General features: G+C 73.0%; 49 protein-coding genes. 32 read left to right on the top strand and 17 right to left on the bottom strand.

The window, feature by feature from the left end; genetic code table 11:
• Nucleotides 1–233 precede the first annotated feature (233 nt).
• The 16 genes from ACFWPT_RS15580 (at nt 234) to ACFWPT_RS15655 (ending at nt 14,629) form a co-directional block, all read left to right on the top strand.
• On the top strand, nt 234–1,226 hold the full coding sequence (locus ACFWPT_RS15580) for a YafY family protein (RefSeq protein ID WP_063346908.1): 993 nt from the start codon (nt 234–236) through the stop codon (nt 1,224–1,226).
• A 26-nt stretch (nt 1,227–1,252) separates the two neighbouring features.
• Nucleotides 1,253–2,200, top strand: a complete 948-nt coding sequence (locus tag ACFWPT_RS15585) for a WYL domain-containing protein (protein WP_350878052.1) — start codon at nt 1,253–1,255, stop codon at nt 2,198–2,200.
• 3 nt (nt 2,201–2,203) lie between these two features.
• The gene (locus tag ACFWPT_RS15590; protein WP_063346907.1) at nt 2,204–2,434 is read left to right on the top strand and encodes a hypothetical protein; all 231 of its coding nucleotides are present in this window, start codon (nt 2,204–2,206) and stop codon (nt 2,432–2,434) included.
• Nucleotides 2,435–2,488: 54 nt separating this feature from the next.
• Nucleotides 2,489–2,665, top strand: a complete 177-nt coding sequence (locus ACFWPT_RS15595) for a hypothetical protein (protein ID WP_380482191.1) — start codon at nt 2,489–2,491, stop codon at nt 2,663–2,665.
• A 298-nt stretch (nt 2,666–2,963) separates the two neighbouring features.
• On the top strand, nt 2,964–3,281 hold the full coding sequence (gene tatA, locus ACFWPT_RS15600) for a Sec-independent protein translocase subunit TatA (RefSeq protein WP_380482193.1): 318 nt from the start codon (nt 2,964–2,966) through the stop codon (nt 3,279–3,281).
• Between the two features lie 127 nt (nt 3,282–3,408).
• On the top strand, nt 3,409–4,299 hold the full coding sequence (tatC, locus tag ACFWPT_RS15605; protein ID WP_380482243.1) for a twin-arginine translocase subunit TatC: 891 nt from the start codon (nt 3,409–3,411) through the stop codon (nt 4,297–4,299).
• Between the two features lie 162 nt (nt 4,300–4,461).
• Nucleotides 4,462–5,631, top strand: a complete 1,170-nt coding sequence (locus ACFWPT_RS15610) for an NAD(P)/FAD-dependent oxidoreductase (RefSeq protein WP_380482195.1) — start codon at nt 4,462–4,464, stop codon at nt 5,629–5,631.
• An 86-nt stretch (nt 5,632–5,717) separates the two neighbouring features.
• Nucleotides 5,718–6,032, top strand: coding sequence for a (2Fe-2S)-binding protein (locus ACFWPT_RS15615; protein WP_063346903.1), 315 nt, complete (start codon nt 5,718–5,720; stop codon nt 6,030–6,032).
• Complete coding sequence (locus ACFWPT_RS15620) at nt 6,013–7,485, top strand: NAD(P)/FAD-dependent oxidoreductase (RefSeq protein WP_380482197.1); 1,473 nt, start codon at nt 6,013–6,015, stop codon at nt 7,483–7,485. Before ACFWPT_RS15615 ends, ACFWPT_RS15620 begins: the two co-directional genes overlap by 20 nt.
• A 123-nt stretch (nt 7,486–7,608) precedes the next feature.
• Nucleotides 7,609–8,472, top strand: a complete 864-nt coding sequence (locus ACFWPT_RS15625) for a dihydrodipicolinate synthase family protein (RefSeq protein WP_380345070.1) — start codon at nt 7,609–7,611, stop codon at nt 8,470–8,472.
• A gap of 116 nt (nt 8,473–8,588) precedes the next feature.
• Entirely contained in the window at nt 8,589–9,593 is a 1,005-nt protein-coding gene (locus tag ACFWPT_RS15630) for a proline racemase family protein (protein WP_063346900.1), read from the top strand.
• Between the two features lie 104 nt (nt 9,594–9,697).
• Nucleotides 9,698–11,068, top strand: coding sequence for an aldehyde dehydrogenase (locus tag ACFWPT_RS15635; RefSeq protein ID WP_244293592.1), 1,371 nt, complete (start codon nt 9,698–9,700; stop codon nt 11,066–11,068).
• Nucleotides 11,068–12,096 (top strand): proline racemase family protein, encoded by a 1,029-nt coding sequence (locus ACFWPT_RS15640; RefSeq protein ID WP_363377959.1) that lies wholly within the window; start codon nt 11,068–11,070, stop codon nt 12,094–12,096. The genes ACFWPT_RS15635 and ACFWPT_RS15640 overlap by 1 nt, the downstream gene beginning before the upstream one ends.
• Before the next feature lie 107 nt (nt 12,097–12,203).
• Complete coding sequence (locus tag ACFWPT_RS15645; RefSeq protein ID WP_380482199.1) at nt 12,204–13,085, top strand: ornithine cyclodeaminase family protein; 882 nt, start codon at nt 12,204–12,206, stop codon at nt 13,083–13,085.
• Nucleotides 13,086–13,212: 127 nt separating this feature from the next.
• Nucleotides 13,213–13,923 carry a GntR family transcriptional regulator gene (locus ACFWPT_RS15650; protein ID WP_063346897.1) on the top strand — a complete coding sequence of 237 codons (711 nt, stop codon included), beginning with the start codon at nt 13,213–13,215 and terminating at the stop codon, nt 13,921–13,923.
• 109 nt (nt 13,924–14,032) lie between these two features.
• Nucleotides 14,033–14,629: a Uma2 family endonuclease gene (locus tag ACFWPT_RS15655; protein WP_380345042.1), complete on the top strand. Its 597-nt coding sequence runs from the start codon at nt 14,033–14,035 to the stop codon at nt 14,627–14,629.
• 1 nt (nt 14,630) lies between these two features.
• Here ACFWPT_RS15655 and ACFWPT_RS15660 read toward each other — a convergent pair whose 3' ends face one another.
• Both ACFWPT_RS15660 and ACFWPT_RS15665 read right to left on the bottom strand, forming a co-directional pair.
• Nucleotides 14,631–15,311, bottom strand: coding sequence for an ABC transporter ATP-binding protein (locus ACFWPT_RS15660; RefSeq protein WP_380482201.1), 681 nt, complete (start codon nt 15,309–15,311; stop codon nt 14,631–14,633).
• Nucleotides 15,308–16,384 (bottom strand): ABC transporter permease, encoded by a 1,077-nt coding sequence (locus ACFWPT_RS15665; RefSeq protein WP_380482203.1) that lies wholly within the window; start codon nt 16,382–16,384, stop codon nt 15,308–15,310. Before ACFWPT_RS15665 ends, ACFWPT_RS15660 begins: the two co-directional genes overlap by 4 nt.
• A 164-nt stretch (nt 16,385–16,548) precedes the next feature.
• Between ACFWPT_RS15665 and ACFWPT_RS15670 the strand changes: the two genes are divergently transcribed.
• From ACFWPT_RS15670 to ACFWPT_RS15690, 5 genes are all read left to right on the top strand, one after another.
• A complete protein-coding gene (locus tag ACFWPT_RS15670) occupies nt 16,549–17,748 on the top strand; it encodes a sensor histidine kinase (RefSeq protein ID WP_380482205.1) in 1,200 nt (399 codons plus the stop codon).
• Nucleotides 17,749–17,789: 41 nt separating this feature from the next.
• The gene (locus ACFWPT_RS15675) at nt 17,790–18,455 is read left to right on the top strand and encodes a response regulator (protein ID WP_380482207.1); all 666 of its coding nucleotides are present in this window, start codon (nt 17,790–17,792) and stop codon (nt 18,453–18,455) included.
• Nucleotides 18,456–18,503: 48 nt separating this feature from the next.
• On the top strand, nt 18,504–19,526 hold the full coding sequence (locus tag ACFWPT_RS15680) for a nitronate monooxygenase (RefSeq protein ID WP_380482209.1): 1,023 nt from the start codon (nt 18,504–18,506) through the stop codon (nt 19,524–19,526).
• A gap of 128 nt (nt 19,527–19,654) precedes the next feature.
• The gene (locus ACFWPT_RS15685; RefSeq protein ID WP_380482211.1) at nt 19,655–19,999 is read left to right on the top strand and encodes a type II toxin-antitoxin system RelE/ParE family toxin; all 345 of its coding nucleotides are present in this window, start codon (nt 19,655–19,657) and stop codon (nt 19,997–19,999) included.
• On the top strand, nt 19,996–20,325 hold the full coding sequence (locus ACFWPT_RS15690; protein WP_363377942.1) for a helix-turn-helix domain-containing protein: 330 nt from the start codon (nt 19,996–19,998) through the stop codon (nt 20,323–20,325). Before ACFWPT_RS15685 ends, ACFWPT_RS15690 begins: the two co-directional genes overlap by 4 nt.
• Before the next feature lie 22 nt (nt 20,326–20,347).
• Here the strand turns inward: ACFWPT_RS15690 and ACFWPT_RS15695 are convergent, their stop codons facing one another.
• Nucleotides 20,348–21,814 (bottom strand): aminopeptidase P family protein, encoded by a 1,467-nt coding sequence (locus ACFWPT_RS15695; RefSeq protein ID WP_380482214.1) that lies wholly within the window; start codon nt 21,812–21,814, stop codon nt 20,348–20,350.
• Nucleotides 21,815–22,028: 214 nt separating this feature from the next.
• On the opposite strand from ACFWPT_RS15695, the gene ACFWPT_RS15700 reads away from it, so the two are divergent.
• From ACFWPT_RS15700 to ACFWPT_RS15720, 5 genes are read left to right on the top strand one after another with little or no spacing between them, the layout of a single operon-like run.
• A complete protein-coding gene (locus ACFWPT_RS15700) occupies nt 22,029–23,780 on the top strand; it encodes an ABC transporter substrate-binding protein (protein ID WP_380482215.1) in 1,752 nt (583 codons plus the stop codon).
• 13 nt (nt 23,781–23,793) lie between these two features.
• Nucleotides 23,794–24,753, top strand: a complete 960-nt coding sequence (locus tag ACFWPT_RS15705) for an ABC transporter permease (RefSeq protein WP_380376163.1) — start codon at nt 23,794–23,796, stop codon at nt 24,751–24,753.
• A 31-nt stretch (nt 24,754–24,784) separates the two neighbouring features.
• Entirely contained in the window at nt 24,785–25,771 is a 987-nt protein-coding gene (locus ACFWPT_RS15710; protein ID WP_380376162.1) for an ABC transporter permease, read from the top strand.
• A complete protein-coding gene (locus ACFWPT_RS15715; protein ID WP_363377932.1) occupies nt 25,771–26,769 on the top strand; it encodes an ABC transporter ATP-binding protein in 999 nt (332 codons plus the stop codon). The genes ACFWPT_RS15710 and ACFWPT_RS15715 overlap by 1 nt, the downstream gene beginning before the upstream one ends.
• Nucleotides 26,766–27,743 (top strand): ABC transporter ATP-binding protein, encoded by a 978-nt coding sequence (locus tag ACFWPT_RS15720; RefSeq protein ID WP_380376158.1) that lies wholly within the window; start codon nt 26,766–26,768, stop codon nt 27,741–27,743. Before ACFWPT_RS15715 ends, ACFWPT_RS15720 begins: the two co-directional genes overlap by 4 nt.
• A gap of 290 nt (nt 27,744–28,033) precedes the next feature.
• Here ACFWPT_RS15720 and soxR read toward each other — a convergent pair whose 3' ends face one another.
• The 3 genes from soxR to ACFWPT_RS15735 all read right to left on the bottom strand — a co-directional run bounded on the left by soxR (nt 28,034) and on the right by ACFWPT_RS15735 (nt 33,379).
• Nucleotides 28,034–28,516 carry a redox-sensitive transcriptional activator SoxR gene (soxR, locus tag ACFWPT_RS15725; RefSeq protein WP_380482218.1) on the bottom strand — a complete coding sequence of 161 codons (483 nt, stop codon included), beginning with the start codon at nt 28,514–28,516 and terminating at the stop codon, nt 28,034–28,036.
• Nucleotides 28,517–28,763: 247 nt separating this feature from the next.
• Nucleotides 28,764–31,130 (bottom strand): immune inhibitor A domain-containing protein, encoded by a 2,367-nt coding sequence (locus ACFWPT_RS15730; protein ID WP_380482220.1) that lies wholly within the window; start codon nt 31,128–31,130, stop codon nt 28,764–28,766.
• Nucleotides 31,131–31,288: 158 nt separating this feature from the next.
• Nucleotides 31,289–33,379, bottom strand: coding sequence for a prolyl oligopeptidase family serine peptidase (locus ACFWPT_RS15735; protein WP_380482222.1), 2,091 nt, complete (start codon nt 33,377–33,379; stop codon nt 31,289–31,291).
• Nucleotides 33,380–33,461: 82 nt separating this feature from the next.
• Between ACFWPT_RS15735 and ACFWPT_RS15740 the strand changes: the two genes are divergently transcribed.
• Entirely contained in the window at nt 33,462–34,634 is a 1,173-nt protein-coding gene (locus ACFWPT_RS15740; RefSeq protein ID WP_380482224.1) for an aminotransferase class V-fold PLP-dependent enzyme, read from the top strand.
• Nucleotides 34,635–34,696: 62 nt separating this feature from the next.
• Here ACFWPT_RS15740 and ACFWPT_RS15745 read toward each other — a convergent pair whose 3' ends face one another.
• Together ACFWPT_RS15745 and ACFWPT_RS15750 are read right to left on the bottom strand one after the other, a co-directional pair.
• Nucleotides 34,697–35,089: an ArsR/SmtB family transcription factor gene (locus ACFWPT_RS15745; protein WP_380482226.1), complete on the bottom strand. Its 393-nt coding sequence runs from the start codon at nt 35,087–35,089 to the stop codon at nt 34,697–34,699.
• Between the two features lie 29 nt (nt 35,090–35,118).
• The gene (locus ACFWPT_RS15750) at nt 35,119–35,493 is read right to left on the bottom strand and encodes a hypothetical protein (protein ID WP_063346882.1); all 375 of its coding nucleotides are present in this window, start codon (nt 35,491–35,493) and stop codon (nt 35,119–35,121) included.
• A gap of 334 nt (nt 35,494–35,827) precedes the next feature.
• On the opposite strand from ACFWPT_RS15750, the gene ACFWPT_RS15755 reads away from it, so the two are divergent.
• Nucleotides 35,828–38,680, top strand: coding sequence for an RNA helicase (locus ACFWPT_RS15755; protein ID WP_063346881.1), 2,853 nt, complete (start codon nt 35,828–35,830; stop codon nt 38,678–38,680).
• A 198-nt stretch (nt 38,681–38,878) separates the two neighbouring features.
• Here the strand turns inward: ACFWPT_RS15755 and ACFWPT_RS15760 are convergent, their stop codons facing one another.
• From ACFWPT_RS15760 to ACFWPT_RS15800, 9 genes are all read right to left on the bottom strand, one after another.
• Nucleotides 38,879–39,367, bottom strand: coding sequence for an SAM-dependent methyltransferase (locus ACFWPT_RS15760; RefSeq protein WP_380482228.1), 489 nt, complete (start codon nt 39,365–39,367; stop codon nt 38,879–38,881).
• A gap of 41 nt (nt 39,368–39,408) precedes the next feature.
• Entirely contained in the window at nt 39,409–40,452 is a 1,044-nt protein-coding gene (locus tag ACFWPT_RS15765) for a Tat pathway signal protein (RefSeq protein ID WP_380482230.1), read from the bottom strand.
• A 430-nt stretch (nt 40,453–40,882) separates the two neighbouring features.
• Nucleotides 40,883–41,176: a hypothetical protein gene (locus ACFWPT_RS15770; RefSeq protein WP_380376150.1), complete on the bottom strand. Its 294-nt coding sequence runs from the start codon at nt 41,174–41,176 to the stop codon at nt 40,883–40,885.
• Between the two features lie 222 nt (nt 41,177–41,398).
• Complete coding sequence (locus ACFWPT_RS15775) at nt 41,399–41,641, bottom strand: DUF397 domain-containing protein (protein ID WP_380376148.1); 243 nt, start codon at nt 41,639–41,641, stop codon at nt 41,399–41,401.
• A gap of 605 nt (nt 41,642–42,246) precedes the next feature.
• Nucleotides 42,247–43,089, bottom strand: a complete 843-nt coding sequence (locus ACFWPT_RS15780) for a helix-turn-helix domain-containing protein (protein ID WP_380482232.1) — start codon at nt 43,087–43,089, stop codon at nt 42,247–42,249.
• On the bottom strand, nt 43,086–43,838 hold the full coding sequence (locus ACFWPT_RS15785) for a DUF6879 family protein (protein ID WP_380482234.1): 753 nt from the start codon (nt 43,836–43,838) through the stop codon (nt 43,086–43,088). The genes ACFWPT_RS15780 and ACFWPT_RS15785 overlap by 4 nt, the downstream gene beginning before the upstream one ends.
• A 116-nt stretch (nt 43,839–43,954) precedes the next feature.
• The gene (locus ACFWPT_RS15790) at nt 43,955–44,857 is read right to left on the bottom strand and encodes a 5'-3' exonuclease H3TH domain-containing protein (protein ID WP_380429300.1); all 903 of its coding nucleotides are present in this window, start codon (nt 44,855–44,857) and stop codon (nt 43,955–43,957) included.
• 58 nt (nt 44,858–44,915) lie between these two features.
• Nucleotides 44,916–45,983 carry a cation diffusion facilitator family transporter gene (locus tag ACFWPT_RS15795; RefSeq protein WP_063346869.1) on the bottom strand — a complete coding sequence of 356 codons (1,068 nt, stop codon included), beginning with the start codon at nt 45,981–45,983 and terminating at the stop codon, nt 44,916–44,918.
• A 155-nt stretch (nt 45,984–46,138) separates the two neighbouring features.
• Nucleotides 46,139–46,867, bottom strand: a complete 729-nt coding sequence (locus ACFWPT_RS15800; protein ID WP_380482237.1) for a gamma-glutamyl-gamma-aminobutyrate hydrolase family protein — start codon at nt 46,865–46,867, stop codon at nt 46,139–46,141.
• A gap of 152 nt (nt 46,868–47,019) precedes the next feature.
• On the opposite strand from ACFWPT_RS15800, the gene ACFWPT_RS15805 reads away from it, so the two are divergent.
• From ACFWPT_RS15805 to ACFWPT_RS15820, 4 genes are all read left to right on the top strand, one after another.
• Complete coding sequence (locus ACFWPT_RS15805) at nt 47,020–48,405, top strand: glutamine synthetase family protein (RefSeq protein ID WP_363378760.1); 1,386 nt, start codon at nt 47,020–47,022, stop codon at nt 48,403–48,405.
• Between the two features lie 5 nt (nt 48,406–48,410).
• Nucleotides 48,411–49,787 (top strand): aldehyde dehydrogenase family protein, encoded by a 1,377-nt coding sequence (locus ACFWPT_RS15810; RefSeq protein WP_380482239.1) that lies wholly within the window; start codon nt 48,411–48,413, stop codon nt 49,785–49,787.
• Nucleotides 49,788–49,793: 6 nt separating this feature from the next.
• A complete protein-coding gene (locus ACFWPT_RS15815) occupies nt 49,794–50,582 on the top strand; it encodes a 3-oxoacyl-ACP reductase (protein ID WP_063346866.1) in 789 nt (262 codons plus the stop codon).
• A gap of 128 nt (nt 50,583–50,710) precedes the next feature.
• The gene (locus tag ACFWPT_RS15820; RefSeq protein ID WP_380482241.1) at nt 50,711–51,916 is read left to right on the top strand and encodes a DUF2510 domain-containing protein; all 1,206 of its coding nucleotides are present in this window, start codon (nt 50,711–50,713) and stop codon (nt 51,914–51,916) included.
• The last annotated feature ends 69 nt before the right edge of the window (nt 51,917–51,985 follow it).

A 51,985-nucleotide genomic window follows, 5' to 3' on the forward strand; every position in this document is an offset into this window, starting at 1 on the left:
CCCGCCACGCGCGGGGGGGCCACCACTTCTCTGGCCATAGCCCAGTCGGGGGGTGTTTCTGTCCCCCCCCCGGGCGCCCCCCCCGCGGGGGGGGGCCCCCCCCACGCTCGTCTCCGGAGGCGGCTTTTGCACTGCGTACCGCTACCGGTACGGTCGGTCCCGCCGGGTGACGACCTCCCGGCGGGCGCACCCCGCGCACCCCGCGCACGCGCGGCACACCGGAAGGGTCAGCGATGGCGATCGCCAAGGCAGAGCGGCTGATGAATCTCGCCCTGTGCCTGATGAACACCAGACGTCCGCTCTCCAAGAAGGAGCTGCGGGAATCCATCGAGGCGTACCGCGAGGCCTGGCAGAACAGCAGCGAGGACGCCTTCAACCGGATGTTCGAGCGGGACAAGGACGACCTGCGCGAACTCGGCCTGGTGATCGACGTCGACGAGAGCGCCCTGGACGGCGAACTCGGCTACCTGGCCCGCGCCGACCGCAACCGGCTGCCCGAGATCGCGCTGGACGCCGAGGAGGCGGCCGCGCTGACCCTGGCCGCCCGGGTCTGGCAGCAGGCCAAGATGTCCGGCGCGGCCAGCGGCGCGCTGCAGAAGCTGCGCGCCGCCGGGGTGCCGTTCGCCGAGCCCGAGGGCCGGACCGCCCTGGAGCCGCGCATCCCCGCCCGGGAGGCCGCGTTCGAGCCGCTGCTCACCGCCGCCCGGGACCGCCGCCCGGTCGGCTTCGAGTACCGCAAGGCCGGCGCCGCCGCCGGCGAGCTGCGCACCGTCGAGCCGTGGGCGCTGGAGTGCTGGCGCGGGCACTGGTACCTGGCCGGGTGGGACCGCGACCGCGGCGACGCCCGGGTGTTCCGGCTCAGCCGGATCACCGGCAAGGTCCGGGCCAAGGCCGGCGCCTTCCTCGGCACCGTGCCCGAGCACGTCGACGTCCGCGCCACCGTCGCCAAGTTCGCGGGTGAGGGCGCCACCGCCACCGCCACCGTCCGGGTCCGCCGGGGAGCGGGCTTCCCGCTGCGCACCAAGGCGCTGAGCAGCGCGCGGGTGGACGACGGCTGGGACGAGCTGGAGATCCCGTACGGCAACGGGCTGGGCGCCGACCTCGCCGAGTTCGGGCCGGACGTGCTGGTGCTCGGGCCCGAGGAGCTGCGGGCCGACGTGATCGACCGGCTGCGGGCCGTGGCCGGGCTGGACGTGGTGAACGGAAGCGGAGGGGTTCAGGCGTGAGCAACGCGATCGACCAGACGCGGCGGATGCTGTCGCTGGTCACCTACCTGCGCGAGCGCCCCGGCGCCGAGGTGGCCGAGGTGGCCCGCGCGTTCGGGATCTCCGAGCGCGAGCTGATCGGGGACCTCAACGTGCTGCCGATGTGCGGCACCAGCTTCCGCGGCGGCGACCTGCTCGACATCGACACCGACGGCGAGCGGATCTGGTGGCACAACGTCGACGACGTGGCCCAGCCGCTGCGCCTCGCCGCCGACGAGGCCACCGCGCTGCTGGTCGCCGCCCGCGCGGTGGCCGGGCTGCCCGGCCTGCGGGCCGGCGACCGGGAGGCGCTCACCCGGGCCGTCGTCAAGATCGAGAACGCGGCGGGCGAGAGCGCCGCCGGCAGCGCCCGGGTCGGCGTGACCTTCGAGGCGGAGGGCCACGTGTTCGCCGACATCGACCGCGCGCTCAGCGAGGGGCGCCGCCTGTGGCTGCGCTACTACTCGCACGGGCGCGGCGGGATGACCGAGCGCGAGGTCGACCCGATCCGGCTGCTCACCGAGGGCCACACCTACCTCGAGGCCTGGTGCCGCACCTCCGAGGACCACCGGATGTTCCGGCTGGACCGGGTCGCCGAGATCCGGGTGCTGGACGTCCCCGCCGACCCGCCGCGACGCGAGCCGCGCGATCTGAGCGGCGGGCTGGTCAACCCGTCCGCGGACGACCCCGAGGTGGTCGTCGAGGTCTCCTCCGGCGGGCGCTGGGTGGCCGAGTACTACACCCACGACCGGGCCGAGGAACTGCCCGACGGCGGGCTGCGGATCACCCTGCGCAGCGCCGACCCCTCCCAGCTGCGCCCGCTGGCGCTGCGGCTGGGCCGGGACGGCCGGATCGTCTCGCCGCCCGGGCTGGCCGGGCAGGCCCGTGCGGCCGCCCTGGAGGCGCTGGCCGCGTACGGGGAGCAGACCGTTGCCGACGGGGAGGGGCGGGTCTGATCGGTGGAGCCCGGGACCAGATTCAAGGTGTACTGCTCCGAGTGCCGGGAGAAGGTCGAGCTCCCGGCGGAGGAGTTCCGGCTGACCCTCGGTCGCACCCCGGCCCAGGCGCACTACAGCTTCGGCTGCCCGCTCTGCGGGGCGGCGGTGCGCAAGCCGGCCGGGGAGAAGATCGTCGCGGCGCTCGTCGGGGCCGGGGTGCGCACCATGCGGCTCGTCCCGGCCGAGGGGTAGCGGGCGCTCTCCTGCGGACCCGGCCGGGGGGCCGGGCCCGATAGGGTGGGGCGCATGTCCTGGATGCTCGTCGCCGCCGTCCTGCTCGCCACCGCGGGCCTGCTGGTCCTCGGGGTGCTCGCGATCCGGCTCTGGCTGGACGTGCGGGCGCTGGCCAAGGGCGTGGGCGCGGCCTCGCGGGCGCTGGCCGAGGCGGCGGGGGAGCTGGCGGAGGCCGTACCGGGGCGGTAGGGCCGTCCGGTGGCCCGTCCGGTGGTGCCCGCCGGGTGAGGCCGTTCGGTGGTGCCCGTCCGGTTGTTCCCGTTCGGTAGCGCCTGTTCGGTAGCACAGGAGGGCCGTCGGTGGTACGGGGGCTGCTGCGGGGAGGCGGGGGCGGGTTACGCTCTCAGATGGCTCCTGCAGATGGCTCCTGAACTGCGAACCGGGGCCGCTGTCCTGTTCGGGCGGCCGTCGTCGTGGCGTCATCCGCAGCGGTTACCATCCGCGGCGGGGGGCCCGACGGGTCGCCATGAGTGAAGGTGGTCGCGCAATGCGCATCTCGATGACCGCGATCGTGGTGGTCGTGATTTTCGCCGTCCTGCTGTTCGGCGCCAAGCGGCTGCCCGACCTGGCTCGCTCGCTCGGGCAGTCGATGCGGATCCTGAAGAGCGAGACCAAGGCCATGCGCTCGGACGGCACCGAGGAGGACGCCGCCGCGACGCCGCCTCCGGCGCCCCGGGTCGACGGCGGTTCGGCGACGACCGCGGCCAGGACCATCCAGGCCGCTCCGGGCGCCTCGGGCACCGCCCGCCCGGTGGCCGAGCCCGCCGCCGGGCCGTCCGCGGCCGACGGCGACCGCCCGCACTGAGCGCGGCGCACGTGACGAACGCGACCACGGAGGCCCGTCGACCGGCGGGCCTCGACGCACGAGTTGAGGACCGGGGTTGAGCAAGCTCTCCAAGGCGTCGAAGGCGTCCAAGGATCCTGAGGGGCGGATGGCCCTCACCGACCACCTGCGGGAACTGCGCAACCGCGTGGTCAAGTCGGTCCTGGCGATCGTGGTGATCACCATCGTGGCGGCGATCTACCACAAGCAGATCGAAGACTTCCTGCTGGAGCCGCTGCCGCGCTGCACCGCGGAGACTGCCTCCCAGTTCAAGGGCAAGTGCGCCCAGGTCTCCAACATCGGTCTGACCGCCGGTTTCACCTGGATGCTCAAGGTGTCGCTGACGGCCGGTGTGGTCGCGACCGTGCCGATCTGGCTCTACCAGGTCTGGGCCTTCGTGGCGCCCGGTCTGCACCGGCACGAGAAGAAGTACGCCGTCATCTTCATGCTGTGCGGGGCGCCGCTCTTCCTGGCCGGTTCCGGCTGCGCCATCCTCGTGCTGCCGACCACCGTCGACGTGCTGATCTCGTTCACCCCGAACAACACCACGCCGATCCTGCCGCCCGAGGACTACCTCGACATCGCCACCCGGATGGTGCTGGTCTTCGGCCTGGCCTTCGAGTTCCCGCTGCTGCTGGTCATGATGAACATGGTCGGCATGGTCACCGGCAAGCGGCTGCTCGGCTGGTGGCGCGGCATGGTCATGGGCATCACGGTCTTCGCCGCCTTCGCCACCCCGAGCGCCGATCCGGTGAGCATGCTCACGCTGGCCGCGCCGATCTGGGCGCTGTACTTCCTCGCGGTGGGCATCGCGATCTTCAACGACAGGCGCAAGGAGCGCCGCAACCCCGACGCCGGACTGAGCGACGAGGAGGCCTCGGAGCTGGACCTCTCGGTGCAGCCGGTGGCCGGTACGGAGATGGTCCAGGCCTCGGCCGCGCCGACGGCCGGCGCCCCGGTGCCCGCCGCCCGTCACGAGCAGATCGACGACATCACCTGAGCCGGTAGCGCACCCTGAGGCCCCGGCCCGCCGCCCGACGCGGTGGGCCGGGGCCTTTTGGCTGCTCCGGCCCGGTGAGCCCGGCCTTTTGGCTGCTCCGGCCCGGTTCGGGATTCGGCGGGTGGTCTTGGCACGATGGATGGCATGTGACATATTACTGACGTGCTCAAGACCCAGAGACCTCCCCTGGATGTCGTCGTGGTCGGCGCCGGCGTGGTCGGCGCCGCCTGCGCCTACTACGCGGCCCGCGCCGGGCTCACCGTCGCCGTCGTCGACCGCGGACCGGTGGCCGGCGGCACCACCGGCGCCGGCGAGGGCAACCTGCTGGTCTCCGACAAGGAGCCCGGGCCCGAACTCGACCTCGCCCTGCTCAGCACCCGGCTCTGGCACGACCTCGCCGAACACCTCGGCGCGGCCGTCGAGTACGAGCCCAAGGGCGGCGTGGTGATCGCCTCCACCCCGGCCGGGCAGGACGCCCTGCGGGCCTTCGCCGTCGGCCAGGCCGCCGCCGGCGTCACCGCCGAGGAAGTCCCCGCCGAGCGGCTGCACGAGCTGGAGCCGCACCTCGCCCCCGGCCTCGCCGGCGGCTTCCACTACCCGCAGGACGCGCAGGTCCAGCCCGCCCTCGCCGCCGCCCACCTGCTGCGCGAGGCCCGCCGGATGGGCGCCGAGCTGATCACCGGCGAGACCGTGACCGCCGTGTACCGGGGGCCGGACGGCGCCGTGCGCGGAGTGCGCACCGACCGCCGCCGCCTCGACGCCCCCGCCGTCGTCAACGCGACCGGCACCTGGGGCGGCGAACTGGCCCGGCTGGCCGGGGTGCACCTGCCGGTGATGCCCCGCCGTGGCTTCGTCCTGGTCACCGAGCCGCTGCCGCGGATCGTCCGGCACAAGGTCTACGCCGCTGACTACGTCGCCGACGTCGCCAGCGGCTCGGCCGGGCTGCAGACCTCCGCCGTGGTCGAGGGCACCCCCGGCGGGCCCGTGCTGATCGGCGCCAGTCGCGAGCGGGTCGGCTTCGACCGCACCCTCTCCCAGGAGGTGCTGCGGCGGCTCGCCGCCCAGGCCGCGGCGCTCTTCCCGGTGCTCGCGGACGTCACCGTGATGCGCACCTACCGGGGCTTCCGCCCGTACCTGCCGGACCACCTGCCGGCCATCGGCGAGGACCCCAGGGCGCCCGGGCTCTACCACGCCTGCGGGCACGAGGGCGCCGGCATCGGGCTGGCCCCGGCGACCGGCCTGCTGATCAGCGAGCAGCTGACCGGCAAGCAGCCGGAACTGGACCTCGCGCCGTTCCGCCCGGACCGCTTCCCGGCGGACGCCGGGGCCTGAGCCCGGGGCTGCTGCCTGCCTGCCGACTGCCTCGCTCTGTCGATCGCCCTCGTTCGTCGACCAACCCCGGAACGGAGAAGCCGCCGATGCGCCGCACCCCCGCCGACCTGGTCCGGGCCGAACCCGGCCCCGCCCACCACATCGAGTTCGACGGCCGACCCGTCCCGGCCCTGCCCGGACAGTCGATCGCCGCCGCGCTCTGGGCCGACGGCGTGCTCGCCTGGCGCACCACCCGGGTCGGCGGCCGGCCGCGCGGGGTGTTCTGCGGCATCGGCGCCTGCTTCGACTGCCTGGCCACCGTCGACGGCCGCCCCAACCAGCGCACCTGCCTGCTCCCCGCCGAACCCGGCACCACCGTCACCACCCAGGAGGGCAACGGCCGTGCCGACCTCGCCGTCTGACCGGACCGCCGCCGAAGCGGCCCGACGCCCCGACCTCGCGGTGATCGGCGCCGGCCCGGCCGGGCTCGCGGCCGCCGTGACCGCCGCCGACCTCGGGCTGCGCTGCGTCCTGCTGGACGCCGGCCGCAGCACCGGCGGGCAGTACTACCGGCACCCCGCGCCCGGCCTCGGCGCCGCCCGCCCGGACCGGCTCCACCACGGCTGGTCCGTCTACACCGGACTGGCCGACCGGCTCGCCGCGCACGAGCGGGCCGGGCGGGTCCGCTTCCTCGGCGGCCACCAGGTGTGGGCGCTGGAGCGGACCGGCGACGGCTTCGCCGTGCACGTCACGCGCGGACCGGAGGCCACCGACCGGGCCACCGTCACGGCCGCGTCCGTGCTGCTCGCCACCGGTGCGTACGAGCGCCAGCTGCCCTTCCCCGGCTGGACCCTGCCCGGGGTGGTCACCGCGGGCGGCGCCCAGGCGATGCTCAAGGCCGGGCTGGTGCTGCCCGGGCGGCGGATCGTGGTGGCCGGCAGCGGGCCGCTGCTGCTCGCGGCGGCGTCCTCGCTGGTCACCGCCGGGGCCGAGGTGCCCGCGGTGGTCGAGGCCACCGACTACCTCGGCTACGCCCGGCGCCCCGGCGCCTTGGCGGCCGTCCCTGCCAAGCTCGTCGAGGGCGCCGGCCACGGGAGCACGCTGCTGCGGCACGGCGTGCGGCTGCGCCCGCGCAGTGCCGTCGTCGAGGCGCACGGGACCGAGCGGGTCACCGCCGTCACGGTGGCCCGGCTGGACGCCGACTGGCGGCTGGTGCCCGGCACCGAACGCCGGATCGCCTGCGACGCCGTCGCCGTGGGCCACGGGCTGCTGCCGCAGATCGACCTGGCCACCGAACTGGGCGCGGCCACCAGGACCGCCCCGGACGGCGCGGCCGGGCTCCAGGTCGACGCCCGGCTGCGCACCACCGTGCCCGGCCTCTGGTCGGCGGGGGAGACCAACGGCGTCGGCGGCGCGGACCTCGCGATCGTGGAGGGCGAACTGGCCGCGCACGCCGTGGCCGACCGGCTGCCGAAGCCCGCACTGCTGCGCCGCCGGGCCCGGCTGCGGAACTTCGCCGACCTGATGGCCGCGGCCCACCGGCCCGGCCCCGGCTGGACCGGCTGGCTGCGCCCGGACACCGACGTCTGCCGGTGCGAGGAGGTGCCGGTCTCGGCGATCCGGGAGGCCGTGGACGAGCTGGGTGCGGGCGATCCGCGCACCGTCAAGCTGCTCACCCGGGCCGGGATGGGCTGGTGCCAGGGCCGGATGTGCGGTCCGGCCGTGGCCTGCCTGGCCGGCTCGGGTGAGCCGGGGCCGGACCGGCGGCCGCTGGCCTGCCCGGTGCCGCTGTCGCAGCTGGCGGCCGGGCCAGCCGGGCCGTCCGGGTCGTCCGGGTCGTTCGGGTCGTTCGGCGAGGCCGGCGACACGCCTTAGGGCATGTTGCGGGCCGGGGACTCTTGTCTCCGGCCCGCCTCCTCTAATAAAATGTCACACCTCACCAAGGAGCTCATCGTGTCCAACACCCCACACGACACCGCCCGGCCCTGGCGCGGCATCATGGTCGCCACCACGATCCCGCTGCGCCCGGACCTCTCCGTCGACTACGACGCGTACGCCGAGCACGTCCGCTGGCTGATCGAGTCCGGCTGCGACGGCGTCGTCCCCAACGGCTCGCTGGGCGAGTACCAGACGCTCACCGCCGAGGAGCGCGCCCGCGTCGTCGAGGTGGCCGTCGAGGCGGCCGGCGACGGCTCCCGGGTGATGCCCGGCGTGGCCGCCTACGGCAGCGCCGAGTCCCGCCGCTGGGCCGAGCAGGCCGCCGAGGCAGGCGCCGGCTCCGTGCTCCTGCTGCCGCCGAACGCCTTCCGGGCCGACCACGCGTCCGTCCGGGCGCACTACGCCGACGTGGCCAAGGCCGGACTGCCCGTCGTCGCGTACAACAACCCGATCGACACCAAGGTCGACCTCGTCCCCGCGCTGCTCGCCCAACTGCACGGCGAGGGCTCGATCGTCGCGGTCAAGGAGTTCAGCGGCGACGTCCGCCGGGCCTACGAGATCGCCGAGCTGGCCCCCGGGCTGGACCTGCTGATCGGCGCCGACGACGTGCTGCTGGAACTGGCGCTGGCCGGCGCGGTCGGCTGGATCGCCGGCTACCCGAACGCCCTGCCGGAGGCCAGCGTCGCGCTGTACCGGGCCGCCGTGGCGCACGAGCTGGACACCGCGCTGCCGCTGTACAAGTCGCTGCACTCGCTGCTGCGCTGGGACTCCAAGACCGAGTTCGTCCAGGCCATCAAGCTGTCCATGGACATCGCCGGGCGCCCCGGCGGCCCCGTCCGCCCGCCGCGCCAGCCGCTGACCCCGGACATCGAGGCGGCCGTCCGCGCGGCCACCGAGAAGGCGCTGGCCGAGGGCCTGGCCTAACCGGGAGACTTCGTCACCAGGGCCGGCTGAGGGGGCAGCCGGCCCGGCCCCACCCACCCGATCCGGCGTACGGTCACCACCTCCGTACGCCCACTCCGACGGGAGTCGTCAGAGCCATGCGCAGCCGTCACGTGTTCCACGCCGTCGACTCGCACACCGAGGGCATGCCGACCCGGGTCATCACCGGCGGCTTCGGCGTCATCCCCGGCGCCACCATGGCCGAGCGCCGGGTGCACTTCCAGCAGCACCTGGACCACTTCCGCACCCTGCTGATGTACGAGCCGCGCGGCCACGCTGCGATGAGCGGCGCCATCCTCCAGCCGCCGACCCGGCCCGACGCCGACTTCGGCGTGCTCTACATCGAGGTCTCCGGCCTGCTGCCGATGTGCGGCCACGGCACCATCGGCGTCGCCACCGTGCTGGTCGAGACCGGCATGGTGCCGGTGGTCGAGCCGGTCACCACGGTGCGGCTGGACACGCCCGCCGGACTGGTGATCGCCGAGGTGCGGGTCGAGGACGGCGCCGCCACCGCGGTGACCATCCGCAACGTGCCGTCCTACTCGGCCGCGCTGGACGCCAAGATCGAGGTGCCCGGGTACGGCACGATCGGCTACGACCTGGCGTACGGCGGCAACTTCTACGCCATCCTGCCGCTCGCCGAGTTCGGGCTGCCCTTCGAGCGCGAGCGCAAGCAGGACATCCTGGAGGCCGGACTGGCCCTGATGGCCGCCATCAACGCGAGCCCCGACCGCCCGGTGCACCCGGAGGACCCGTCCATCCACGGCTGCCACCACGTCCAGCTGCTCGCCCCCGGCTCCACCGCCGAACACTCCCGGCACGCGATGGCCATCCACCCCGGCTGGTTCGACCGCTCGCCCTGCGGCACCGGCACCTCGGCCCGGATGGCGCAGCTGCACGCGCGCGGCGAACTGCCGCTGGGGCGGGACTTCCGCAACGACTCCTTCATCGGGACGACCTTCATCGGGCGCCTGGTCGAGGAGACCGAGGTGGCCGGGCGGCCAGCCGTGGTGCCCACCGTCACCGGGCGGGCCTGGGTCACCGGCACCGCCCAGTACTTCCTCGACCCGCGTGACCCGTTCCCGGCCGGGTTCCTGCTGTAGAGCTGTCTGAAGCGGTTTGAAGCTGTTTGAAGCCGTTTGAAAGAGGAGCCGGCCTCGGGGGAGGGGCCCGCTCAGACGTCCGCTGAACCACCTTCGAAGGGCTGCTGGTCGTGACCATCACCTCGTACAACCCCGCCGACCCCGCGGACCTCGTCGTCGCCGTCGAGGAACCCGGCGCCGAAGCCGTCCGGGCCGCCGTCGCCCGGGCCCGGGCCGCCCAGCCCGGCTGGCTCGCGGCCGGCGCGGGCGCCCGGTCGGCGGCGCTCGGCCGGATCGCCGAAGCGGTCGAGGCGCACGCGGACGAACTGGCCGGGCTGATCGTGCGCGAGGTCGGCAAGCCGCTCGCCGAGGCACGCGGCGAAGTCGCCCGCACCGCGGCGATCTGGCGCTACTACGCGCAGGCGCCGTTCGCGCCGTCCGGGGCGGTGCACGAGACCGCCGCCGGGCCCGGGCTGCTGCTCACCCGGCGCCGCCCGTACGGCGTCGCCGGGCTGATCGCGCCGTGGAACTTCCCGCTGGCGATCCCCACCTGGAAGGCCGCGCCGGCGCTGGCGGTCGGCAACACCGCAGTGCTCAAGCCGGCGCCCGAGGCGACCGCCTGCGCGCTGCGGCTGGCCGAACTGGCCGCCGGGGCCGGGCTGCCGGAGGACGTGTTCACCGTGCTGCCGGGCGGCGCCGAGGAAGGCGCGGCGCTGGTCGACACGGCCGACGTGGTCTCCTTCACCGGCTCGACCGGCGTCGGCCGGGCCGTGGTGCGGGCCGCCACCGAGCGCGGCGTCCCGGTGCAGGCCGAACTCGGCGGGCTGAACGCCGCGCTGGTGCTGCCGGACGCCGACCTCGCGCAGGCCGCCGCCCACCTCGCCGCCGCCATTGCCGGGTACGCGGGGCAGAAGTGCACCGCCACCAGCCGGGTGATCGCGGTCGGCGCCGCGTACGAGCCGCTGCGCGACGCCCTGGTCAAGGCGCTGGAACTGGTCGACGACACGGCCTGCGGGCCGGTCATCAACGCCGCCGCCCGGGACCGGCTGACGGCCGCCGTCGACTCGGCCGTCGCCGCCGGGGCCACCCTGCTCACCGGCGGCCGGGCACCCGAGCGGGACGGCTGGTACCTCGAACCGGCCCTGCTCACCGACGTGCCGGCCGAACACCCGCTGGCCCGCGAGGAGTTCTTCGGACCGATCGCGCTGCTGCACGCCGCCGCCGACCTCGACGAGGCGATCGCGCTCGCCAACGACACCCCGCACAGCCTCTCCACCTCCGTGCACACCCGCAGCCTGGACGTGGCGCTCGCCGCCGCCGACCGGCTGGACGCGGGCATGATCCGGGTCAACGCGCCGTCCAGCGGCGTCGACTTCCACCTGCCGTTCGGCGGCGCCAAGGGCGCCGCCCACGGCGAGCGCGAACAGGGCCAGGCGGCGCTGGACTTCTACACCGTCAGCCGCACGGTCAGCCTGCTGCCGGGCGGGGGCGCCTGATGCTCGTCCGCACCGTCGACTACCACGCGGCCGGTGAGCCGTTCCGGATCGTGCTGGACGGCGTGCCCGCGATCCCCGGCGACAGCGTCGCCGAACGGCGGGCCATCGCACTCGGCGCCGGCGGCAGCGCGACCGCGCCCCGGCCGAGCGCGCTGGACGACGCCCGGCAGCTGCTCAGCCGCGAACCGCGCGGCCACGCCGGGATGTACGGCGGGTTCCTGGTGCCGCCGGACGACGACGAGGCGCACTTCGGGGTGCTGTTCTGGCACAAGGACGGCTACTCGACGGCCTGCGGGCACGGCACCATCGCGCTCGGCGCCTGGGCGGTGGACTCCGGGCGGGTCGCGGCCCCCGCCGACGGCGTGGCCCGGGTGCGGATCGACGTGCCGTCCGGCCGGGTCACCGCGCTGGTGCACCGGGCCGGCGGGCGGACCACCGGCGTCACCTTCCGCAACGTGCCCACCCGGGTCGCCGCCCTGAAGTTGCCGCTGGCCACTTCGCGGGGCACCGTGGAGGTCGCGGTGGCGCACGCGGGCGCCTGCTACGCCTCCGTGCCGGCGGCCGCCCTCGGCCTCGCGGTCGAGCCCGCGCAGCTGCCCGAACTCACCGCCGCCGGGCGGGAGATCAGGGAGCTGCTGGCCGGCGCGGCGGCGGTGGCGCACCCGAGCGACCCGCTGCTGTCGGGCGTGTACGGGGTCATCCTGTTCGACGAACTCGTCTCGGAGGACGGCGTGTTGAACCAACGGAACGTCACCGTCTTCGCGGACGGGCAGATCGACCGCTCGCCCTGCGGCTCCGGGACCTCCGCCCGGCTCGCCGTCCTCGCCGCCGAGGGCCGGCTCGCGCCGGGGGAGGAACTGCGGCACGAGTCCGTCATCGGGACGGTCTTCACCGGCCGCGTCCTGCCCGGCGGCGACCCGCTGGACGGCGGCGTCGTCACCGAGGTGACCGGCAGCGCCCACCGTACCGGCGAGCACGCGTTCGTCCTGGAACCGGACGACGACCTGGGGGCGGGGTTCCTGCTGTGACCGCTCCTGCGAATCCGCCTGCGGACCCTGCTGCGCCGCCTCATGCGTCGTCTCATGTGCCGCCTCTTGTGCCGCCCGGTACGGCGGCTGAGCCGCTCCAGTACGCCGTGCCGGGCGTTGGCGGGGTCGGGCCCGCGGCCGCGGTGGCGGCGATCGAGCGGGTGCTGCTCGACGGGTTCGACCCGGAGCCGGCACCGGCCCGCTCGGCCGTCCCCGTCCCGGCCGGCGAACTGCTGATGATGCCGGCCGCCGCCGGCCCGTACGCCGGGGTGAAGATCGCCGGGGTCGCGCCCGCCAACCCCGGCCGGGGCCTGCCCCGGATCACCGGCAGCTACCTGCTGCTCGACGGGCCCACCCTGCAGCCGCTCGCCCTGCTCGACGGCGCCGCGCTCACCGCGCTGCGCACACCCGCCGTCACCGCCGTCGCGCTGCGCCGGCTGGCCGCGCCGGACGCCGAACACCTGGTGCTGTTCGGCTCCGGGCCGCAGGCGTACGGGCACCTGGACGCGCTGCTGGCCGTCCGACCGCTGACCAGGCTCACCGTGGTGGCGCGGGACGCCGGACGGGCCGGGGCCCTCGCCGCGTACGGGCGCGGCCTCGGGCTGGCGGCCGGGGTCGGCGGGCCGGAGGCCGTCGCCGAAGCGGACCTGGTGGTCTGCTGCACCACCGCGCGCACGCCGCTGTTCGACGGCGCCCTGGTGCCCGAGCACGCCGCCGTCGCGGCCGTCGGCTCGCACGAGCCCGACGCGCGGGAGGTGGACGAGGTGCTGGTCGGGCGGGCCGAACTGTACGTGGAGGCGCGGACGGTGGCGGCGCGCGAGGCCGGCGACCTGATCATGGCGGGGGTGGCCGGCCGGCAGGTGTGGAACCTGGCCGAGCTGGTGCGCGGCGACGCGTTGGTGCCGGCGGGGCGGCCGCGGTTCTTCAAGAGCGTCGGCATGGCGTGGGAGGACCTGGCGGTCGCGGCGGAGGTGTACCGGCGGGGGTAGGCGCCGGGCGCTCCCGGCTGCCAGGGTCGGCGCGGCCGGAGGGCAGGTGTCCGAATCACGAAATGTTGCGCACTCAACGTAACGTGACATTGTACGCTGGTGTTCTGCACCCACCCGGAGGAACACCATGGCCGACCTCAAACCCCGCACCCTGATCTCCGTGCAGGAGCGGCTTCGCGACCAGGTCGCCCACGCGCTCCGGGCGGCCCTGATCTCCGGCGAACTGCGCCCCGGCGTCGTCTACTCCGCACCCGCGCTCGCCGCCGACTTCGGCGTCTCCGCCACCCCCGTCCGCGAGGCCATGCTCGACCTCGCCCGCGAAGGCCTCGTCGAGGCCGTCCGCAACAAGGGCTTCCGGGTCACCGAGCTCACCGAGCGTGACCTCGACGACTACACCGAGATCCGCGCCCTGATCGAGGTCCCCACCGTCGGCCGGGTGACGCGCACGGCGACCAAGGAGCAGTTGGAGCGGCTGCGCCCGCAGGCCGAGGAGATCGTCGCGGCCGCGCGCAAGCACGACCTCATCGGGTACCTGGAGGCCGACCGGCAGTTCCACCTGGACCTGCTGGGGCTGGCCGGCAACGCCCGGCTGGTCGACGTCGTCAGCGACCTGCGGAAGCGCTCGCGGCTGTACGGCCTCAACCGGCTCGACGAGCGCGGCGAGCTGACCTCCTCGGCGGAGGAGCACCTGGAACTGCTCGACCTCATGCTGGCCGGCGACGCCGAGGCGGCCGAGGCCTGCATGACCCGCCACCTCAGCCACGTCCGCTCGCTGTGGGCGGGGCAGGACGAGGCGGCGGAGGAGGCCCGCCCGGCGCTGAAGCTGCGGGCGCGGTAGGGGCAGCCGGGGCTAAACCGCCCGTTCGGGTGAAGACTGGGGATCGGGCGGCGGAATGTGTTCGCGCCCTACGATGATGTTCTCGACATCGGCAGCCAGGAGGAAATCCATGTCCGCCGCAGCAGTGGAAGAGCCCATCGAGCAGCCGACGCTGCTCGAAGTCGCCGAGCTGATCTCCAACCAGTTCGCCGGGCACCGGGTCGAGATCGTCGGGAGCCAGATCACCGTGACGCCGCCTCCGAATGCTTCGCACGGCAAGTCGCTGAGTCGCCTCATGCGTGCGCTGTTCGCCGCCGGCCTCGACGGGGATGAGGTCGACGTCATTCAGGGCGTTGGCATCTGGCTGCCGGATGGGCCGTCGGACTACGCCGTTCCCGACCTGGCGATCGTCGATGCCGACATCGATGACCACTTGATCGAGTACAACTGTTACGACCCGGCGGTCTTCCGGCTCGTGTTGGAGGTCACGTCGTCCAACATCAGCGACGACCTGAAGCGGAAGCCCTTCGTCTATGCCGCCGCTGGAGTACCCGTCTACGTGATCGTGGACCGGACGAACCAGCGGGTCATGGTGCTCACTGACCCACAGGAGGGCGAGTACCGCGTGCACGCCGTCCACCATCCGGGGCAGTCGTTCACCCTGCCGGAGTCGATCGGGGCGTCGGTGACGCTGTCGGTGGACGACGTGCTGGCGGCGAAGAAGTAGCTCAGGCCGCTGCCGGCACTGTCAGGCGGCCGTCGTGGACTTCGGCGATCTGGTCGACGGCCGTCAGGTGGGTGCGGTCGTGGGTGACCAGGACGGTGGCGGTGGCGCGGCGGTGGGTGAGGTCGGTGATGAGGTCGAGGACGGCGGCGCCGCGTTCGTGGTCGAGGGCGCTGGTGGGTTCGTCGATCAGCAGGACGGTGGGGTCGTTCATCAGCGCGCGGGCGATGTTGACGCGCTGGCGCTGACCGCCGGAGAGCTGGTGCGGGCGGCGGGCGGCCTGGTCGCGCAGGCCGACGGCGGCCAGCAGGTCCAGGGCCCGGGGGAGGGCGGTGCGCGGGGAGCGGCCGTCCAGGTGGGCCATCACCTGGAGCTGTTCGACGGCGGTGAGCGAGGGCAGCAGGTTGGCCTGCTGGAAGACGATGCCGATCCGGGTGCGGCGTAGCGCGGTCAGTTCGGCGCGGCCGAGGCCGGTGGTGTCGGTGCCGTCCACCACGACCTGGCCGGTGTCCGGGGTGATCAGGGTGGCGGCGACCGCCAGCAGGCTGGACTTGCCGGAGCCGGACGGGCCGACGACGGCCGTGATCGAGCCCTTGGGGACGGTCAGCGACACGTCGTCCAGCGCCGTGAGCCGGCCGTCGCCGTCCGGGTAGGTGAGGGTGATGCGGTCGAGGGTCAGGCTCATCGGGCACTCCCCAGGGCGGTCAGCGGGTCGACGGAGGTGATCCGGCGGATGGACAGGGCGGCGCCGACCGCGCCGAGCGCGATCATGACGGCGGCGGGCAGCAGCAGGGTCGGGGCGTCGAGGACGAAGGGGACGGCGGAGCCGATCAGCGCGCCGGCGCCCAGGGCGAGTGCGGTGCCGGCGGCGGTGCCGAGCACCAGCAGCAGGACGGCCTGGCCGAGGGCGTCGCGCAGCAGGTAGCGGGTGGAGGCGCCGAGGGCCTTGAGTACCGCGACGTCGCCGCTGCGCTGGATCGTCCAGACGGTGAAGAAGGCGCCGATCACCAGGGCCGAGATGGCGAACAGGAAGCCGCGCATCAGCTGGAGCGAGCCGTTCTCGGAGGTGTAGGAGCCGATCGCGGCGAGGGCGTCGTCGCGGGTGCGGGTCTCGGTGCCGTGGCGGGCGTCGGCGCCGTGCAGGTCGGCGCCCTTGGCGGTGGTGAGCGCGATGACGGTCGCGTGGCCGGCGCCGCCGGGGGCGGCCTGCTGCCAGTCGGTGAGGCTGGTCCAGATCACCGGGGTGTGGCTGTACGCGGCGTCGCCGTCGACGGCCGCGACCCGGAGGCGGTGGCCGGCCAGGGTGAGGTCGGCGCCGGGGGCGAGGTCGCCCAGGTTCTTGGCGGCGGTCTTCGACAGGACGGCCTGGCCGGGGGCGATCCGGGCGCCCTGCGGGGCCAGCGCGGAGCCGTCCGGGACGCCGAAGGCGGACAGCGCGGTGGTGCGGGTGCCGGCGGCGGCCTTGGTGGTGGTGATGCCCAGGGGCTGGGCGGAGGTGACGCCCGGCTCGGCTGACCAGGCCTGCCACTGCTCGGGGGTGACCTGGGAGTCGGTGAAGGAGAGCTTCTGCCCATCGGCGGGCTCACCGAACACCAGGTGGTCGGCGGGCAGGCCGGTGATCGCGGAGATGTTCTGCCGGCCGAGTCCGGCGGTCAGTCCGGACAGCAGACCGACCAGTACGGTGATCAGCACGATGACGGTCCCCATCAGGGCGAACCGCCCCTTGGCGAACCCCAGATCCCTCCAGGCGACGAACACGGTGGGCCTTCCTGCTGAACGAGTGCTTCCGACGCTTCCACCGTCCCGGAGAAGGGGCCCCGCGGGCATCGCACCGCGGATTGCATCCTCGGCATCAAAGGGCAGAAGCGGAGTTCAACCTTTTGATTGATGCCGGGGCCCGGTCCGGAACCTAGGCTGGACGGATGGCGACCGAACGATCCCGCACCACCCCCGTCGCCCGCGTCCTCCAGGTCTGCCTGCACCTGCTCGTGGCGGGCCTGCTCGCCCTGGCCGTCGCCCGCGCCGCCGTCGGCCGGGACGGCGACCCGCTGCCCGTCGCCGCCGCGGCCACCGCGATGGCCGCCGTGTACGCCGTCGGCCCCCGGCTGGCCGCCGTCCGCCGCTCGCGCCGGGCCGCCGCGCTGTGGCTGGCGCTGCTCGGCGTCACCTGGGTGGGCGTGCTGATCGCCACCCAGGACGGGGTGTGGCTGGCGTTCCCGCTGTACTTCCTGGAACTGCACCTGCTCGGGCGGCGCGGCGGCCTCGCCGCCGTCGGGCTGACCGCCGCCACCGCCATCGCCGCCTGGTCCTGGCACCAGCACACCTTCAGCCTGCCCGCCGCGATCGGACCCGCGCTCGGCGCGGCCGTCGCCACCGCCACCGTGCTCGGCTACCAGGCGCTGTACCGGGAGAGCGAGGAGCGCCGCCGGCTGATCGACGAACTCACCGCCGCCCGCGCCGACGCCGCGGCCGCCCACCACACCGCCGGGGTGCTCGCCGAACGCGAGCGCCTCGCCCGGGAGATCCACGACACCCTCGCGCAGAGCCTCAGCTCCATCCAGCTGCTGCTGCGGGCCGCCCAGCGGGCCCTGCCGGAACGCACCGAGGCCGCCTCCGGGTACGTCGAGCAGGCCCGGCAGGCCGCCCAGGACAACCTGGACGAGGCCCGGCGGTTCGTCCGCGCGCTCACCCCGCCCGCGCTCGACGGCGACCCGCTGCCGGTCGCGCTGGAACGGCTGTGCGCCACCACGGCGGCGCACAGCGGCCTGCCGGTGAAACTGCACGTCTCCGGGGACCCGGTACGGCTGCCGGTGCCGCAGGAGGTCGCGCTGCTGCGGATCGCGCAGTCCGCGCTCGGCAACACCGTCCGGCACGCGCACGCCTCGCACGCCGAGGTGACGCTCAGCTACATGGAGGGCGAGGTGGCGCTGGACGTGTTCGACGACGGGGCCGGATTCGACCCGGTGGCGGTCGCCGGGCGCAGCGGAGGGGACGGCGGGTTCGGGCTGCCGTCGATGCGGGCCCGGGCGCGGGCGCTCGGCGGCACCTTCACGGTGGAGTCGGCGCCCGGCGGGGGCACGGCGCTCGCGGTGCAGCTGCCGGTGACGGAGGTCGGGGAGTGAACGGGCGGAGTGACGACGGGCGGAACGAGGGAGGCCGGGGCGTGAACGAGCACAGTGACGGCGGGCGCGGGAGCGGCGCGGTGATCCGGCTGCTGCTGGCGGACGACCACCCGGTGGTGCGGGCCGGGCTGCGGGCCGTCCTGGAGGGCGAGCCGGACTTCACCATCGCCGCCGAGGCCGCGACCGCCGAACGGGCCGTCGAACTGGCCGCGGCGGGCGGGGTCGACGTGGTGCTGATGGACCTCCAGTTCGGGCCCGGCTCGGCCATGAACGGCGCCCAGGCGACCGCCGCGATCACCGCCCGGCCGGGCGCGCCCCGGGTCCTCGTCGTCACCACCTACGAAACCGACGCCGACACCCTGCCCGCGCTGGAGGCCGGCGCCACCGGCTACCTGCTCAAGGACGCCCCGCCGGAGGAACTGGCCCAGGCCGTCCGGGCGGCCGCCGCGGGCCGCTCGGCGCTGGCGCCGAGCGTCGCCGACCGGCTGCTGGAGCGGATGCGGACGCCGTCGGCGGCGCTCAGCGCGCGGGAGACCGAGGTGCTGGGGCTGGTCGCGGACGGGCTGACCAACCAGCAGATCAGCCAGCGGCTGCACCTGAGCCAGGCCACGGTGAAGTCCCATCTGGTGCACGTCTACACCAAGTTGGCGGTGGACTCGCGGACGGCGGCGGTGCGGGCGGCGCGCGGGCGGGGGCTGATCCGCTGAGCGTAGGGTGGGCCGGGTCCGAACCGTTGCCCGGAGTGGAGGACCCTGATGGCCGTGCGTCTCGATGAACTTTCCGTGCCGGTGATCGGCGCGCCGATGGCGGGCGGGGCGTCCACCCCGGAGCTGGTGGCGGCGGTGAACCGGGCCGGCGGGCTGGGGTTCCTCGCCGCCGGGTACCGGAGCGCCGCCGCGATGGCCGAACAGGTCGCGCTGGTCAGGGAGTTGACCGGTGGGCCGTTCGGCGTGAACCTGTTCGTCCCGGCCCCGCCCGGCGATCCGGCGGCCGTCGCCACCTACCGGGAGCGGCTGCGGCCCGAGGCCGAGCGGTGGGGCGTGGCGCTGCCCGAGGAGATCGGGCCGGACCGGGACGACTGGGAGGCCAAGCTCGCCGTGCTGCTGGCGGACCCGGCCCCGGTGGTCTCGTACACCTTCGGCCTGCCGACGCCGCAGGAGGCGGCGGCGGTCCGCGCGGCCGGGTCGTTCCAGGTCGGCACCGTCACCACGCCCGCGGAGGCGCGGGCGGCGGAGGCGGTCGGGATGGACGCGCTGTGCGTGCAGGGCCCGGAGGCCGGCGGGCACCGCGCCACCCACCGGATCGGGGACGAGCCCGGCGACGTCCCGCTGCTGGAGCTGTTGCCCGCCGTCCGGGCGGTGACGGCGCTGCCGCTGATCGCGGCCGGCGGGCTGGGCGACGGACCGGCGGTGGCGGCGGCGCTGCGGGCCGGGGCGGCGGCGGTGCAGCTGGGGACGGCCCTGCTGCGCGCCGACGAGTCCGGCACCTCGGCCGCGCACCGGGCGGCGCTCACCGAACTCCCGGAGACGGCCGTCACCCGGGCCTTCACCGGCCGCCCGGCCCGCGGTCTGCGCAACGCCTTCATCGACCGCCACGGCCCGTACGCCCCGCCCGCCTACCCCGAGGTGCATCACCTCACCCAGCCGCTGCGCGCCGCCGCGTCCCGCCGCGCCGACCTCCGGTCCATGCACCTCTGGGCCGGCACCGCCCACCGGAAGACCCGCACGGGCCCGGCGGCGGACCTGATCGCGGAGCTGTGGCGGTCCGCGCGGGGGTAGTGCGCCCGGCGCGCGCGAGGTCGGGGCGTGTTGTCCCTCGCAGGGGTGGATTAGGTCGGAAAGCGCGCGGTAACGTATAAGGGACAACTTAATTTTGCCCCATGTGGGAGATCACACTAGTTGGTCCGGTGAACGACTGGTTCCTGGACATCTGCGTCAAGGATCCGGACACCGCCAACCAGATTGCTGACGCGGTCACGCTGCTCGCCCGGAGAGGGCCGCTGCTCAGGCGCCCGATGGTCGACAGGATCCAGGGGAGCAAACTGCACAACCTCAAGGAACTCAGGCCCGGCTCGGCCGGGCAGTCCGAGATTCGGATGCTCTTCGTCTTCGACGCCGAGCGGGAGGCGATCATCCTGGTCGCCGGCGACAAGAACGGGGAGTGGTCCCGGTGGTACGACGTCAACATCCCGCTGGCAGAGGCCCGCTATGAGCAGTACGTCAACGAGAAGGACGAGGGAGCGCGCGCATGAAAGGCCGTAGTTGGACCGAGGTGTGGGCCGAGGCGCAGCGTCTCAACCCCGCGTTGGCGACGCCGGAGGCGGAGGCTGAGCGGGCGCGGATCCGGCAGGAGACGCTGGCGCGGATCCGTGGGTACGAACTGGCCGAGCTGCGGAAGGCGGCCGGGCTGACGCAGAAGGAGGTGGCCGCGCTGATGGGGGTGAGTCAGGCGCGGGTGTCGCAGATCGAGCACGGGCAGGTGGACAGCCTGGACAACCTGAGGGCGTACGCCGCCGCGATCGGCGGGGAGGTCGAGGTGGCCGTCCGACAGGGGGAGCGGACGATCAAGGTGGCTTGATCGTCCGCCCGGTTCGCACGGTTCAATCCAGCAGGCTCGCCATCCAGGATTCGATGGCGGGGGCGGTGCGGGGGAGGGCGTGGGACATGAGGTGGGCGCCGTCGGGGGTGATGACGAGGTCGTCCTCGATGCGGATGCCGAGGCCGCGGAGTTCGAGGGGGAGGGTTTCGTCGTCGGGCTGGAGGTAGAGGCCGGGTTCGACGGTGAGGACCATGCCGGCTTCCAGGGTGCCGTCGAGGTAGCGGTCGGCGCGGGCCCTGGCGCAGTCGTGGTAGTCGAGGCCGAGCATGTGGCCGCTGCCGCAGAGGGTGTAGCGGCGGTGGAGGCCGTTGTCCTCGGCGAGGGACTGTTCGGCGGGGATGCGCAGGACGCCCCAGTCGGCGAGGCCTTCGGCGATGACCCGCATGGCGGCGTTGTGGAAGTCGCGGAAGCGGGCGCCGGGCCGTAGCGCGGCGATGCCGGCGCTCTGGGCGGCGAGGACGAGGTCGTAGGCCTGCCGTTGGACGGGGGTGAAGGTGCCGCTGAGCGGGAGGGTGCGGGTGATGTCGGCGGCGTAGAGGGTGTCGGTTTCGACGCCGGCGTCCAGCAGGAGCAGGGAGTTCGGGTCGAGGGCGCCGTCGTTGCGGATCCAGTGCAGGACGCAGGCGTGGGCGCCGGAGGCGGCGATGGTGGTGTAGCTGGTGCCGTTGCCCTCGGCGCGGGCGCGCAGGTCGAAGACGCCCTCGATCCAGCGTTCGCCGCGGGGGTGGCGCAGGGCGGTGGGCAGGGCGCGGACGACGTCCTGGAAGCCGGTGACGGTGTGGTCGACGGCGAGTTGTAGCTGGCCGATCTCCCAGGTGTCCTTGACCAGACGCAACTCGGCGAGGACGGCGTCGAGTTCGCCGTCCCGTGCGGTGTGGGCGCCGGGGCGTCCGGTGCTTTCGTCGACGAGGGGGTCGGTGCCGGCGAGGACGAGGGTGGGCGGCTGGGGGCCGGTGAGGAGTTTGTCGAGGTCGTCGAGGTGTTCGGTGCGCAGTCCGGTGAGCGCGGCGGCTTCGGCGAGGTCGGGGCGGCGGCCGACCCAGAACTCGCCGTAGCGGCGGTCGCGGTAGAACTCGGCGCCGGTGGCGTGCCCCCCGCGGGGGGAGCGGGGGCGCAGGTACAGGACCGGCTCGTGGCCGTGGGGGCCGGTCGGTTCGAGGACGAGGACGTGGTCGGCCTGGTCCTCGCCGGTGAGGCCGGTGAGCCAGGCGTAGGCGCTGTGCGGGCGGAAGCGGTGGTCGAGGTCGTTGCAGCGGACCTTGAGCCGGCCGGCGGGGACGATCAGCCGTTCGCCGGGGAAGGCGGCGGAGAGGCGGGCGTGGCGGCCGGGGAGGCGGTCGTGGCCGGGGGCGCGCTGGTCGGCGGGGAGGGGGGTGGCGGCCCAGCGGGTGCCCATGAAGGCGTCGAGGGCGGGGGAGACGGGGAGGTCGTGGCTCCCGGTGTTGAGGCCGGTCTGGCGGTGGGTCACCGGTGAACTCCTAGGAGGGGCGGGGGTGGTGTGGCCCGGACACAGCTCGGTAACGGGAGGCGTCACCTCTTGTGCAGTGCAATTTCACATTACTATGTTACGGGTCACACCGCGGAGCGGCCAGACCTCGAAGGTCGCCTCCCGGTCGGGTCCCGGATCACCTCCCGGGGCGGACCACGGGCTTCACGGCAGGCCCCCCACAGCGGAGTTGCACATGACCAGGCGCACCCACGCCGCCCTCGCGGCGGCCCTCGCGGCGACCCTCACCCTCGGCCTCGGGGCCTGCAAGAACGACAAGAGCGACAGCGGCGCCGACGCGGCGGCTGGCAGCACCAAGGGCCCGGGGGCGGCGTCCGGTTCGATCGTCGGCGGCACCCCGGTCAAGGGCGGCACCCTCACCGTCCTGTCCAACCAGGACTTCGCCCACCTCGACCCGGCCCGCAACTGGACCATGCCGAACATGGACTTCGGCATCCGGCTGCTCTACCGCACCCTGGTCACCTTCAAGGCCGAGCCGGGCGCCGCCGGCAGCGAGCTCGTCCCCGACCTCGCCACCGACCTCGGCCGCTCCTCCGACGGCGGGAAGACCTGGACCTTCACCCTCAAGGACGGCGTCAAGTACGAGGACGGGACGCCGATCAAGTCCGCCGACGTCAAGTACAACGTCGAGCGCTCCTTCGCCCCGGACCTCACCGGCGGCCCCGACTACGCCCAGCAGTACCTGGCCGGCGGCGAGAACTACAAGGGCCCGCTGAACGGCGAGCACCTGGCCAGCATCGAGACCCCGGACGAGAAGACCGTCGTCTTCCACCTGAAGCGCCCGGTCGCCGAGTTCTCCTCCACCGCGACGCTGCCGACCTTCGCCCCGGTGCCGCAAGCCCAGGACAAGGGCACCCAGTACGACCTGCGCCCGTTCTCCTCCGGCCCGTACAAGATCGAGACCTACGACCGCGGCAAGCAGCTGACGCTGGTCCGCAACACCAACTGGGACCAGTCCACCGACCCCGTCCGCAAGGCCTACCCGGACAGGATCGTCGTCGTCGAGGGGCTCAAGGCCGGTCAGATCGACGACCGGATCATCGCGAGCGAGGGCGAGGACGCCTCCACGATCGAGTGGGCGACGCTGCGCCCGGAGTCCATCTCCAAGGTGCTGCCCAAGCCGGACGTGAAATCCCGGCTGATCGCCGAGCAGCAGGGCTGCACCGACATGCTCTACCCCAACACCTCCAAGGCGCCGTTCGACGACCCCAAGGTGCGCGAGGCCCTGATGTACGCGGTGGACCGGGACGCCCAGGTCACGGCGTTCGGCGGCCCGGCGACGGCCGACGTGGCCACCTCCTACCTGCCGCCCGCGCTGACCGGCGGCACCAAGCAGGACACCCTGAAGATCGCCCCGACCGGCGACCCGGAGAAGGCCAAGCAACTGCTCAAGGACGCCGGCAAGACCGACCTCAAGGTCTCGCTGACCGTCTCCTCCGGTGACAAGACCCGGGCCGAGGCGCTCCAGCAGTCGCTGGCCAAGGTCGGCATCCAGGTCACCATCACCACCGCCGACCCGTCGGTCTACTACGACACCATCGGCGACACCAAGAACGCGCCCGACCTCGCCATCCTCGGCTGGTGCCCGGACTACCCGTCGGGTGCCACCTTCCTGCCCCAGGTCTTCGACGGCCGCACCATCAAGGAGAAGGGCAACCAGGGCAACGTCGAGCAGTTCCGCGACCAGGCCACCTCGGACCGGATCGACCAGATCAACGCGATGGGCGACGTCACCGAGGCCGACAAGGCCTGGATGCAGCTCAGTGACGACCTGCTGAAGAAGGCGCCCACCGTGCCGCTGCTCTGGCTGCGCCGCCCGCTGCTGGCCGGCACCAACGTGGCCGGCGCCTTCGGCCACCCGGTCTGGACCGGCCAGTGGGACTTCGCCACCATCGGCCTCAAGGACCCCTCGAAGAGCAAGGGCTGAGGGGCCGTCCGCGATGAGCACACGCACTGAGCCCGCCGCCGCGCCGGTCGCGGCGGCGGGCCCCGCGAAGGCCGCCGGCCGCGGGCCGTGGCGGCTGGTCTGGGACCAGCTGTGGGCCAGGGGCTCGGCCCGCTTCGGCCTGGTCACGGTCGCCCTGCTGATCCTGCTGACCGCCCTGGCCGGACCGCTGAGCGCGCTCGGCGGCTGGACCCCCGACGAGTTCGACAAACGCGCGATCGACCCTTACCTCGGCGGCCTGCCGATCGGCGACTTCGGCGGGATCGGCACCCGGCACTGGCTGGGCGTCGAACCCGCGACCGGGCGCGACCTGTTCGCCCGGGTCCTGCACGGCGGCCAGACCTCGCTGCTGATCGCGTTCACCGCCACCGTGCTGGTCGTGGTCGCCGGCACCCTGACCGGCATCGCCGCCGGCTACTTCGGCGGCCGCACCGACGCCGTGCTCTCCCGGCTGATGGACCTCACCATGTCCTTCCCGTCCCTGATCTTCATGATCTCGATGATGTCGGTGGCCAAGGACGTCAACCGGATCCTGCTGATGACCCTGGTGATCGGCCTGTTCGGCTGGCCCGGCATCGCCCGCGTCGTCCGCGGCCAGACCCTCTCGCTCAAGCACCGCGAGTACGTCGACGCGGCCAAGGTCGGCGGCGCCCGCTCCTGGCGGATCCTCACCCGGGAGATCCTGCCGAACGTCTCCGGGCCGATCATCGCCTACACCACGCTGCTCGTCCCCGGCATGATCGCCACCGAGGCCGCGCTCAGCTACCTCGGCGTGGGCGTGCGCCCGCCGACCCCGTCCTGGGGCCAGATGATCGCCGAGAGCATCGTCCACTACGAGACCGACCCGACGTACTTCCTGATCCCGACGGTCTTCCTGTTCCTCGCCGTGCTCGCCTTCACCCTGCTCGGCGACGCGCTGCGCGACATCCTCGACCCCCGAGGAGGCCGGTCGTGATCCTCTCCCCCGACCCCCGAGGAGGCCGGCCGTGATCCTCTACCTCGGGCGCCGACTGCTCGCCGCTGCCGGCATCCTGCTGGCCGTCTGCGCGATCACCTTCACCATCTTCTACCTGCTGCCCTCCGACCCGGCGGTGGCCGCCTGCGGCAAGACCTGCAGCCCCGAACGGGTCGCCGAGGTCAAGGCGGCGATGGGCCTGGACAAGCCGGTCTGGGAGCAGTTCGCCACCTACCTCACCGGCATCGTCGCCGGGCGCGACTACGGCAGCGGCGCCAGCGCCACCCACTGCGGCTTCCCCTGCCTCGGCTACTCCTACGAGTACTCGCTGCCGGTCTGGGACCTGCTCACCGACCGCCTGCCGGTCTCCGTCTCGCTCGCCATCGGCGCGGCCGTGCTCTGGCTGGTCCTCGGCCTGGGCGCCGGCGTCACCTCGGCGCTGCGCAAGGGCGGGCTCACCGACCGGACGCTGATGGTGGCGTCGGTCGGCGCCGCGTCGCTGCCGGTCTACTTCACCTCGATCATGCTGATCTGGGGCGTCGTCCGGACGGCCGGCCTGCTGCCGTACCCCGCGTACCACGCGTTCACCGACGACCCGGTCGCCTGGGCCTCCAACCTGCTGCTGCCGTGGATCGCCCTGGCCCTGCTGTACGCGGCCATGTACGCCCGGCAGAGCCGCAACTCGATGATCGAGGCGATGGCCGAGCCGTACATCCGCACCGCCCGGGCCAAGGGCCTGCCGCCCGGCACCGTCGCCGTCAAGCACGGGCTGCGCTCCGGGATGACGCCGATCCTCACCATCTTCGGCATGGACCTCGGCGGCCTGCTGGCCGGCGCCGTCATCACCGAGTCCATCTTCGGCCTGCCCGGCGTCGGGCGGCTGTTCTACGACGCGCTGGTCCGCTCCGACCAGCCCGTCATCCTCGGCGTCACCCTGCTCGCGGCCTCCTTCATCGTCGCCGCGAACCTGCTGGTCGACCTGCTCTACGCGTACGTCGACCCGAGAGTGAGGTACTGATGACTCTGTTGGAGGTCGACGACCTCAGGGTCTCCTTCGACACGCCCCGGGGCGTCGTCCGGGCGGTGGACGGCATCTCCTTCGCCGTCGAGGCCGGGCGGACCCTCGGCCTGGTCGGCGAGTCCGGCAGCGGCAAGTCCGTCACCTCGCTCGCCGTCATGGGCCTGCACCGCGGCGCCGCCGTCACCGGCTCGATCCGGCTCGACGGGATGGAGCTCAACGGGCTCGGTGAACGGGCGTTGGGCGCCGTCCGGGGCCGCCGGATCGCGATGATCTTCCAGGACCCGCTGTCCAGCCTGCACCCCTTCTACACCGTCGGCGAGCAGATCGCCGAGCACTACCGGGTGCACTTCAAGGCCAACCGCAGGGCGGGCCGCGCGCGGGCGCTCGAAATGCTGGCCGAGGTCGGCATCCCGGAGCCGGCCCGGCGGGTCGACGAGTACCCGCACCAGTTCTCCGGCGGCATGCGCCAGCGCGTCATGATCGCCATGGCCCTCGCCTGCGAGCCCGAACTGCTGATCGCCGACGAACCCACCACGGCCCTCGACGTCACCGTCCAGGCGCAGATCCTCGACCTGATCGCCCGCATCCAGCAGGAGCGCGGCCTCGGCGTCGTCATGATCACCCACGACCTCGGCGTGGTCGCCCGGGTCGCCCACGAGGTGCTGGTCATGTACGGCGGCCGGGCCGCCGAACAGGCCTCGGTGGACCGGCTGTTCGCCACCCCCGGGCACCCGTACACCCGCGGCCTGCTGGACTCGCTGCCGCGCCTGGACGACACCGACGACGCCCCGCTGCGGGCCATCCCCGGCAGCCCGCCGTCGCTGATCGCCCCCGCCCCCGGCTGCTCCTTCGCCCCGCGCTGCGCCCGCACCGACGCCGCCACCGCCGAGGAACACGCCCGCTGCCTGGCCGAACGACCAGAGCTCGGCCCGCTCGCCCCCGGCCACCAGGCCGCCTGCCACCTGCCACTGGTGCCGGAAGGAGCCCGGCCATGACCGAAACCCTGCTGTCCGTGAGGGACTTGGTGAAGACCTTCCCCGGTCGACGAGGGCGCACCGGCCGCCCCGGCGCCCCGGTCCGGGCCGTCGACGGCGTCAGCTTCGACGTCGGCAAGGGCGAGACGCTCGGCCTGGTCGGCGAGTCCGGCTGCGGCAAGTCCACCACCGGGCGGATGATCGTCCGCCTGCTCGACCCGACCTCCGGCACCGTCACCTTCGACGGCACCGAGATCGGCGGGCTCTCCCAGGCCCGGCTGCGACCGCACCGGCGGCACCTGCAGATGGTCTTCCAGGACCCGTACTCCTCGCTCAACCCCCGGCAGACGGTGGCCCGGATCATCTCCGAGCCGCTGCTGCTCCAGGGGTTCGGCGCGGCCGACGCGCGCCGGCGGGCCGGCGAGCTGATGGAACTGGTCGGGCTGATCCCCGAGCAGATCGACCGCTACCCGCACGAGTTCTCCGGCGGCCAGGCGCAGCGCATCGGCATCGCCCGCTCGCTCGCCACCTCGCCGAAGCTGGTCATCGCCGACGAGCCGGTCTCCGCGCTCGACGTCTCCATCCAGGCCCAGGTGGTCAACCTGATGGAGCGGCTCCAGCAGGAGCTCGGCCTGGCGTACGTGTTCATCGCGCACGACCTCTCGGTGGTCAAGCGGGTCTGCGACCGGGTGGCGGTGATGTACCTCGGGCGGATCGTCGAGATCGGCGACAAGGCCGAGGTGTACGGCAGCCCGGCGCACCCGTACACCAGGGCGCTGCTGTCCGCCGTCCCGCTGCCCGACCCGGCGGCGGAGCGCGCGCGGGAGCGGATCGTGCTGCTCGGCGACCCGCCGAGCCCGGCGAACCCGCCGTCCGGCTGCACCTTCCACCCGCGCTGCCCCAAGGCCCAGGAGATCTGCCGCACGGACCGCCCGCTGCTGCGGATCGCCGGGCCGGGCGGCCGGGAGGCGGCCTGCCACTTCCCGGAGGCCTGATTCCCGGAGGCCTTCGCGGGCCTTCGGGGGCCTTCGCTGGCCTTCGAGGGCCTTCATGAGCCGGCTGAGGCCGGCTGACCAGAGCCGCCGTACCGCCCAGTTGCCCCCACGCCGGGCGGTACGGCACCCAACGGGCGAGGGACGCGATCCCTCGCCGCAGACGCCCGGTCGGGCGCGGCGGGGAACCTCACGAGGGCCGCGTCCGACCGGGTTCCACCGTGTTCACGGTCCGGCCGTTCTCATGGTCCGACCGTGTTCACGGTTCGGTCGTTCTCAGGGCCCGGCCGTTTTCACGGTCCGGACGGCCCGCCCGCCTCGCTCGCCGTGCCCGGCAGCAGCCGACGCGGGCCGGGCCCCTCGGCGGCCAGTTCGTCCCCGGGGTTGAGCACCCGGCAGCGGCGCAGCGACACGCAGCCGCAGCCGATGCAGCCGGTCAGCTCCTCCTCCAGCCGCTCCAACTCGGCCCGCCGGGCGCGCAGTTGTTCGGCCCAGCGCCGCGAGATGCGGTCCCAGTCGTGCTTGCCCGGCATCCGGTCCTCGGGGAGCCCGGTGAACACCTCGGCCACCTCGGAGAGCGGGATGCCGAGCCGTTTGGCGACCAGGATGAGCGAGATCCGGCGCAGCACGTGCCGCCGGTAGCGGCGCTGGTTGCCCGGCGACCGCTCGGAGGAGATCAGCCCCTGGTCCTCGTAGAAGCGCACCGCCGAGGTGGCGATCCCGGCCCGCCGGGCCACCTCGCCGACGCTCAGCAGGTCGACCGGTCCGGTGTCCATGCCTGCTCCTCGACTCCTTGACTCCTTGACTTCAAGTCCTGTTGAAGATCAAGCGTACCGGACGTGGTCGGATCATTCGCTGCGCGGAGCGGTACCACCCCTGCCGAGCAGGACAGTTACCCCCTGGAGTCGGCGCCGAACGGCCTCGCCGGAGGTCGGCGTGAACCGTCCTCCGGGTGCGGTGAGGCCCATGAGCCGGCCCCGGGCCCCTTTTCGTCGGGGGGCCCGGGGCCTTCGCTGTGGGTTCCTACGAGGCCGGGCCGACCCGGACGGTGGTGATCCGCCCGCCCTGGGACTCCCGGACGACCTCGATCCTGGTGTTGGTGTCCGGCACCTTCACCGCGAGCTGCGGGAGGGCCGGGTCGGTGTACGTGCCGGTGTGGTCGTTGAAGACCGGGACGGCCGGCTCGGACGGGATCCGCACCGCGACGCCGCCCTTGTGCAGGGTGAACGCCGTGGTCGGCCTGAGCGAGAACGGCGCGTCGTAGGTCTGCGCCCGCCCGTTGACCAGGGTGCCGTCGGCGAAGCGGACCGCCGCCGGGTGGGCGTCGATCGGCAGGATCAGCCCGCCGCCGGGGTGGTCCTTGGTGTTGTTGTCGCCGTACGCGGTGTCCCACAGCCAGAGCAGGACGCCCTCCTGGTACGGGTAGGTGTCGACGACGTCGGCCTTGCCCGCGACGCCGCTGTACCCGAAGTTGTACGGGCCGGTCTTCAGGAACGCGCCGTAGCCGGTGTAGCGGCGGTTCTCGGCGAGGTAGGCGCGCGGGTGCTGCTTGACGGCGGTGCGGCCGGTGATGACGGTGAAGCCGGTGGCGGTCCAGCCGTTGGCGCCGTTCTCGGCGCCGTCGGCGAAGAGCTCGGTGCCGCCGGCGGTGATCTTCACGGCGTCGACGAGCACGCCCCGGCCGTGGGTGTTGCCGTCGGAGGTGGCGTGGAAGCGCAGCCGGACCTGCTGGCCGAGGTAGCCGTCCAGCGGGAGGTGCAGCTTCCGGTAGGTGCCCGAACTGCCGCTGAGACCGGGGGTGTTTGCGCTGGTGTTGCCGATCGGCGCGCCGTCGACGGTGCCGCCCAGGGCCGTCCAGTGCTTGCCCTGGTCGGTGGAGGCCTCGACGGTGAGGAAGTCGTAGTCCTGCTCGGTGTCGTACCAGGCGGCGGCGTCCAGGGCGGCCGGGCCGGTGGCGGTGCGCAGGTCGACGTCCCGGCTGAGCGAGTTGTCTAGGTTGTCGCCGGTGTCGCTCCACCACTGCCTGGCGCCCTCGTACGGGTCGGCGAGGTCGGTGCTGGTGGTGCTGTCCGGCAGGTGGACGAGCAGCGCCTGGGCCTGGTCGGTGTTGTAGCCGCTCACCCCGAGGGCGTGGCTGGACCGGGTGGCGGCCTGCGCCTCGTCGTAGTCGAGCCAGCCGAACTGGAGCTTGCTCCAGGCGTCGAGGTCGCCGGGGTAGCCGCCGGTGGTGTTCGGCCCCTTGCCGAGGTAGGAGCCGGAGGACATCAGCGACCAGAAGTTGACGCTGTTGTCGCCGCCGTTGGTGCTGTACAGGTCGGGCAGGCCGAGGTTGTGGCCGTACTCGTGGGCGAACAGGCCGACGCCGCTGTTCTCGCCGGCCTGGACGTAGTCGTAGACGTAGAGGCCGGTGTCGCCGACCGGCGCGCCGCCGATCTTGTTGCCCTCCGGGCCGGTCCGGCCGGTCGCGTCGGGGAAGGTCCAACTGCGGTGCGCCCACAGCGCGTCGGCCCCCTGGGCGCCGCCGCCCCAGGTCTCGTCGACGCCGGCGTGCACCACGATGACGTTGTCGAGGTAGCCGTCGGGCTGGTTGAACTCGCCGGTCTTGGTGTGGTCGTAGCGGTCGTAGACGTCGTACTGGGCGAGCTGTGCCTTGATGTCGGCCACGCTGCGGCCCTTGGCGATCTCGCCGTCGTACCAGGCCTTGACGGCGTCCCGGATGAACTCCTGGCCCTGGGTCCAGGCGCCGGAGCCCTGCGGGCCCTTGTTGCTGCCGTAGCGGGCCTCGTTGTACGGGACGGTGACCCAGTCGCTGACGGTGCCCTGGACGTCGTAGCGGCCGGAGGACTGGGTGCGGTAGTAGTTGCGCATGGACACGGTGCCGGGCGTGTCGTCGAAGAACATCTTCTGGTAGTAGTCGCGGCTGAAGTCCGGCTCCCACAGCGTGTGGTTGTCGCCCTTGCCCGGCTTGGGGATCTGGTCGTGGCGCGGGCCGGGGGTACCGCCGTAGCGGGGCTGGCCGTTGTACTGGGTGGTGTTGTCGACCTCGTCGCCGAACTGGGCGAGGATCACGAAGACCTTGTCCGTGCGCTGGTGCGCCAGTTGGACGTAGTCGTTGCCGACCTTCACCTTGGCGGGGGCCCGCTTGCCGGCGGTCTTGGCGACGGCGCCCTGGTTGAGCTGTTCCAGGGCCTTGGTGCGGAGCGCCTGGCGCTCGCGCTCCTGGGGGGCGAGCGGTGCGGGCGGGGCTTCGGCGCCCTGCTCCGCAGGGGCGGCGGCGATCGTGGTGGGGGCGGTCGCGGCCGGAGCGGCCTGGGCGGGGGTGCCCAGCAGGGTGGCGGCTATCGCGCTCGTGGTGAGCGCGGCCGCAAGAGCGGCGGACAGTCTGCGCAACTGACCGGTCCTTTCCGGGGGATGGGGTTTGGGGGTGGAGTAATCGTTCAGTGAAGCGCAGGTAATATTTCACATGTCACGGGTCACGTGGAAGAGGCGAGGGCAAGGCGAAGGGCGCCGCACCACCGGTGCGACGCCCTTGTCCGGAATCCGGCGAATCAGCCCAAGGATGCCCGCAGGAAGGCGAGTTCAGCCTGGGTGACCTGCTCGTTCACCCCGCCCGGGGTCATGTGGGTGACGCCCGGCAGCGGCAGCACGCTGTGCGGGCGGCCGGCCTTGGTGAGTGCCTCGGAGAGCAGCAGGGTGTGCGAGGGGTGGACGTTGTCGTCGGCCAGCCCGTGGATCAGCAGCAGCGGCCGGGTCAGCCCGGGCGCGTCGGTGACCAGGCAGTCGTCGGCGTAGCCCTCCGGGTTGTCCTGCGGCAGCGCGAGGTAGCGCTCGGTGTACGCGGTGTCGTAGTGCCGGAAGTCGGTGGGCGGGGCGCCCGCGCAGGCGGCGTGGAAGACGTCCGGGCGGCGCAGCACGGCGAGCGCCGCGAAGTACCCGCCGTACGACCAGCCGCGCACGCCGACCCGGTCGAGGTCGAGGTCGTGGTGCTGCCCTGCGAGTGCCTGCAGGGCGTTCACCTGGTCGTCCAGCGCCACCTGGGAGAAGCGGCGGAAGATCGCCCGGGTGAACTCCGGCGAGACGAACGGGGTGCCGCGGTTGTCGGTGGTGACGACGGCGAAGCCCTGGTCGGCCCACCACTGGCGGAGCTGCCAGCGGCGCGGCTCGGCCGCCACGGCCTGGAAGCCGGGCCCGCCGTAGACGTCCAGCAGCACCGGCAGCCGGCGGCCGGGGACGTGGTTGCGCGGGTACACCACGGCGGTGGGCAGGCCGAGTTCGGTGACCCGGGCGAGCCGTGGCCGCACCCGGTAGGGCAGGGCGGCGCTCAGGTCGGTGAGCGGCAGTGTGGGGCCGTCGGGCGAGGCGTCGAGCGAGCCGTCGCGCAGCAGTCGGCGCCGGATGCCGTCGGCGTCGGCGGTGGTGAGCAGCAGGGTGCGGCCGGCGGCGAGTGCGGAGTGCACGCCGGGGCCGGTGGTGACGGGTTCGGGTGTGCCGCCGTCCGGGTCGACCAGGTGGACGTACTGGTCGGCCGGGTCGCCCTGGCCGGTCTCGCAGAGCAGCCGGCCGTCCAGGTGCCCGACCACCCGGCGGATCTGGAGCCCGGTGGTGTCCAGCGGCTTGCCGTCCAGGGCGAGGCCGCGGGCCTGCGGGGTGTCGTGGGCGGTGAGCAGCCGGCCGTCGGCCAGCCGGGCGGGGGTGCCGGGCAGGTCGTCGACCCAGAACTCGTCGGTGGTGCGGGAGAGTTCGCGGGTCTCTCCGGTGGCCGGGTCGGCGGTCAGCAGCAGGATGTGCTGCTGGAGCCGGTCGGCGACGGTGAGCAGCAGTTCCTGGTCGGAGGCCCAGGTGGCGGCGCAGAGGTACGGGAACGCGGCGGCGTCCCAGCGGAGCCGTACCCGGCTGCGGTCGAGGCCGAGGACCCAGAGCTGGACGTCCGCGTTGGGGCCGCCGGCCTGCGGGTAGGCGAAGTCCTCGGCGGGCTCGCCGGGGTGGGCGGGGTCGGCGAAGTAGCGCCGGGGGAGGGCGGATTCGTCCACCCGGGCGGCCAGCAGCGCGCCGCCGTCGGGGCGCCACCAGTGGCCGCGGGAGCGGCCGAGCTCCTCGGCGGCGGCGAACTCGGCGACGCCCCAGCGGGCGCCGTCGGCGGGGGAGAGCGGTTCGAGGTCGGGGGTGGCGTACAGGGCGTCGTCGGCGACGTAGGCGACGCGTTCGCCGGCGGCGTCCGGCCGGGGGTCGAACGCGGGCCCGGCGACGGGCAGTTCGGTGCCGGCGCCGGTGGCGGTGTCGATCCGGAACAGCCGGCCGTCGAGGACGAGGACGGCGGTCGCGAGGTCGGCGGTGGCCGCGTACGTGCCGATGCCGGCGGCGACCAGGCGGGTGCGTTCGCGCAGCCGTCGTTCGACGGCGGGCAGGTCGTCGCGGCGGCCGGTGCGCCCGGGGGCGAGGACGGCCGGGTCGGCGACCAGTCGTTCCTCGCCGGTGGCGGCGTCGAGCAGGTGCAGGCGGTCGACCGGATCCTCGGAACCGGTCGAGCGGAGCAGCAGCAGCCGGGTACCGTCCTCGGCGAGGGTGAACGCGCGCGGCGCACCGAAGGTGAACCGGCCGGTGCGGGCGCTGAGCGACAGGAAGGGGTCGGTGATGGTCACGGCCCGATCGTCGTATCGGAGCGCGCCACCCGACCAGTACCCTGTCATGTGAAATGTCACACACCACAATGGGGAGGATGCCGTGATCGAGGACCTGTGGACCGTCGAACCCCCGGCCCCGCTGCCCGCGGCCGACGGGCTGTTCGGCATCTCGCCGGACGCGGCGCACCTGAACCACGGTTCGTACGGCGCGGTGCCCGTCCCCGTGCAGCGCGCGCAGCAGCGGCTGCGCGCCGAACACGAGCTGGACCCGGACGGCTTCTTCGCCGACCTGCCGGCCCGGGTCGGCGCGGCGCGCACCAGGATCGCCGCCGACCTGGCCGTCGACCCGGACCGGCTCGCCCTGGTCTCCAACGTCACCGAGGCGGTCGCGATCGCCCTGGACACCATCCCGTTCGCGCCCGGCGACCGGATCCTGGTCACCGACCACGGTTACGGCGTGGTCACCCGGGCCGCCGAGCGCCGGGCCGCCGAGACCGGCGCCGAGGTGGTCGAGGTCGAACTGCCGCTGGACACCCCCGACGAGCAGGCCGTCCGGGAGGCGGTGCTCGCCGCCGTCGACGAGCGCGTCACCGTCGCGGTGCTGGACCAGATCACCTCGCCCACCGCCCGCCTGATCGCCGGAGCGGGCCTGCTCGCCGACCTGCGCGAGCGCGGCGTGACCACCGTCGTGGACGGCGCCCACGCCCCCGGCATGCTGCCCGCCCCGGTCGACCCGAACGCCGACTTCTGGTTCGGCAACCTGCACAAGTGGGCCTTCGCCCCGCGCGGCACTGGCGTGCTCGCCGTCCGCCCGGAGTGGGTGGACCGGGTGCGCCCGCTGACCTTCTCCTGGGAGCACGACCGGGGCTTCCCGTGGAACGTCGAATGGCGCGGCACCTGCGACTACACGGGCTGGCTCGCCGCCCCGGCCGGCTTCGAGCTGCTGCGCGAGCTCGGCCCCGAGGCCGTGGCCGCGCACAACGCCGCACTCGCCGGGTACGGCCAGCGGGTGCTCGCCGAGCGGGCCGGCCTGGCGCCGCTGCCCGCGACGCCCGGGGTCTCGATGCGCTCCGTCCGGCTGCCGGCCGGGTGCGTCGAGGCGGAGCAGGACGTGAAACCGCTGCGGGACGAGGTGTGGCAGCGGCTCGGCACCCGGATCGCGATCCGCCCGTGGGCCGGCGGCGGGGTGCTGCGGGTCAGCGCGCAGCTGTACAACCGGCCGCGGGAGTACGAGCGGCTGGCGGACGGGCTGGCCGACCTGCTGAAGGGCTGACCGGCGCGCGGGGGCCGGCCTGCACGCGCGGCTACTCCGGGCCGGTCCCGGTCCGCACGCGGCTACTCCGGGCCGACCCGGTCGGAGCTGCCTCGCTCGGAGCTGCCCCGGTCGGTGCTGGCCCGGTCGGTGCTGGCCCGTAGCTCGGCGAGCAGCAGGTTCTGGTCGGCGAGCAGCCCGGTGAGGATCCGCCGGGCCGCTCGCAGCAGGTCGGCGACGTCGCCGCCGGCCAGCGCGTACACCACCGTGCTGCCCTCCCGGGTGGCGGTGACGATGCCGGACCGGCGCAGCACCGCGAGCTGCTGGGAGAGGCTGGAGGGTTCGACCTCCAGCTCGGCGAGCAGCCCGCGGACGGGCGTCGGTCCGGCCTGGAGCAGTTCCAGCACCCGGATCCGGACGGGATGGCCGAGCATCCGGAAGAACTCGGCCTTGGCCTGGTAGAGCGCTACCGCCACGAGTCCCCCCTTCCCTGGTGTCGGTCCGCTCAGATCTCCAGCGAGAGTTCGATCCGCTTGAGCTGGTGGCGGGCCATCGCGAGGTTGGAGCGGCCGCGGTTGAGCGCCAGGAAGAGGAAGAGGCCGCGCCCGGTGGGCGTGGTGATCGGTCGGACCAGGTGGTACTGGTTGGTGAGGCTGATCAGGATGTCCTCGATCTCGTTGTCGTGCAGGTTGAGCATCTCCATCGCCCGCATCTTGGCGCGGACCACGTCGGTGTTCCCGGCGGCGGCGACGTTGAGGTCCAGTTCGCCGCCGTCGCCGAGGCTGCCGAGCGCCATGCCGCTGCCGTAGTCGACCAGGGCGACGCCGATCGCGCCGTCGATCCCCATGGCCTCTTTGAGGGACGTCTCCAGGTTCGCCATCGTCGGTGTCCTCCCGTGAGTTGGTGGCGGTGGCTCCGCCGTGGCAACGACGGTAGGGAGACCGGCGGCCGTCCACCGAGGATGACCGGAGACGTCCGAAGCTGGTCGGACTCTGATCACTTGAAGATGTTTGCAACTATGGATGTGAGAGGGAAGCGATCCCGGAATGATCCCGCGGCCGATCCTGCGGCCGATCCCGACGCAGGGAAGCCGCGGGGAAAGCCGTACGGAAGCCCTACGGAAAGTCGCACGGAAAAACGGTGCTATCGATGTCAGTGCCGCCGGGTAACCTCTCGCTGAGATGCGAGATCACACCAACCACACCCGGACGGCGATGAACACCCCTGAGCCCCAGCCCCACGACGACCAGGAGCTCAGCCCCGCCGAGGCGTACGCGGCCAGCCGCCGCCGGGCCAAGGAGCAGGCGACCGCGCTCCACGGCTTCCAGCAGCTGTACGACTTCCCGCTGGACGACTTCCAGCTGGAGGCCTGCGAGGCGCTGGAGGCCGGCTCGGGCGTCCTGGTCGCCGCGCCCACCGGCTCGGGCAAGACCATCGTCGGCGAGTTCGCCGTGCACCTGGCCCTCCTGGGCGGCCGCAAGTGCTTCTACACCACGCCCATCAAGGCGCTGTCCAACCAGAAGTACGGCGACCTGGTCAAGCGCTACGGCGCCGCCAAGGTCGGCCTGCTCACCGGCGACAACACCGTCAACGGCGACGCCCCCGTGGTGGTCATGACCACCGAGGTGCTGCGCAACATGCTCTACGCGGGCTCCAGCACCCTCGACGGCCTCGGCTACGTCGTCATGGACGAGGTGCACTACCTCGCCGACCGCTTCCGCGGCGCCGTCTGGGAGGAGGTCATCATCCACCTCCCCGAGTCGGTCACCCTCGTCTCGCTCTCCGCGACCGTCTCCAACGCCGAGGAGTTCGGCGACTGGCTGGACACCGTGCGCGGCGGCACCCGGGTGATCGTCTCCGAGACCAGGCCCGTGCCGCTGTGGCAGCACGTGATGGCCGGCAACCGGATGTACGACCTGTTCGCCAACCCCGACCGGGACGGCCGCCCCAAGGACGGCCCGCGCAACCCGGGCAAGGCCGTCAACCCCGAGCTGGTCCGGCTCGCCCGCTCCGAGCTGGACCGCAACCCGCGCGACCGGTTCGGCCGCGGCCGGGGCCGCAGCATGCCCAACGGGCGCCCCGGCCGGGTCTGGACGCCGGGTCGGGTGGACGTCATCGACCGGCTCGACGCCGAGGGCCTGCTGCCCGCGATCACCTTCATCTTCAGCCGGGCCGGCTGCGAGGCCGCCGTCCAGCAGTGCCTCAGCTCCGGCCTGCGGCTCAACAAGGACGCCGACCGCGCGGTCGTCCGGGCCTTCGTCGAGGAGCGCTGCGCCGACATCCCCGACGAGGACCTGCACGTCCTCGGCTACTTCGAGTGGCTGGACGGGCTGGAGCGCGGCATCGCCGCCCACCACGCCGGGATGCTGCCGCGGTTCAAGGAGGTGGTCGAGGAGCTGTTCGTGAAGGGCCTGGTCAAGGCCGTCTTCGCGACCGAGACCCTGGCGCTCGGCATCAACATGCCCGCCCGCTCGGTGGTCATGGAGAAGCTGGTCAAGTGGAACGGCGAGACCCACGCCGACATCACCCCCGGCGAGTACACCCAGCTCACCGGCCGGGCCGGGCGCCGGGGCATCGACGTCGAGGGCCACGCCGTGGTGCTCTGGCAGCGCGGCCTCGACCCGGAGGCGCTGGCCGGCCTGGCCGGCACCCGCACCTACCCGCTCAAGTCCTCGTTCCGGCCGTCCTACAACATGGCCGTCAACCTGGTCTCCCAGTTCGGCCGGCACCGCTCGCGCGAACTGCTGGAAACCTCCTTCGCCCAGTTCCAGGCCGACCGCTCGGTGGTCGGCATCGCCCGCCAGGTCCAGCGCAACGAAGAGGGGCTGGAGGGCTACCGCGAGTCGATGACCTGCCACCTCGGCGACTTCGATGCGTACATGGACCTGCGCCGCCGACTCAAGGACCGGGAGAACGAACTCGCCCGCGAGGGCAGCGGCCAGCGCCGCGCGGCCGCCGTCGAGTCGATCGAGCAGCTCAAGCCGGGTGACGTCATCCACGTCCCCACCGGCAAGTTCGCCGGCCTCGCGCTGGTCCTCGACCCGGGCCTGCCGCCGGTCAGCCGCAACGGCCGGGTCGGCCGCCACCCCGACTTCCAGGACGGGCCCCGCCCGGTGGTGCTCACCGCCGAGCGGCAGGTCAAGCGGCTCGCCATGATCGACTTCCCGTACCCGGTCGCCGCCGTCGAGCGGGTGCGCATCCCCAAGTCCTTCAACCCGCGCAGCCCGCAGTCCCGCCGGGACCTCGCCTCCGCGCTGCGCACCAAGGCCGGCCACCTCGAACCCGAGCGGTTCCGCCGGGGCCGCGCGGCCGCCGCCGACGACCAGGAGATCACTCGGCTGCGCACCGAACTGCGCCAGCACCCCTGCCACGGCTGCGACGAGCGCGAGGACCACGCCCGCTGGGCCGAGCGCTACCACCGCCTGCACCGCGACACCGAGGCGCTGGAACGCCGGATGCGCTCCCGCACCCACACCATCGCCCGCACCTTCGACCGCGTCTGCGGGCTGCTCACCGACCTCGGCTACCTGAGCGGCGACACCGTCACCGACGACGGCAAGCGCCTCGGCCGGCTCTACGGCGAACTCGACCTGCTCGCCTCCGAGTGCATCCGCGAAGGCGTCTGGAGCGGCCTGGACGCCGCCGAACTCGCCGCCTGCGCCTCGGCGTTGGTCTACGAGGCGCGCCAGTCCGACGACGCCACCGCCCCCCGGGTGCCGGAGGGCGGGGCCAAGGAGGCGCTCGGCCAGATGGTCCGGATCTGGGGCCACCTGGACGCCCTGGAGGAGCAGCACCGGATCAACACCGCCGAGGGCGTCGGCCAGCGCGAGCCCGACCTCGGCTTCGCCTGGGCCGCCCACCGCTGGGCCCTCGGCCACAGCCTGGACCAGGTGCTGCGCGACGCCGACATGCCGGCCGGCGACTTCGTCCGCTGGACCAAGCAACTGATCGACGTCCTCGGCCAGATCCAGGACGCGGCCGGCGAGGACGCCGAACTGCGCCGGACGGCCCGCAAGGCCGTCGACGGCCTGCGCCGCGGCATCATCGCCTACTCCTCGGTGGGCTGACCGCCGAACGCCAGGGGCCCGCCCGTTCACCCCGAACGTGCGGGCCCCTGGCGTATCCGGTGGCTTCCTACCCCCCACCCCCGTGCGGCCTCGGCGGGCCGGAGCGGCACCGGAATTGTGAGCGGCTGCACGAGAAGTCGATCAGGTCGACTTCTCGTGGAGAAGGGGCAGCCGAAACGGGCGAGGCGATGCCGATGGTCAGGGCGCGGGAGGCGCCGGGGCGAAGTAGTCGCGGAGCATCTCCGTGGTCCACGCGGGCTGGCGCACTTCTCCGCGCGGTCCGAACTCCTCGAACCAGGGCTTCACTTCGAGGACCGGGGTGCCGTCGATGGCGTCCAGGTCCTCGACGTGCAGGTCCAGGCCGTCGACCTTGAGGAGGCGGCAGCGGGAGGACCCGAGCCAGTTGATGCGCCGCATGTTCCGGTGGCCGAACACGCCGACCTCGGGCCAGTCCGGGTTGTCCCGGGGGCGGCGGGCACCGAAGTTCAGATCGGCCGGGTCGGTCCTGTGGAACCGGAAGATCACGTCGAGGTGGGAGAACTCCTCCAGTCCCTTCGTCGCGTCGGGCGGAAACCTGTCGCCGTCCAGCCGGATGATGGCGCGGGTCCCTCCCCAGCGGTCGTCGGTCGGTTCCGTACGGCCTCCCACAACATGGCCCAGTGCTTCCACGCTGAAGACGTCACCCACGTGTTTCCCCTCCTGAGAACGGACCGCGCCAGAACGGCGGGTCAGATGGTGGCTGCCAGATAGTCGGCGGCGCGCCTGTCGACGGCGTCGATGTGCTGCACCTTCCGTCCGCGATAGGGCGAAAGCGCACTGCGAATTTGTAGAGCGACTTCGCGGGTGCGGGCGGAGCGGACGGTCTGCATGGCGTCGAGCGACTGGGACCAGATGGTGCAGGCCTCCTCGATGGAGTGCTGCCCGGCCTTCACGAGGCCCAGGTGGCCGAGGGTGACCGCGTGGGTCCTGGTGAACGTGGAAGCCTTACGGGTCGCGACGCTGCGCTCGAACTCCTTCGCTGCGCCTTCCAGGTCGCCGAGGTCGCGGAGCGCCGACGCGGTCTCGTGTGCCAAGGAAGCCTCGCCGAAGAAGAACACCCGGGGTGGTTCGTCGTCACCGGGCGAGGCTGCCGACAGATCGCGTTCGGCCTGGAGCAGCGCGGCGTTCGCCTCAGCAGTGCGCCCCGCAGAGGCCAGGGTACGTGCATGGACGACGCCGAGCAGGGACCGTTCGCGATGGCCGGCGAGCCGGTACCGGTCGCCGGCCATCGATGCCTCGGCGACCCTGACGGCATGGTGCGGTTTCCGGAGGTCGACCGCTTGGTGAGCCATGGCGCGCAGAATGTGCCCGGCCATCGCGGGGTCGTCGGCCTCGGCCGCCAGTTTCACGGCGACGGTGTAGTAGTGCTGGGCGGCGGGGTGCTCGCCGTTGTCGAACGCCGTCCACCCGGCCAGGTAGGCGAGTTCGGATGCTGCGGAGAACATGTCCCGCCGAATCAGGTCGGAGGAGAAGGTTCCTTGGAGGAACTCTCCGACATCCGTGAGGAGGTACTGCGCGACCGCCGTGCGCCCGTGCCCGCCGCCACGGCGCTGGTCGAGCTGGGAGAACAGCCTTGCCACGTCCCGGACGGCATCCACATCGGCCTGACCGGCACGGCGTTGTGTGATGCCGCGACTCTCCGTTCGGGCCATCTGCTCCCACCAGTTGTCGGGCGGGATGCTCAGCGTCCCGAGCGAGTACGTGAGCGTGCGGAGGAGCTGTCTGCGTTCCACGTCAACGTCGATCCGTCCGAGAGCCGCCAGGGCTTCAGCGTATCCAAACCCCAGTCACACAAGTCCGGTTGCTCGTTCCCGAGCCCCGTCGTCGCCAGGGCGACATCCCGGTTCAGCCAGCTGGTGAGCACCTCGGCGGGGTACTGCGGGATGTTCCCGGAAGGCTTCACGCCCTGGCGGACCCACTGCGCGTGGCGGTCGAATTCGCCAGCCTCGATTGTCTGAAGCGGGTCGGCAACGGCGGAAACCCACGCAGAGGTCACAGGGCCCGATGCCGTTCTTCGAGGACCTCGAAGAACGGCATCACCCGCCAGACCGAGTCGGGGAGTAGGCCGTGCGGGATGTGCCAGTCGCGCATTTCGTTCGCCCCGAACTCTCGGCAGGGGGAATCGGCTCGACCATTGCGGAGCTGGCAGTCGGGTTCTTGTGGTCAGCGGCGCTGCAACGGGCACGGTGGGGGTGTCTCGTCGGTCGGGTTGAAGGTTCGGGGGCACGACACGGCCGAGACCGCTCGGAGTTGCTGGCCTGGGGTCCAGTACGTCCACACCACGTCGTGTGGGAACGTGTCGAGCGAGGTCCGGGCTCGTTCCAGCCGGGTCGTCGGGTCAAGGTCGGTCTCCAGCGCCGGGGAGTCGGCGAGTTGCTGGCCCAGCCACTCCAGCGCCTCGGCCGGGTCGTTCGTCGTGAGCTTGATCTGTGCCGTCGACTTGGCGAGCCAGTGCATGACCTCCAACGGCGGAAGGGGGCTCGACCACTCGGGTCTCACGCCGTTCTGCCCTGTGGCGGGTCGTCGTTCGGAGTCGTCCGGTCGTTTGTTGCCTGCCCAGGCGTAGCAATGCCAGTGCAGGCCGGGCCTGTTCCAGTGATCCATGAGCGCCCTGCCATGATGAGGAGCGGGCCCCGTTCCCAGTTGCGTTGGGAGCGGGGCCCGCCTGTTCGGTGTGCGTCAGGCGGCGGTGGTGGTGAAGCGGGCCGGGTCGATGCCCGCCGCGCCCAACTCCGCCGTGGTGAAGCGGAGCTCCCGGTTGGGGGCCTTGGTGTCGCCCATGATCCAGAGGCCGCCGGCCACGCCGGGCACTTCGCGGAGGGTCATGCACGACTCGCCGTCGTCGCCCCCGCCCTGGTTCCCACCGCAGGCTTTGTGGGTGGCGGATCCGACCGGGATGTCGATCTCGTACAGGTCGCTCATGGCGCTGCCTTCCTGTTCGACGTTTGCGGGGAATCCGTCCCCGCGCGGTGGTGCACCCGCAACCGGCCGGACTCCGAACGGCCGGCTGTGGGGGTCTCGGGCCCGCCCTGCGTCAGCGGTACGGGGGGTTGGTCGCGCACGCCCGGGCCGTCAGCCCCGTTCGCTGACGACGATTCCCGGGGCGTCACTCAGCACCCGGCACCATCCGGGTTCAGGCACTCTCCGGATGCCTCGTGCCGTAGGCGCAGGACCCGCGCGTTCGTCAGCTTGGAGCGGTCCACGCTCTCCGGAGCTTTGCAGGCCTCCCGCTCCATGGCGTCGAACCACTGGCAGGACGGGCACTTGTCCGCATCAACGGTGGGTCGGCCGGGCTCGCGTAGAGCGATTTCACGCAAGGACATCGCCGACCGCCTTCCAGTGCTGCTGGTCGGTATCGACGCTCACACCGAGGTGTGGACCAGCCGCCAACCGCTGCGAGTTCGTGATCATCGCTCAACTCCCGTGCCGATCGGAGCCATCGGCAGGACGTTAAGCGGCCGAGATTCGCCGGCGGGAGCATGATTCTCGAATATTCCAGCCCCGGCAGCTGGGGTGCGTGGGAATTCTCAGGTAGAACCGAGTGCTCTGCGGCACCGCGTGATGATGCGGTGGGCGTCCGGTCCGTAGACGGCCGCGCCGGCCAGCGTCTCCCACGCACGCAGGTACAGCGATACGTTGTCGGGCTGGCCCAACCACAGCTCCGCGTGCCAGTCCTCGACGATGACAAGCCGTTCGTCGTGAATCCAGAATCCGTTGGCAGGAGGCAACCCGAGTGAGGCTTCGAACGGCACGATGCCCAAGGAGACGGTATCCAGTCCGACCACACCGCTGAGTCGGTCAAGTTGCGCGGCTAGCACGGCCGGTGGGCACACCAGGGCGCGTAGTGCGGATTCCCACATGACGATGTGGTATCGCTTGCCTGGCCGGTACAGGCTTTCCTGTCGCTGGACGCGGGCTCGAACGGCGTCCTCTACATCGCGCGGCGACTGGTGGAGGCTGACGTACGCGCTGAAGATGTGCCGGGCGTAGTCGGCCGTCTGGAGCATGCCGACGATCATGGAATTCTGCCACGCGCGCATGACGCGTGAACGCTCGTGCTCGGCGGTCAGCGTGTCCTGCACCGGTTTGTGTCCGGCGGCCAACTGCCGTCGCCAGGTGCGGGTCCCCGACTCGAAGGCCCGTAGCCTGGCCGACAGTTCGGGCGCTGTGTGGGGTTGTCCGACGCCCTCGGCCCAGGCCTTGAGGTCCTCGTGGGTGGCCGTCTGTCGGCCGGTCTCCAGCTTGCTGACCTTGGATTGCGTCCAGCCCGGACGGTCGGCCAGTTGCCTGCCTGTGAGACCGCCCTCGGTGCGCAGCTCACGGAGCCGCAGACCGAGGGCGATTCGTGCTTGTTGGAAGTCGGTGCTCACATGGCGGACGGTACCTCAGCGCCGAATTCGCGGCTCGGCGTGGCGAAGTGCCAGGCAGCGTCCCGTACCTGGCAGGCGCGGGCCACCTGCACCGGGTCGGTGATCAGTTCGATGTCGGTCAGGTCGTCGTCGGCGTCGAAGTGCAGCAGGGCGATGACGCGCGAGTCGAACAGCCAGGCGTCCTCCTGCGGAAGACCCAGGCGTTCGGCGTCGGCCCGCCAGAGGTACCGGGTGTCCTCGCCGACGGCGTTGTTCCGTTCGGCGTTGTCGAGCAGGTACCGCTGCCCCAGGGTGGGCGGGTTGTCCATGATCCGCACCCGCTCGAACCGCTTGCCCAGGGCCGCCTGTTCGCGGCGCGAGCGGCACCAGGGGTCGTCCAGGTCCCATCCGGGCGCCAGCCCGGCAGCGAACCGGCGGTAGGTTTCGGTCTGCTCGTCGGAGCGGTACCGGCGGCGGGTCTCCAGCCGGAAGGCCGTGTGCTGGAGGGTCCTGAACATGTTCTCGAACTTGTCGTAGCCGATCAGCACGCGTTCCCGGTCCACGTCGGGCGGCGCGAAGTCGGCGAGCAGCGCGCGGGGCACGATCACGAACCCTTCGCCGGGCTTGATGTTGCGGAGTTGGGTGATCTCGTCGGGGTCGGTCACGACATCGCCCTGCACCAGCACCTCCCCGGTTTCGACGTCCTCGTAGAGCGTCGGGCATCCGTCGCTCCCTGAGGTGCTTCCGATGTACCGCAGTCGTCGGCTCACAGCCGCTCCCCTCGCCGTCGGTCAGGCGGAATCAGGATGCCCGGGGACCGGCCCGAGGGGAGTGCCGATTCGCGAATATTCTCCTGGCGCGGCGGAAAGGCCCCACCGCGTGGTGGTCAGCGGGTGGCGAGGGATTCCAGGAGGCGTTCGAGGGAGGTGCCGAGGCCCCAGCGGGTGGCGAGGTCTTCGAGGGTCATCGGGTCGAGCGGCTCGTGGGGGAGTGCCGGGTCGAAGGTGGGGAGGGGGGCGTCGGGGGCGACGCGGACGACGGTGGGGGCGACGTCGAGGTAGGCGGCGCCTTCGACGAGGTTGCGGCGGCGGGCCGGGGTGAGCTTGGAGGAGAGGTCGAGGGCGGCGGCGCGGATGGTGGTGAGGTCGCCGTACTCGTTGATGAGCTGGGCGGCGGTCTTCTCGCCGATGCCCTTGACGCCGGGCAGGCCGTCGCTCGGGTCCCCGCGCAGGGCGGCCATGTCGGCGTACTGGGCGCCGCGCACGCCGTACTTCTCCAGGAGCAGCGCGTCGTCGGTGATCTGCAGGTTGCCCATGCCCTTGACCGGGTAGAGCACGGTGATCTCGCGGGCGTCGTCGACCAGTTGGAACAGGTCGCGGTCGCCGGTGACGATCTGTACGGGCCCTTCGGCGCGGGCGGTGAGGGTGCCGATCACGTCGTCGGCCTCGTAGCCGGGGGAGCCGACGCGGGCGATGCCGAGCGCGTCCAGCACCTGTTCGATCACCGGGACCTGCGGGGCGAGCGTGTCCGGCACCTCCTCCTCGCCGTCCTGGGCCGCCTCGGCGACCCGGTGGGTCTTGTACGAGGGGAGGAGGTCGACCCGCCACTGCGGGCGCCAGTCGGCGTCCATGCAGGCGACGAGCTGGTCGGGGTGGTGGTCGTGGACCAGCCGGGCGATGAAGTCCAGCAGGCCGCGGACGGCGTTGACCGGTTCGCCCTGGGGGGAGCGCAGGGTGTCCGGCACGCCGTAGTAGGCCCGGAAGTACAGGCTGGCGGAGTCGAGGAGCATCAGTCGCGGTGCGGTCACGTGTCAGATCATGCCGCACCGCGACGACAGGAGGGCGGCTTCAGTGCTCGTGCGGGCCGGCGCGGTGGACCGGGCCGTGCGCGTCGGCGCAGTGTTCGGCGGGCTGTTCGCCGGGGGCGGCGATCTGGAGCAGGGCGCCGGCCGCGTCCTCGCCGACGTGGTCGACCTGGAGCGTGCTGTGGGTGATGCCGTACTCGTCGGCCAGTCCGCGTTGGAGCTCGCGCCGGACGGCGTGGCAGTCGCCGCCGGGGGTGACGAGGATGTGTGCGGACAGGGCGGGCTGGTTGGAGGTGATCTCCCAGATGTGCAGGTCGTGGATCTCCTCGACCAGCGGCTGGGCGACCATCCGGTCGGCCACCGCGTCCGGGTCGATGCCGGCCGGGGCGGCCTCCAGGAAGATCCGCCCGGAGTCGCGGACCAGGCCGATGCCGGCCTTGAGCATCAGCGCGACCACGACCAGCGAGGCGATCGCGTCGGCCCGGACGAAGCCGGTGGTCAGCATGACGGCGCCGGCGACGGCGGTGGCGATGAACGCGTACAGGTCGGTGAGCACGTGCTGGAAGGCGCCCTCGACGTTGAGCGAGCTGCGGTTGGCCTTCGACATGCACCAGGCGGCGGCCAGGTTGACGACGATCCCGATCAGCGCGGTGACCAGCACCAGCGAGCCGGCGACCTCCGGCGGTTCGAACAGCCGGGTGACGGCCTCGTAGCCCAGCCAGGCGGACAGCACCAGCAGGGTGACGCCGTTGGCCTGGGCGGACAGGATCTCGGCGCGCTTGAGGCCGTACGTGTAGCCGCCGCGGGCCGGGCGGGCGGCGAGGCGCATCGCGACCAGCGCGAGGACGATCGAGGCGGCGTCGGTGAGCATGTGCGCCGCGTCGGAGATCAGGGCCAGTGATTTCGCGGCGAAGCCGACGACGACCTCGCCGGCCATGAAGACGACGATGAGTGTGAGGGCGCTGAGCAGCCAGCGGCGGTCGGCGTCGGCGGCGACACCGTGCGAGTGGCCGCCGTGGCCGCCGAGTCCGCCGTGCCGGTGTCCGCCGTGGTCGTGCGCGTGCTTGTGGTCATGCGCATGATCAGTGTGGGAATGCTCGTGCCCGGCCATCGAAGTCCTCTCTGGACGCACGGGTGGGGAGGGGAGGGGCGCGATCGCCCTGCACCCGAAGTGAACCGCAGAACGGACAAAGATCCAAAGGCTGTACTGGTGACCGTTGTCGTTGCCGTTGAGCGGTCCGTTCCGCCCGGGCGGGCGGGCCCCGGCTACCCGATCAGCGCGGTGTCCAACTGCGCCGCGGTGGCCGCCCGCACCAGGGCCCGCATCACCCGCAGGTCCTCCCCCTGCTCCGGGTGCCACTGCACGCCCAGGGTGAACCCCGGGCCCTCGACCGCCTCGACCGTCCCGTCCGGCGCGTGGGCCGAGACCCGCAGGCCCGCCCCGAGCCGGTCGACGGCCTGGTGGTGGAAGGTCGGCACCTCCACCTCGCTCTCCGGGAGCAGCCCGCCGAGCAGCGTCCCCGGCACCGGCCGCACCAGGTGCGTCCCGTAGCCGCCGTCCGCGCCGCCGTGGACGTCCACCGGCACGACGTCCGGCAGGTGCTGGACGAGGGTCCCGCCGCAGACGACGTTGAGCACCTGCATCCCCCGGCAGATCCCCAGCAGCGGCATCCCGGCCGCCAGGGCCGCCCGCAGCAGGGCCGACTCCCACCGGTCCCGCTCGGGGGAGTCGACCTCGGTGCGCGGGTGGGCGGGCTGACCGTAGTAGGCGGGGTCGATGTCGGGCCCGCCCGCGATGACGAGGGCGTCGAGCCGGGCGAGCACCTCGGGTGCGCGGTCGGGGGAGTCGGGCGGGAGCAGCACCGCGATCCCGCCGGACTCCTGGACGTACGCGGTGTACCGCTCGGGCACCAGGGCCACCCGGCGGCCCTGCCAGTTGCTCCAACTCGCGTCGACCAGGTAGGTGCTGACGCCGATGAAAGGCCTGCGATCCATGGCGGGCATTCTCCCCCCGCACCGCCTGATCCCCCGTCAACCACGCATGTCGGCGCGCCACACCTGTCCGCCCTCTTCCGCGCCGTCCGCCGCAGGCCGTACGGTTCGCTGTGACCGCTTGAACTCGAAGAGTGATCGTGGAGGGTTCCGTCATGCCCGAGAACGCCGCCGCGGGCGTGCCGCCCCGGGCGCCGCTGACCCTGGACGAACTGCGCACGCTGGTGGACACCGGCGAGGTCCACACCGTGGCGCTGGCGTTCACGGACATGCAGGGGCGCCTGCAGGGCAAGCGCTTCGCCGCCCGCTTCTTCCTGGACGAGGTGGTCGAGCACGGCGCCGAGGCCTGCGACTACCTGCTCGCCGTGGACGTCGACCTGAACACCGTCGACGGCTACGCCTTCTCCTCCTGGGCCACCGGCTACGGCGACTTCGCGATGCGCCCCGACCTCGGCACCCTGCGGCTGACCCCCTGGCAGCCGGGCACCGCGCAGGTGACCGCGGACCTGGCCCGGCACGGCGGCCACCCGGTGGACGCGGCCCCCCGCCAACTGCTGCGCCGCCAGATCGCGCGCCTGGCGGAGTACGGGCTGGCGGCCGACATCGGGACCGAGCTGGAGTTCCTGGTGTTCCGGGACACCTACGAGCAGGCCTGGCTGGGCGGTTACCGCGGCCTGACGCCGGCGAACCTGTACAACGTGGACTACTCGATGCTGGGCACCGCCCGGGTCGAGCCGCTGCTGTCCCGGATCCGCAACGAGATGGCGGGCGCCGGGCTGGTGGTGGAGTCGGCCAAGGGCGAGTGCAACCTCGGCCAGCACGAGATCGCCTTCCGCTACGCGGACGCGCTGACCACCTGCGACCAGCACAGCGTCTACAAGACGGGCGCGAAGGAGATCGCCGCGCAGCAGGGGTGCGCGCTGACCTTCATGGCCAAGTACAACGAGCGCGAGGGCAACAGCTGCCACATCCACCTGTCGCTGCGGGACGCGGTGGGCGCGCCGGCCTTCGCCGACCGGGACGGCCGGATGACCGACACCATGCGGCACTTCCTGGCCGGCCAGCTGACGGCGCTGCGCGAGTTCAGCCTGCTGTACGCGCCGAACATCAACTCCTACAAGCGCTACCGCCAGGGCTCGTTCGCCCCGACGGCGGTGGCCTGGGGCCGGGACAACCGGACCTGCGCCTACCGGGTGGTCGGCCACGGCCAGGGCCTGCGGATGGAGAACCGGGTGCCGGGCGGGGACGTCAACCCGTACCTGGCGGTGGCCGGGATGATCGCGGCCGGCCTGCACGGGCTGCAGCGGAAACTGGAGCTGCCGGCGCCGTGCCTGGGCAACGCCTACGCCGTCGAGGAGTACGCCCGGGTGCCCGGTTCGCTGCGCGAGGCCGCGGAGTTGTGGGGCGACAGCGAGCTGGCCCGGGTGGCCTTCGGCGACGACGTGGTCGAGCACTACCTGAACATGGCCCGGGTGGAGCAGTGCGCCTTCGACGGCACCGTCACCGACTGGGAGCGCTACCGATCCTTCGAACGGATGTGAGGCCGATGACCGACCCCACCGACCCCACCGTCAGCACCGTCCGCAATCCCGCCACCGGCGAGGTGCTCGCCACCGTCCCGGACACCACCGCGGGGCAGGTGGACGCGGCGGTCCAGCGCGCGTCGAAGGCCCAGCCGGCCTGGGCGGCGCTGGCACCGGGCGAACGGGCCCGGCTGCTGCGCCGGTTCGCCGACCAGGTCGAGGTGCACGTTCCGGAACTGGCCGCACTGGAGGTGCGCGAGGCCGGCCACACCGTGGGCAACGCCGGCTGGGAGGCCGGCAACGTCCGGGACCTGCTGGAGTACGCGGCCGGGGGAGTGGAACGCCTGACCGGCCGCCAGATCCCGGTGGCCGGCGGCCTGGACGTGACCTTCCACGAGCCGGTCGGCGTGGTCGGGGTGATCGCGCCGTGGAACTTCCCGATGCCGATCGCCGCCTGGGGCTTCGCGCCGGCCCTGGCGGCGGGCAACGCCGTCCTGCTCAAGCCCGCCGAGGCGACCCCGCTCACCGCGCTGCGGCTGGCCGAACTCGCCCTGGCGGCAGGGCTGCCCGAGGGCCTGTTCCAGGTACTGCCGGGCCCGGGCACGACGACCGGCCGGGCCCTGGTGGACCACCCGGCGGTCCGCAAGATCGTCTTCACCGGCTCGACCGTGGTCGGCAAGGAGGTGGCCGCCCGCTGCGCGGCCCGGGCCAAGCGGGTCACCCTGGAGCTGGGCGGCAAGAGCCCCAGCATCGTCTTCGCCGACGCCGACCTGGCCCGCGCCGCGGACCCGATGTCCTTCGCCGACAACAGCGGCCAGGACTGCTGCGCCCGCAGCCGGATCCTGGTCCAACGCGAGGCGTACGACGACTTCCTGGCGCTGCTGCTGCCCGCCGTCGAGGCGCTGCGCACCGGCGACCCGGCGGATCCGGAGACCCGGCTGGGCCCGCTGATCTCGGCCGCCCAGGTGCGCCGGGTCGCCTCCTACGTCACCCCGGACCTGCCGGTGCTGGCCCGCGGCGCGGTGCCGGACGGGCCCGGCTACTGGTACCCGCCGACGGTGATCGCGCCGGCCGACCCGGAGGTGCCGGCCGTCACCGAGGAGATCTTCGGCCCGGTCGCCGCCGTGCTGCCGTTCACCGACGAGGCGGACGCGCTGCGGCTGGCCAACGGCACCCGCTACGGCCTGTCCGGCTCGATCTGGACCAGGGACCTCGGCCGGGCGCTGCGGCTGGCCCGCGGCGTCGCGGCGGGCAACCTGTCGGTCAACTCGCACTCCTCGGTGCGGTACTGGACGCCGTTCGGCGGCTACGGCGAGTCCGGGGTCGGCCGGGAGCTGGGGCCGGACGCGCTGCGCCACTTCACCGAGACCAAGAACGTCTTCATCCACAGCGAGGAGTAGCAGCCGATGACGGAGAACGACGCCCCGGTGTGCCGCCGCCTGGTCGGCCGCACCGCCGTGATCACCGGCGCCGGCAGCGGGATCGGCCTGGCGGCCGCCCGCCGGCTCGCCTCGGAGGGCGCGAAGGTGGTCTGCGCGGACCTGGACGAGCAGTCCGGGCGGGCGGCCGCCAAGGAGGTCGGCGGCCTGTTCGTGCACACCGACGTCACCGACCCGTACATGGTCGAGGCGCTGTTCGACGAGGCGTACGAGACGTACGGGAGCGTGGACGTCGCGTTCAACAACGCGGGCATCTCGCCGCCGGAGGACGACTCGATCCTGACCACCGGCCTGGACGCCTGGCGCAAGGTCCAGGAGGTCAACCTGACCTCGGTGTACCTGTGCTGCAAGGCCGCGCTGCCGTACATGCGGCGGCACGGGCGGGGCTCGATCATCAACACGGCCAGCTTCGTGGCCCGGATGGGCGCGGCCACCTCGCAGATCTCGTACACCGCCTCCAAGGGCGGGGTGCTGGCGATGTCCCGGGAACTGGGCGTGCAGTTCGCCCGGGAGGGGATCCGGGTGAACGCGCTGTCGCCGGGGCCGGTGGACACCCCGCTGCTGCGGGAGCTGTTCGCCACGGACCCGGAGCGGGCGGCCCGCCGACTGGTGCACATCCCGCTGGGCCGGTTCGCCCGGGCCGAGGAGATCGCCGCCGCGGTGGCCTTCCTGGCGAGCGACGACTCGTCCTTCATCACGGCGAGCGAGTTCCTGGTGGACGGCGGCATCTCGGGCGCCTACGTGACCCCGCTGTAGCCCCGGGCGTGCCCGACGGTCCTGAGCGTGCCCGTCGCGCCCCTTCTCACCGTAATCTCATCGAAAACCACCGGAATTCGAGGCCGCGCTGATTTCGCGCTTATCCGCGTGCCTTTAGATTCTCTGTTGTGAGCGAGCAGATTCCCGCCGGGTGGTACCCGGACCCGAAGGACACCGGCGGCGACCCGAGGCCGCAGCGCTGGTGGGACGGCAGGGGTTGGACGGCCAGCACCCGGCCCGCACCCTCGGACGCCCCGGAGCCGGTGCCCCCGGCGACCGGGGCTCCGGGGCCGGGGCCGGCCGACGAGCCCACGGTGCTGCAGGGGGAGGTGCTGGACAGCGGGCCGACCGTCCGCTACCCGGAGCCGCCGCCCTTCGGCACCGCCTACGGCTCCGAGGCACCGCCGCCGCGCAAGCCCCGGCGCCGGCCGTCCCCGATGATGATCGCCGCCACCGTCGCGGCGCTGCTCGGCCTGGGCACCGGCTCCGGGATCACCTTCCTGGCGATGGACGGCCAGAGCGACAACCGCCCGCAGCGCAGTGCCCGGCAGGCCGTGCCGAACGGCGAGAACGGCCCCTGGAACGGCTTCCCGGGCCTCGGCGGCAACGGGAACGGCGGCAGCGGGAACGGCGGGAACGGGAACGGCAACAACGGCAACGGCGGGAACAACAACGGCGGTAGCGGCGACGGCAGCAACGGGACCGGTGGCAACGGCGGGCCCGGTGGAAACGGCGGGAGCGGCGGGAACGGGAACGGCGGCAGCGGCAAGGCCAGGCCCGGCGCCGGCAACGCGATCGACCTGGTGAACGGGCTCACCCTGCCCGTCCCCTCCGGCTGGCAGGGCGGCTACACCAACGACGGCTACGCCTCGGTCGTCGTCGGCTCGTACCAGTGTCCGGACGGCAACGGCTCGTGCAGCCTCGGCGGGGTGACCACCGGCCGGATCGACGGCGGCGGCACCGACGCCCAGACGGCCGCCAAGGCCGACATCGACAAGGCGGCCAAGGACTCGTACGGCGCCATCACCGGGCACCAGGAGCTGAAGTCCGAGGCGGTCAAGGTCAACGGCCAGGACGGCTACCTGGTCCGCTGGAAGGTCGACGCGCCCAAGGGCAACAACGGCTACGTGCAGACGGTGGTCTTCCCGTCCACCGACGGCAAGTCGCTGATCTCCGTGCACTTCGGCTTCGACATCGCCGACAAGGCGCCGGACGTCGGCCTGATGGACACCATCGTCAACGGCATCGCCGACTTCAAGGGCAAGCTGCCGTCCCTCCCGGGCGGCGGGCTCCCCGGCGGCGCCACCGGTGGCACCGGAGGCACCAGCACCTGAGCGGCACCAGCACCTGAGCCACCCGCTCCTCACACGGCGGCGGCCCACCCGGAGAGCACTCTCCGGGTG

Source organism: Kitasatospora sp. NPDC058478 (assembly GCF_042720345.1).
Lineage (GTDB): Bacteria > Actinomycetota > Actinomycetes > Streptomycetales > Streptomycetaceae > Kitasatospora.

What these genes read in the sequence shown, in the direction of transcription:
- ACFWPT_RS15580 (WP_063346908.1), top strand. Translation starts at nt 234, where the DNA reads ATGGCGATCGCCAAGGCAGAGCGGCTGATGAATCTCGCCCTGTGCCTG.
- ACFWPT_RS15585 (WP_350878052.1), top strand. Translation starts at nt 1,253, where the DNA reads ATGCTGTCGCTGGTCACCTACCTGCGCGAGCGCCCCGGCGCCGAGGTG.
- ACFWPT_RS15595 (WP_380482191.1), top strand. Translation starts at nt 2,489, where the DNA reads ATGTCCTGGATGCTCGTCGCCGCCGTCCTGCTCGCCACCGCGGGCCTG.
- tatA (WP_380482193.1), top strand. Translation starts at nt 2,964, where the DNA reads ATGCGCATCTCGATGACCGCGATCGTGGTGGTCGTGATTTTCGCCGTC.
- tatC (WP_380482243.1), top strand. Translation starts at nt 3,409, where the DNA reads ATGGCCCTCACCGACCACCTGCGGGAACTGCGCAACCGCGTGGTCAAG.
- ACFWPT_RS15615 (WP_063346903.1), top strand. Translation starts at nt 5,718, where the DNA reads ATGCGCCGCACCCCCGCCGACCTGGTCCGGGCCGAACCCGGCCCCGCC.
- ACFWPT_RS15625 (WP_380345070.1), top strand. Translation starts at nt 7,609, where the DNA reads ATGGTCGCCACCACGATCCCGCTGCGCCCGGACCTCTCCGTCGACTAC.
- ACFWPT_RS15630 (WP_063346900.1), top strand. Translation starts at nt 8,589, where the DNA reads ATGCGCAGCCGTCACGTGTTCCACGCCGTCGACTCGCACACCGAGGGC.
- ACFWPT_RS15640 (WP_363377959.1), top strand. Translation starts at nt 11,068, where the DNA reads ATGCTCGTCCGCACCGTCGACTACCACGCGGCCGGTGAGCCGTTCCGG.
- ACFWPT_RS15650 (WP_063346897.1), top strand. Translation starts at nt 13,213, where the DNA reads ATGGCCGACCTCAAACCCCGCACCCTGATCTCCGTGCAGGAGCGGCTT.
- ACFWPT_RS15655 (WP_380345042.1), top strand. Translation starts at nt 14,033, where the DNA reads ATGTCCGCCGCAGCAGTGGAAGAGCCCATCGAGCAGCCGACGCTGCTC.
- ACFWPT_RS15660 (WP_380482201.1), bottom strand. Translation starts at nt 15,311, where the DNA reads ATGAGCCTGACCCTCGACCGCATCACCCTCACCTACCCGGACGGCGAC.
- ACFWPT_RS15670 (WP_380482205.1), top strand. Translation starts at nt 16,549, where the DNA reads ATGGCGACCGAACGATCCCGCACCACCCCCGTCGCCCGCGTCCTCCAG.
- ACFWPT_RS15680 (WP_380482209.1), top strand. Translation starts at nt 18,504, where the DNA reads ATGGCCGTGCGTCTCGATGAACTTTCCGTGCCGGTGATCGGCGCGCCG.
- ACFWPT_RS15690 (WP_363377942.1), top strand. Translation starts at nt 19,996, where the DNA reads ATGAAAGGCCGTAGTTGGACCGAGGTGTGGGCCGAGGCGCAGCGTCTC.
- ACFWPT_RS15700 (WP_380482215.1), top strand. Translation starts at nt 22,029, where the DNA reads ATGACCAGGCGCACCCACGCCGCCCTCGCGGCGGCCCTCGCGGCGACC.
- ACFWPT_RS15705 (WP_380376163.1), top strand. Translation starts at nt 23,794, where the DNA reads ATGAGCACACGCACTGAGCCCGCCGCCGCGCCGGTCGCGGCGGCGGGC.
- ACFWPT_RS15715 (WP_363377932.1), top strand. Translation starts at nt 25,771, where the DNA reads ATGACTCTGTTGGAGGTCGACGACCTCAGGGTCTCCTTCGACACGCCC.
- ACFWPT_RS15720 (WP_380376158.1), top strand. Translation starts at nt 26,766, where the DNA reads ATGACCGAAACCCTGCTGTCCGTGAGGGACTTGGTGAAGACCTTCCCC.
- soxR (WP_380482218.1), bottom strand. Translation starts at nt 28,516, where the DNA reads ATGGACACCGGACCGGTCGACCTGCTGAGCGTCGGCGAGGTGGCCCGG.
- ACFWPT_RS15750 (WP_063346882.1), bottom strand. Translation starts at nt 35,493, where the DNA reads ATGGCGAACCTGGAGACGTCCCTCAAAGAGGCCATGGGGATCGACGGC.
- ACFWPT_RS15755 (WP_063346881.1), top strand. Translation starts at nt 35,828, where the DNA reads ATGAACACCCCTGAGCCCCAGCCCCACGACGACCAGGAGCTCAGCCCC.
- ACFWPT_RS15770 (WP_380376150.1), bottom strand. Translation starts at nt 41,176, where the DNA reads ATGCACTGGCTCGCCAAGTCGACGGCACAGATCAAGCTCACGACGAAC.
- ACFWPT_RS15775 (WP_380376148.1), bottom strand. Translation starts at nt 41,641, where the DNA reads ATGAGCGACCTGTACGAGATCGACATCCCGGTCGGATCCGCCACCCAC.
- ACFWPT_RS15790 (WP_380429300.1), bottom strand. Translation starts at nt 44,857, where the DNA reads ATGCTCCTCGACTCCGCCAGCCTGTACTTCCGGGCCTACTACGGCGTG.
- ACFWPT_RS15795 (WP_063346869.1), bottom strand. Translation starts at nt 45,983, where the DNA reads ATGGCCGGGCACGAGCATTCCCACACTGATCATGCGCATGACCACAAG.
- ACFWPT_RS15800 (WP_380482237.1), bottom strand. Translation starts at nt 46,867, where the DNA reads ATGGATCGCAGGCCTTTCATCGGCGTCAGCACCTACCTGGTCGACGCG.
- ACFWPT_RS15805 (WP_363378760.1), top strand. Translation starts at nt 47,020, where the DNA reads ATGCCCGAGAACGCCGCCGCGGGCGTGCCGCCCCGGGCGCCGCTGACC.
- ACFWPT_RS15810 (WP_380482239.1), top strand. Translation starts at nt 48,411, where the DNA reads ATGACCGACCCCACCGACCCCACCGTCAGCACCGTCCGCAATCCCGCC.
- ACFWPT_RS15815 (WP_063346866.1), top strand. Translation starts at nt 49,794, where the DNA reads ATGACGGAGAACGACGCCCCGGTGTGCCGCCGCCTGGTCGGCCGCACC.